General features: G+C 72.4%; 43 protein-coding genes and 1 riboswitch (2 of these 44 only partly in view). Of the genes, 24 read left to right on the top strand and 19 right to left on the bottom strand.

Annotation, left to right across the window (positions count from 1 at the left end):
- From ACZ5WG_RS03190 to ACZ5WG_RS03180, 3 genes are all read left to right on the top strand, one after another.
- Nucleotides 1-119: the end of a hypothetical protein gene (locus ACZ5WG_RS03190; RefSeq protein ID WP_468720211.1), read on the top strand. The gene continues 187 nt to the left of window position 1, outside the view; 119 of the gene's 306 nt are visible here — the last part of the coding sequence; its start codon lies off the left edge, out of view; the stop codon is at nt 117-119.
- A gap of 181 nt (nt 120-300) precedes the next feature.
- Nucleotides 301-717, top strand: a complete 417-nt coding sequence (locus ACZ5WG_RS03185) for an SsgA family sporulation/cell division regulator (protein WP_468720210.1) — start codon at nt 301-303, stop codon at nt 715-717.
- Between the two features lie 115 nt (nt 718-832).
- Entirely contained in the window at nt 833-1,333 is a 501-nt protein-coding gene (locus ACZ5WG_RS03180) for an AMIN-like domain-containing (lipo)protein (RefSeq protein ID WP_468720208.1), read from the top strand.
- A 51-nt stretch (nt 1,334-1,384) separates the two neighbouring features.
- On the opposite strand, the gene ACZ5WG_RS03175 is transcribed toward ACZ5WG_RS03180, so the two are convergent.
- Entirely contained in the window at nt 1,385-2,557 is a 1,173-nt protein-coding gene (locus ACZ5WG_RS03175) for a GDSL-type esterase/lipase family protein (protein ID WP_468720207.1), read from the bottom strand.
- Nucleotides 2,558-2,741: 184 nt separating this feature from the next.
- On the opposite strand from ACZ5WG_RS03175, the gene ACZ5WG_RS03170 reads away from it, so the two are divergent.
- The 6 genes from ACZ5WG_RS03170 (at nt 2,742) to ACZ5WG_RS03145 (ending at nt 9,296) form a co-directional block, all read left to right on the top strand.
- The gene (locus ACZ5WG_RS03170) at nt 2,742-5,693 is read left to right on the top strand and encodes an AfsR/SARP family transcriptional regulator (protein ID WP_468720205.1); all 2,952 of its coding nucleotides are present in this window, start codon (nt 2,742-2,744) and stop codon (nt 5,691-5,693) included.
- A 102-nt stretch (nt 5,694-5,795) separates the two neighbouring features.
- Nucleotides 5,796-5,990: riboswitch (cobalamin riboswitch) on the top strand.
- Between the two features lie 29 nt (nt 5,991-6,019).
- Nucleotides 6,020-6,715 carry an energy-coupling factor ABC transporter permease gene (locus tag ACZ5WG_RS03165; protein WP_468720204.1) on the top strand — a complete coding sequence of 232 codons (696 nt, stop codon included), beginning with the start codon at nt 6,020-6,022 and terminating at the stop codon, nt 6,713-6,715.
- On the top strand, nt 6,715-7,083 hold the full coding sequence (locus ACZ5WG_RS03160) for an energy-coupling factor ABC transporter substrate-binding protein (RefSeq protein ID WP_468720202.1): 369 nt from the start codon (nt 6,715-6,717) through the stop codon (nt 7,081-7,083). The genes ACZ5WG_RS03165 and ACZ5WG_RS03160 overlap by 1 nt, the downstream gene beginning before the upstream one ends.
- 3 nt (nt 7,084-7,086) lie before the next feature.
- Complete coding sequence (gene cbiQ / locus ACZ5WG_RS03155; protein WP_468720201.1) at nt 7,087-7,836, top strand: cobalt ECF transporter T component CbiQ; 750 nt, start codon at nt 7,087-7,089, stop codon at nt 7,834-7,836.
- Nucleotides 7,833-8,654 (top strand): ATP-binding cassette domain-containing protein, encoded by an 822-nt coding sequence (locus ACZ5WG_RS03150; RefSeq protein ID WP_468720199.1) that lies wholly within the window; start codon nt 7,833-7,835, stop codon nt 8,652-8,654. The genes cbiQ and ACZ5WG_RS03150 overlap by 4 nt, the downstream gene beginning before the upstream one ends.
- A gap of 81 nt (nt 8,655-8,735) precedes the next feature.
- The gene (locus ACZ5WG_RS03145) at nt 8,736-9,296 is read left to right on the top strand and encodes a PadR family transcriptional regulator (RefSeq protein WP_468720198.1); all 561 of its coding nucleotides are present in this window, start codon (nt 8,736-8,738) and stop codon (nt 9,294-9,296) included.
- 76 nt (nt 9,297-9,372) lie between these two features.
- Here the strand turns inward: ACZ5WG_RS03145 and ACZ5WG_RS03140 are convergent, their stop codons facing one another.
- The 7 genes from ACZ5WG_RS03140 to ACZ5WG_RS03110 form a co-directional block, all read right to left on the bottom strand.
- A complete protein-coding gene (locus ACZ5WG_RS03140) occupies nt 9,373-9,585 on the bottom strand; it encodes an EF-hand domain-containing protein (protein WP_468720196.1) in 213 nt (70 codons plus the stop codon).
- A 324-nt stretch (nt 9,586-9,909) separates the two neighbouring features.
- Complete coding sequence (locus ACZ5WG_RS03135) at nt 9,910-11,100, bottom strand: YncE family protein (RefSeq protein ID WP_468720195.1); 1,191 nt, start codon at nt 11,098-11,100, stop codon at nt 9,910-9,912.
- Entirely contained in the window at nt 11,097-11,888 is a 792-nt protein-coding gene (locus tag ACZ5WG_RS03130) for a polysaccharide deacetylase family protein (RefSeq protein WP_468720193.1), read from the bottom strand. The genes ACZ5WG_RS03135 and ACZ5WG_RS03130 overlap by 4 nt, the downstream gene beginning before the upstream one ends.
- Nucleotides 11,889-12,302: 414 nt before the next feature.
- Nucleotides 12,303-12,806 (bottom strand): ATP-binding protein, encoded by a 504-nt coding sequence (locus ACZ5WG_RS03125; protein ID WP_468720192.1) that lies wholly within the window; start codon nt 12,804-12,806, stop codon nt 12,303-12,305.
- Between the two features lie 228 nt (nt 12,807-13,034).
- On the bottom strand, nt 13,035-13,802 hold the full coding sequence (locus ACZ5WG_RS03120) for an enoyl-CoA hydratase/isomerase family protein (protein ID WP_468720191.1): 768 nt from the start codon (nt 13,800-13,802) through the stop codon (nt 13,035-13,037).
- Nucleotides 13,803-13,934: 132 nt separating this feature from the next.
- Nucleotides 13,935-15,179, bottom strand: coding sequence for a L,D-transpeptidase (locus ACZ5WG_RS03115; RefSeq protein ID WP_468720189.1), 1,245 nt, complete (start codon nt 15,177-15,179; stop codon nt 13,935-13,937).
- Between the two features lie 142 nt (nt 15,180-15,321).
- Nucleotides 15,322-16,518, bottom strand: coding sequence for a L,D-transpeptidase (locus tag ACZ5WG_RS03110; RefSeq protein ID WP_468720187.1), 1,197 nt, complete (start codon nt 16,516-16,518; stop codon nt 15,322-15,324).
- 207 nt (nt 16,519-16,725) lie between these two features.
- On the opposite strand from ACZ5WG_RS03110, the gene glgX reads away from it, so the two are divergent.
- On the top strand, nt 16,726-19,110 hold the full coding sequence (gene glgX / locus ACZ5WG_RS03105; protein WP_468720186.1) for a glycogen debranching protein GlgX: 2,385 nt from the start codon (nt 16,726-16,728) through the stop codon (nt 19,108-19,110).
- Nucleotides 19,111-19,222: 112 nt separating this feature from the next.
- Here glgX and ACZ5WG_RS03100 read toward each other — a convergent pair whose 3' ends face one another.
- Nucleotides 19,223-19,735 (bottom strand): MarR family winged helix-turn-helix transcriptional regulator, encoded by a 513-nt coding sequence (locus ACZ5WG_RS03100; RefSeq protein WP_468720184.1) that lies wholly within the window; start codon nt 19,733-19,735, stop codon nt 19,223-19,225.
- 73 nt (nt 19,736-19,808) lie between these two features.
- Here ACZ5WG_RS03100 and ACZ5WG_RS03095 point away from each other — a divergent pair, with 73 nt between their 5' ends.
- On the top strand, nt 19,809-21,008 hold the full coding sequence (locus tag ACZ5WG_RS03095; protein WP_468720182.1) for an MFS transporter: 1,200 nt from the start codon (nt 19,809-19,811) through the stop codon (nt 21,006-21,008).
- Nucleotides 21,009-21,070: 62 nt separating this feature from the next.
- A complete protein-coding gene (locus ACZ5WG_RS03090; protein WP_468720180.1) occupies nt 21,071-21,793 on the top strand; it encodes a CDP-alcohol phosphatidyltransferase family protein in 723 nt (240 codons plus the stop codon).
- A 33-nt stretch (nt 21,794-21,826) separates the two neighbouring features.
- Here the strand turns inward: ACZ5WG_RS03090 and ACZ5WG_RS03085 are convergent, their stop codons facing one another.
- A complete protein-coding gene (locus tag ACZ5WG_RS03085; RefSeq protein ID WP_468720179.1) occupies nt 21,827-22,297 on the bottom strand; it encodes an FAD synthase family protein in 471 nt (156 codons plus the stop codon).
- 172 nt (nt 22,298-22,469) lie between these two features.
- Here ACZ5WG_RS03085 and ACZ5WG_RS03080 point away from each other — a divergent pair, with 172 nt between their 5' ends.
- From ACZ5WG_RS03080 to ACZ5WG_RS03070, 3 genes are read left to right on the top strand one after another with little or no spacing between them, the layout of a single operon-like run.
- The gene (locus tag ACZ5WG_RS03080; protein ID WP_468720519.1) at nt 22,470-23,675 is read left to right on the top strand and encodes a glycosyltransferase family 4 protein; all 1,206 of its coding nucleotides are present in this window, start codon (nt 22,470-22,472) and stop codon (nt 23,673-23,675) included.
- A complete protein-coding gene (locus ACZ5WG_RS03075; RefSeq protein ID WP_468720178.1) occupies nt 23,672-25,447 on the top strand; it encodes a lipopolysaccharide biosynthesis protein in 1,776 nt (591 codons plus the stop codon). The genes ACZ5WG_RS03080 and ACZ5WG_RS03075 overlap by 4 nt, the downstream gene beginning before the upstream one ends.
- Nucleotides 25,444-26,664: an MATE family efflux transporter gene (locus ACZ5WG_RS03070; protein WP_468720176.1), complete on the top strand. Its 1,221-nt coding sequence runs from the start codon at nt 25,444-25,446 to the stop codon at nt 26,662-26,664. Before ACZ5WG_RS03075 ends, ACZ5WG_RS03070 begins: the two co-directional genes overlap by 4 nt.
- Before the next feature lie 69 nt (nt 26,665-26,733).
- Here the strand turns inward: ACZ5WG_RS03070 and ACZ5WG_RS03065 are convergent, their stop codons facing one another.
- Nucleotides 26,734-28,233 (bottom strand): hypothetical protein, encoded by a 1,500-nt coding sequence (locus tag ACZ5WG_RS03065; RefSeq protein ID WP_468720518.1) that lies wholly within the window; start codon nt 28,231-28,233, stop codon nt 26,734-26,736.
- 137 nt (nt 28,234-28,370) lie between these two features.
- On the opposite strand from ACZ5WG_RS03065, the gene ACZ5WG_RS03060 reads away from it, so the two are divergent.
- Complete coding sequence (locus tag ACZ5WG_RS03060; RefSeq protein ID WP_468720174.1) at nt 28,371-28,910, top strand: WcaF family extracellular polysaccharide biosynthesis acetyltransferase; 540 nt, start codon at nt 28,371-28,373, stop codon at nt 28,908-28,910.
- On the top strand, nt 28,907-30,025 hold the full coding sequence (locus tag ACZ5WG_RS03055) for a glycosyltransferase (protein ID WP_468720172.1): 1,119 nt from the start codon (nt 28,907-28,909) through the stop codon (nt 30,023-30,025). Before ACZ5WG_RS03060 ends, ACZ5WG_RS03055 begins: the two co-directional genes overlap by 4 nt.
- 161 nt (nt 30,026-30,186) lie before the next feature.
- Here the strand turns inward: ACZ5WG_RS03055 and ACZ5WG_RS03050 are convergent, their stop codons facing one another.
- From ACZ5WG_RS03050 to gmd, 3 genes are all read right to left on the bottom strand, one after another.
- Nucleotides 30,187-30,864 (bottom strand): hypothetical protein, encoded by a 678-nt coding sequence (locus tag ACZ5WG_RS03050; protein ID WP_468720170.1) that lies wholly within the window; start codon nt 30,862-30,864, stop codon nt 30,187-30,189.
- A gap of 94 nt (nt 30,865-30,958) precedes the next feature.
- A complete protein-coding gene (locus tag ACZ5WG_RS03045; RefSeq protein ID WP_468720168.1) occupies nt 30,959-33,736 on the bottom strand; it encodes a CBM96 family carbohydrate-binding protein in 2,778 nt (925 codons plus the stop codon).
- Nucleotides 33,737-33,981: 245 nt separating this feature from the next.
- Entirely contained in the window at nt 33,982-34,995 is a 1,014-nt protein-coding gene (gene gmd / locus ACZ5WG_RS03040) for a GDP-mannose 4,6-dehydratase (protein WP_468720166.1), read from the bottom strand.
- Nucleotides 34,996-35,334: 339 nt separating this feature from the next.
- Between gmd and ACZ5WG_RS03035 the strand changes: the two genes are divergently transcribed.
- On the top strand, nt 35,335-36,279 hold the full coding sequence (locus ACZ5WG_RS03035) for a GDP-L-fucose synthase family protein (protein WP_468720165.1): 945 nt from the start codon (nt 35,335-35,337) through the stop codon (nt 36,277-36,279).
- A gap of 25 nt (nt 36,280-36,304) precedes the next feature.
- Here the strand turns inward: ACZ5WG_RS03035 and ACZ5WG_RS03030 are convergent, their stop codons facing one another.
- Nucleotides 36,305-37,792, bottom strand: a complete 1,488-nt coding sequence (locus ACZ5WG_RS03030; RefSeq protein ID WP_468720163.1) for a sugar transferase — start codon at nt 37,790-37,792, stop codon at nt 36,305-36,307.
- Nucleotides 37,793-38,174: 382 nt separating this feature from the next.
- Here ACZ5WG_RS03030 and ACZ5WG_RS03025 point away from each other — a divergent pair, with 382 nt between their 5' ends.
- Nucleotides 38,175-40,445 carry a M4 family metallopeptidase gene (locus ACZ5WG_RS03025; RefSeq protein WP_468720161.1) on the top strand — a complete coding sequence of 757 codons (2,271 nt, stop codon included), beginning with the start codon at nt 38,175-38,177 and terminating at the stop codon, nt 40,443-40,445.
- Between the two features lie 150 nt (nt 40,446-40,595).
- On the opposite strand, the gene ACZ5WG_RS03020 is transcribed toward ACZ5WG_RS03025, so the two are convergent.
- Both ACZ5WG_RS03020 and ACZ5WG_RS03015 read right to left on the bottom strand, forming a co-directional pair.
- Nucleotides 40,596-41,249: a hypothetical protein gene (locus tag ACZ5WG_RS03020; RefSeq protein ID WP_468720160.1), complete on the bottom strand. Its 654-nt coding sequence runs from the start codon at nt 41,247-41,249 to the stop codon at nt 40,596-40,598.
- Between the two features lie 165 nt (nt 41,250-41,414).
- The gene (locus ACZ5WG_RS03015; protein WP_468720159.1) at nt 41,415-42,971 is read right to left on the bottom strand and encodes an MFS transporter; all 1,557 of its coding nucleotides are present in this window, start codon (nt 42,969-42,971) and stop codon (nt 41,415-41,417) included.
- 159 nt (nt 42,972-43,130) lie between these two features.
- Between ACZ5WG_RS03015 and ACZ5WG_RS03010 the strand changes: the two genes are divergently transcribed.
- Nucleotides 43,131-44,135, top strand: a complete 1,005-nt coding sequence (locus ACZ5WG_RS03010) for an Lrp/AsnC family transcriptional regulator (RefSeq protein WP_468720157.1) — start codon at nt 43,131-43,133, stop codon at nt 44,133-44,135.
- A 102-nt stretch (nt 44,136-44,237) separates the two neighbouring features.
- On the opposite strand, the gene glgP is transcribed toward ACZ5WG_RS03010, so the two are convergent.
- Nucleotides 44,238-46,892 (bottom strand): alpha-glucan family phosphorylase, encoded by a 2,655-nt coding sequence (glgP, locus tag ACZ5WG_RS03005; protein WP_468720156.1) that lies wholly within the window; start codon nt 46,890-46,892, stop codon nt 44,238-44,240.
- Between the two features lie 212 nt (nt 46,893-47,104).
- Nucleotides 47,105-49,843: a PKD domain-containing protein gene (locus ACZ5WG_RS03000; protein WP_468720154.1), complete on the bottom strand. Its 2,739-nt coding sequence runs from the start codon at nt 49,841-49,843 to the stop codon at nt 47,105-47,107.
- Between the two features lie 526 nt (nt 49,844-50,369).
- Between ACZ5WG_RS03000 and ACZ5WG_RS02995 the strand changes: the two genes are divergently transcribed.
- The 4 genes from ACZ5WG_RS02995 to glgB all read left to right on the top strand — a co-directional run.
- The gene (locus ACZ5WG_RS02995) at nt 50,370-52,364 is read left to right on the top strand and encodes an alpha-1,4-glucan--maltose-1-phosphate maltosyltransferase (protein WP_468720153.1); all 1,995 of its coding nucleotides are present in this window, start codon (nt 50,370-50,372) and stop codon (nt 52,362-52,364) included.
- Nucleotides 52,361-54,055, top strand: coding sequence for a maltose alpha-D-glucosyltransferase (treS, locus tag ACZ5WG_RS02990; RefSeq protein ID WP_468720151.1), 1,695 nt, complete (start codon nt 52,361-52,363; stop codon nt 54,053-54,055). Before ACZ5WG_RS02995 ends, treS begins: the two co-directional genes overlap by 4 nt.
- Nucleotides 54,056-54,208: 153 nt before the next feature.
- Complete coding sequence (locus tag ACZ5WG_RS02985; RefSeq protein ID WP_468720149.1) at nt 54,209-55,732, top strand: maltokinase N-terminal cap-like domain-containing protein; 1,524 nt, start codon at nt 54,209-54,211, stop codon at nt 55,730-55,732.
- Nucleotides 55,729-57,671, top strand: partial view of a 1,4-alpha-glucan branching enzyme gene (glgB, locus tag ACZ5WG_RS02980; protein ID WP_468720147.1) — the 5' portion only. Its footprint extends 409 nt past the window's final position; 1,943 of the gene's 2,352 nt are visible here — the first part of the coding sequence; it begins with the start codon at nt 55,729-55,731; its stop codon lies beyond the right edge, outside the window. The genes ACZ5WG_RS02985 and glgB overlap by 4 nt, the downstream gene beginning before the upstream one ends.

Here is a 57,671-nt window from a genome sequence, read left to right as displayed (position 1 = left end):
AGCAGGTCGCCACCGGCTCCGGGGCGTCCAACCAGAGCAACGGCGCCCAGGCCAACGGCGCCGGCTTCACCGCCATCGGGCAGTCCAACGACTCGTTCGTCTTCAACCCCGTCCCGTAACGGACCGGTGACGCGGCGGCCCGCCCTTCCCCCGGAGGGCGGGCCGCTGCGCGTTCCTGTGACAAGACGGGTCCAGCGGCCCTCCGGGTCGGGACCTTCGGCCCGCGGGGGCGGCCTGGAGGTGGGCTAGCTTGCCCGAGAGGGCGGATTCCCCCCGTGAGCCGGCAGAGAGGTGGAGCGCATGGACGGCACGGACGGTATCGAGCACCACGTCCTCCCGCTCCGGCTGGAGGCCTCGCCCGCGCCCCTGCCGCTGCTCGGGGGCTTCACGTACCGCTGCGACCGGCCCTACGAGCTGGCTCTCGACTTCCGGGGCGCAGGGCTGCACGTGGCGCGCTGGGTGTTCTCCCGGGACCTGCTGCTCGACGGGGAGACCTGCGCGACGGGCGAGGGGGACGTCCAGGTGTGGCCGCGCCGGCAGGGCAGGGAGCCGCGGGTGTTCCTCGCCTTCACCAACGGCGAGCGGAGCTGCGTGGTGTCCGCCCGGGCGAAGGACGTGCGCGCGCTGTGCCGGCGGCTGGTCCGGCTGGTGCCGCGGGGCGAGGAGCAGCGGCACTACGACCTCGACGCCGAGCTGAGCACCCTCCTGCCCCGATAGGGGAGGTCTATCCCATTTCTTTTAATTTCGGGCGCTTTGGGTGCAACCATGAGCCTGCCGGGCGTGTCCTCAGCAGTGACACCGGTCCCCGCCTCTGAAGAATCAGGGGGACGTCATGAACCACCTCCGCCGCCGGCAGCTCGTGGCCCTTGCCACAGGTGTGCTGCTCACCGCCGGGATCACCCTCGCCGCGCCGGCCTCGGCCGTCGTCCGGCCCACGCCGCTCGTCGTCAATGCCCGCTGGGGCGGGCACTGCACGTACGACCGCATCGTCATCGACCTGCGGGGACACGTCCCCGGGGTCACCGTCACCCGCGCGGCGAAGCTGGTCCAGGACGGATCCGGCAAGCCCGTCCCGCTGGCCGGGAAGTACTTCCTGCAGATCCGCCTGCATCCCGCCGCCGCGCACAACCGCGCGGGCGACAGCACGTACCACGGGCCGAAGCTCGTCAAGATCTACCTGCCCCGGCTCAAGGGCCTCGCGATGACCGGCGACTTCGAGGGGTACGTCACCTTCGGCGCCGCCTTCAACAGCAAGCCGTCCTTCACCTCCTTCACGCTGCACGGGCCCGAGCGGTTCGTGCTGGACGTCGCGCACCGCAACGTGTGCCGGTGAGGGCGAGGGGTGGGCGGGTGCCCGGGGCGCCCGCCCACCCCGTCCGTTCGGTCAGCTCACCGGCCGGATCCGCATCCGGCCCGGGTCGCCGTCGCCGAACCAGTCCTGTGTGCACGCGTACCGGCCCGGTGCCGCCGCGCCCACCAGCCCGAGGCAGGCGGCCATCGCCCGCTGCCCGTGGGCGTTCGGGTGCATGGACTCCTCCAGCGTGCCCTGGGTGTTCGCGTAGTCCAGGAAGCGGAACCACTCGTCCTGCCGTGCGTCCGGCCCGCTCCGGCCCACCTGCTCCGTGCCGAGCGAGCACACCTCGTGCCCGGCCAGCGCGTCGCGCAGGTCCAGGTAGTCGGTGCCGCGGGCGGCCGCCACCGACTTGACCATGTCGCCGATCTGCGGGACGAGCGTGTACGCCGCCCAGGTCGCGTCGCGGTCGTTGAAGGGGCAGCCGTCCTTGTACATGCGGTCCGAGTCGTTCTGCGACAGCCGGAAGGACTCCCCGCCCGGGATCGGCGAGGGGTAGGACTGCAGGACCAGCCGGTAGTCGCCGTCCGCGTACCCGGCGGCCCGCATGGTGGCCCGTATGTCGTCCACCACCGCCGTGACCTTGGCCTGCACGCCCGGCAGCTTCTGCTCGACGACCGGCGCCTGCTTCTTCCAGCACAGCCGCTTGAAGTACCAGTCGTACGCGCAGTCGCCGATGACCGCGCCGAAGCCGAGGTCGTTCCCGCCGATGGACAGGGCGATCACCCTGACCCGCCGGGCGCGGGCGAGGGCGGCGAGGCGGTCGGTCTGCGGTGCCTCGCCGTGATACGGCTGCCCGCCCGCGGCGGTACTGAGGACGTTGACGGTCTCGGCCCCGGAGCAGGCGAGGTTGATGCGCTCGTCGATGCCGGGGAGCGGGGCGGTGGCGATCTCCGAGACGTCCGAGCGGTGGCAGCCGCCGACCGCGCCGGTGCTCCCGTAGACCTTGCCCGGGTCGTACTTGGAACCGCCGGTCCAGGCCCGGTCGGTGCCGTTGCGGCTGCCGTCGTAGCGGTCGGTGTTGCCGAGCCAGCGGCCGCCCTCGCCGGAGATGAAGCTGTCGCCCATCGCGACGGCGACGGCGGGGCCTGCGGGCGGTGAGGACGTGTCGGCCTCGGCGCGGGGCGCGGTGAGACCGGCCAGGCCGAGGAACGCGACGGTCAGCAGCGCGGCGCCCCGGGAGGCGGTGCGCGTGCGGGTACGCATGGGGGATGTCCTCTCGGAGGAGTGGGATGCGGCCGAAGAAGCGGAATAGGCGCGACCCCTGCTCCGACCGGGTGGCCAGACGTTACGATCGGCGCCCACCGGCGGCCCATCCGTAGCCCATCCACGGGCCACCCGTCCGCCGGCGGCCCGCCGTCCGTCCGCCCGCAGCGCCTCGGAGTGCGTCATGGCCCTCGACTTCACGCTCCTGGGGCCGGTCCAAGCGCGGCTGGACGGGCGCCCGTTGGCGCTCGGCGGACCGCGCAGCCAGCGGGTGCTGGCGGCACTGCTGCTGGAGGCCGGCCGGGTCGTCCCGGCGGCCGGTCTGGCCGCGGCGGTGTGGGACGACCCGCCGGCCACGGCGCGGGAGCAGCTGCAGAACGTGGCGGGGGCGCTGCGGCGGCTCGGCCTGCCGGTGTCCCGCACGGACGCGGGATTCCTGCTGGAGCCGGGACAAGCACTGTTAGACGTACGGGAGTTCGCGCGGCTGCGGCGAGCGGCCGACGCGGCGGACGGGCCGGCGCGAAGGCGGGCCCTCCTGGGCCAGGCCCTGGACCTGTGGCGGGGCCCCCTTGCGCTGGGCGGGCTCCGAGGGCGCATCTTCGAGTCGGCGACGGCCCGGCTGGAGCAGACCCGGCTGGACTGCGTCGAACAGGCCCTGGCCGCCGACCTGGAACTCGGCCGGCATGCGCAGGTGTGCGCGGAGCTGGCCGCGCTCAGCGCCGAACACCCTTTGCGGGAGCGGCTGGTGGAGCTCCACATGCTGGCCCTGTACCGTGCGGGCCGGCGCGGCGAGGCGCTCGAGGCGTTCGCCCGGGCCCGCCGCCGGCTCGCCGCCGAGACGGGCCTGGACCCCCGCCCGGAACTCCGTGCCCTGCACGCGGCGGTCCTCTCCGACGCGGATGCACTGCGCCGGCCGCCCCCGCTCCCCGAGCCGGAACCGGAACCGGAACCGGAGCCGGAACCGGAGCCGGAGCCGACCGCCCCGGGCGGGCACGCGCCGCCAGACGCCCGGCCCGCCCAGTTGCCCGATGGCGGCGGCGCGTTCGTCGGGCGGGAGCGGGAGGTCGAGCTGCTGCGGCAGACGGTTCGGCGGGGGGAGGTGTGCGTGGTGGCCGGGGCGGCCGGGGTCGGGAAGACCGCGCTCGCGCTGCGGGTGGCGCACGGCGTGCGCGCGGAGTTCCCCGACGGGCAGCTGTACGTGGACCTTCGCGGCGCCGACCCGGCGGCCGCCGCCGAACCGGCCGAGGTCCTCGCGGGGTTCCTGCGCGGCCTCGGCGTCGACGGGCCTGCCGTGCCCGCCGACCCGGGCGAGCGCGGGGCCCTCTACCGGAGCCTGGTCGCCGGCCGGCGGATCCTCGTGGTCCTGGACAACGCGGCGACCGGGGCCCAGGTCCGGGCCCTGCTGCCGGGGGCCGGCGCCGGCTGCGCCGTGCTCGTCACCAGCCGCCGGCGGCTCACCGCGCCGAGGGACCGGACGACCGTCCTCGCGCTCCCGCTGCTGGACGAGGCGAGCGCCCTGGCGCTGCTCGGCCGGATCGCCGGGGCCGGGCGGGTCGCGGCCGAGGCCGGGGCGGCCCGGGAGCTGGTGCGGCTGTGCGGGCGGCTGCCGCTCGCGCTGCGGATCGTGGGCGCCGAGCTGGCCGCGCTCCCCCACCGGGAACTGGCCGGCCTCGCAGCGCGTCTGGAGGACGAGCGGGCCCGGCTCGACGTACTCGACGGGGTGCGGGCAGGGCTGCGGCTCAGCTACCGCGCGCTGCCCGGTGACGCCCGCACCCTGCTGCGCGGGCTGGCGCTGCTGGACGCCCCCGACTGCGCGGCCTGGACGGCCGCGGCCGTCCTGGACTCCCCCCTGGACACCGCCGAGCAGGCCCTCGACGCGCTCACCGCCGCGCACCTGCTGGAGGTCGCCGGACGCGACGAGGCGGGCGGGCTGCGCTACCGCATGCACGACCTCGTCCGCGCGTTCGGCCGGGAGCTCGCCGGTCCGGCCGCCCGGGCGGAGCCGGTGCTGCGCCGCGTACTGGCCTGCTGGGTGGCGCTCGTACGGGAGGGCCGCAAGGCCCACCAGGGCCTGGACTACCCCGGGCTCGGCGGGCCGACGGCCGCCCGGGTCCCCGATCCGGCGCTGCTCGCCGGGCCGCGGGCCGACCCGGTGCGGTGGCTGGGGGCCGAGCGGGACGCGCTGGTGGCGACCGTACGGCAGGCCGCGCGCGTGGATCCGCACGCCTGCCGGGAGCTCGCGGCGGCCGGGGAGTACGTGTTCGACCTGCGCAGCGACCTGGCCGGCTGGCAGGCGGTCCAGGAGGCGGGGCTCGCGGCGGCCAGGGCCGCGGGCGACCGCCCCGGCGAGGCGGTGATGCTGGTCGGTCTCGGGCGGCTGCGGGCCTGCCGGGTGGGGGTCGCCCCGCCGGAGTCAGGGGGAGGGTGGGGACCGGCCCGGGCCATGCTGGAGGCCGGCGAGGCGCTGTTCCGGGAGCTCGGGGACGCGCACGGGGCGGCGTACGCGGGCTGGGTGCTCTCGTACCTGGACCGGGTCCAGGGCCGCAACGACGAGGCGCTGCGCCGCTGCCGCCGCGGGGTGGCCGTCTTCGAGGCGGCCGGCGACCGCTACGGCCAGGCTCATTCCCTGCGCGGCATCGGCCAGGTGCTCCTCGCGCGCGGCGAGACCGGGCGCGCCCTGGAGCTGCTGCAGGAGGCCCTGGCCGTGGCGGAGCTCGGTGGCGCGGCCTGGCCCCGGATGTGCATGCTGCGCTGGGTCGCGGACGCCCAGCGGATGCTGGGCCGGCCGGCCGAGGCGGAGGCCGGTTTCCGGGAGATCCTCGCCTTCACGGTCGGCTCCGGGGACCTGGCCGGGCAGAGCGCGGCGCGGATCGGGCTGGGCCGGATCGCCCTGGAGCGCGGGGACACGGCGCAGGCGCTGCGCCAGCTGCGGGCGGCGGACGAGCTGGGCCGCCGCTCGGGGCAGAGCCTGGTGCGGGCCCTGGCGGTGCCGCCGCTGGCCCGGGCGCTGCTGGCGTCGGGGGATGCGGCGGCGGCCCGCGGCCTGCTGGAGGAGGCCCTCGCCGGCTGTCGCCGGATGAACGCCCGGCCGCTGCTGGCGCAGTTGGAGTCCGCGCTGGCCGACGTACCGGCGTAACGGACCACCGGTGCACGGCGGCGCCACCGGGCCGCAGCCGTTCGGGCCGCCCGTCCGGGCCGCGCCCCTTCGGGCCGGGTTGGTACCGGTCCGTCCGTCCGACTAGGGTCAGCGGGCCTTGGTGTACGGGAAACCGGTGGGAAACCGGTGCGGCCCTCGCCACTGTGAACGGGAAGTCCGGCTCCACTCCTTCGGGAAGCCACTGGGCGGCGCGGGAGGATCCGCATCGCCCGGGAAGGCGGAGTCAGGGCATCAGCACCCGTGAGCCAGGAGACCGGCCGGGGCGCGTTGTCCATCCACGAGGTGCTGGAGAGGTCTCCCCACTCATGCATATAGCCGAGGGGTTCCTGCCCCCTTTGCACGCGGTCGCCTGGGGCGCCGCGTCCGCTCCCTTCGTCGTCCACGGTGTCCGCGCCCTCACCCGCGAGGTGAAGGCCAACCCGGAGAGCACGCTGCTGCTCGGGGCGTCCGGAGCGTTCACTTTCGTCCTGTCCGCGCTGAAGATCCCGTCGGTGACGGGCAGTTGCTCGCACCCCACCGGTACCGGGCTCGGCGCGATCCTGTTCCGGCCGCCGATCATGGCGGTGCTCGGCACGATCACCCTGCTGTTCCAGGCGCTGCTGCTGGCGCACGGCGGACTGACCACCCTCGGCGCGAACGTCTTCTCGATGGCGATCGCCGGGCCCTGGGCGGGTTACGGGGTCTACCTGCTGCTGAAGCGCTTCGACGTCCCGCTGATGGTGACCGTCTTCTTCGGCGCCTTCTTCGCCGACCTGGTCACCTACTGCGTGACCTCCGTTCAGCTGGCGCTGGCCTTCCCGGACCCGGGCAGCGGGTTCCCTGGGGCGCTGGCGAAGTTCGGGGGCATCTTCGCGGTCACCCAGATCCCGCTCGCGGTGAGCGAGGGCCTGCTGACGGTGCTCGTGATGCGGCTGCTGATGCAGTCGAGCAAGTCGGACCTGGTCCGGCTGGGCGTCGCGAAGCTGACCGGCGGCAGCGAGCGGAAGGCGACGGCGGTCTGATGGCGATGAACCGGAACGCGAAGATCAACGGCCTGCTGCTGCTCCTGGTGGCGGCGCTGGCCGTACTGCCGCTCGCGCTGGGGCTGGGCGAGGGCAAGGAGGAGCCGTTCACGGGCGCCGATGCGCAGGCGGAGGCGGCGATCACCGAGCTGAAGCCGGACTACGAGCCGTGGTTCTCGCCGCTGTACGAACCCCCCTCCGGGGAGGTGGAGTCGGCGCTGTTCGCCCTCCAGGCGGCGCTCGGCGCGGGCGTGCTCGCGTACTACTTCGGCGTCCGCAAGGGCCGTCGGCAGGGCGCGGCCGCGGCGGCCGCCACGGCGTCGGACACCGCTGACGCCCCGTCGGACACCACCGCCACGGGGTCGTAGCCGGTGCTGCCGATCGACGTGGCCGCGCACAGCAGCCGCTGGCGCGGCCGCCATCCGCTCGAAAAGGCCCTGCTGGGGCTGGGGCTGACGGTCACCGCCGTATGCCTGCCGCCCTGGCCCGGCGGGCCGCTGGTCGCCGCGGCGACGCTGGCCGTGCTGCTCGGCCCGGCCGGTGTGGCCGGGCGCCAGCTGTGGCGGGCCTTCCGGATCCCGCTGGGCTTCTGCGTCACCGGCGCGCTGCCGCTGCTGGTCGCCGTCGGCGGGCCGGCCGGGCTCGTCTCGCTCGCGCCCGACGGACCCCGGCATGCCGCGGAGCTGCTGCTGCGGACCTCGGCGGCCTCCCTCGGGGTGCTGCTGTTCGCCTTCACGACGCCCGTCTCGGACGTCCTGCCCCGGCTGGTCCGGGCCGGGGTCCCGGCGCCGGTGGTGGACGTGGCCCTGGTCATGTACCGCATCGGCTTCCTGCTGCTGGACTCGATGGCCCAGGTCCGGCGCGCCCAGGCGGCCCGCCTGGGGCAGTCGGGCCGGGCCGCGGTGTGGCGTTCGCTGGCCGGGCTCGCCGCGACCTCGTTCGTGCGGGCCTTCGACCGCGCGGCGCGGCTCCAGGTGGGCCTGGCCGGGCGCGGCTACGACGGCGCCCTGCGGGTCCTCGTACCCGAGGCGGCCCTGTCGTGGCGCTTCCTGGCGGCGTCGGGGGCCCTCCTGGCGGCCCTGATCACCCTGACTCTCACCCTGAAGGGGACGTACCTTTGAACCCGTTGGTGGAACTGGCCGGAGCCGGCTACGCGTACGAGGACGGCCCGGCGGTCCTGTCCGACGTGGACTTCGCCATCGCGGAGGGCCGGGCGCTGGTCCTGCTGGGCCGCAACGGCAGCGGCAAGACCACGCTGATGCGGCTGCTGAGCGGGGGCCTGCGGCCCGGCTCGGGGGCGCTGCGCCTGGACGGGACGGCGGTGTCGTACGACCGGGCGGGCCTGGTCCGGCTGCGTACGTCGGTGCAGCTGGTGGTCCAGGACCCGGATGACCAGCTGTTCGCCGCGTCGGTGGAACAGGACGTGTCCTTCGGCCCGATGAACATGGGGCTGGCGGTGGACGAGGTCCGGGCCCGGGTGGAGTCCGCACTCGCCGCGCTGGACATCACGGCGCTGCGGGACCGCCCGACGCACCTGCTCTCGTACGGGCAGCGCAAGCGCGCGGCGATCGCGGGCGCGGTGGCGATGGCTCCGCGCGTACTGATCCTGGACGAGCCGACGGCCGGGCTGGACCCGGACGGACAGGAGCGGCTGCTGGACGTCCTGGCGGGCCTGCGCGCGGCCGGCACCACGGTGGTCATGGCCACGCACGACGTCGACCTGGCGGTCCGCTGGGCCGACGACGCGGCGGTGCTGACCCCGTCGGGCATCCGCGTCGGCCCGGCGCAGGCCCTCCTGTCGGACCCGGAGCTCCTGGCCTCGGCAGGCCTCCGCCAGGCCTGGTCCCCGGCGGTGACGTCCTTCCTCCGCGCCCGCAACCTCCTGCCCCCGCACACCCCGGGCCCCAAAACCCCGGAAGCCCTGGCCACTTGGGCCTAGCCCGCTCTGCGGTGGATCTCGTCTCGCGGGCGCGGCCGGGGGCGCAGTCCCCGGCCTCCCGCAAATCCCTAGGATGACCGCATGTCGCTGCCGCACGCCATCCTGACCGCCCTGCTGGAGAAGCCCTCGTCGGGGCTGGAGCTGACCCGGCGGTTCGACAGGTCGATCGGGTACTTCTGGTCCGCGACGCACCAGCAGATCTACCGCGAGCTCGGCCGGCTGGAGGAGGCCGGGCTGATCCGGGCGCTGCCCAGCGAGGTGCCCGTACGGGGGCAGAAGAAGCAGTACGAGGTACTGGCCGACGGGAGCGCGGAGCTCGCGCGGTGGGTCGGCGAGAGCCAGGACCCGAAGGCCATCCGGGATCCGCTGCTGCTGCGGATCCGGGCGGCCGCCGTGGTGGGCCCGCACGGGCTGGCCGGGGAGCTGCGGCGCCACCTCGATCTGCACCGGCGGCAGCTGGCCGTCTACGAGGCGATCGAGGAGAAGGACTTCCCGCCGGAGCGGGACTCCGACGAGGACCGGCTGCGCCGGCTGGTGCTGCACGGCGGCATCGGCCTGGAGACGTTCTGGCTGCGCTGGCTGGAGGAGGCCCTGAGCGAGGTCGAGGACATGGCCCCGCCGCCCGGCGGAGCCGTCTCCTGACCCCCCGGAAACGCGCCAGGGCAGCACAATGCCCCCGCCCGCCCGGCAGAAGGGCATGGCGGGGGCCGTGCAGGGCTTACTTGTTCAGGGAGGCCCAGAACTCGTCGAAGCTCAGCAGGCCGTCGCCGTTGCTGTCCTTGGCCGCGACCACGGCGTCCGCGACGGCGCCGGTCACGTACACGTCGCCCATCGCCTTCATGGCCGCGCTGTACTCGTCGGCCGTGACGAAGCCGTCACCGTCCGCGTCGAACTTGCCGAACGTCGCCCGCGCGCTCTCGATGTCAGCCACTGGGATCCACCCCTTCTTGGTGCTTGTTGACCGGCCCAGGGTAGCGGCAGCCGGGCACCGCCCCCTCCCGCGGGTCCCGTCCGGGCGGCGGACAGGAATTCAATTACCCGTCCGCGATATGGAGCCGGTAATCCCGGCCGAGAAATCCGGCGCGGACTTGTCACGCTGCGGGGTCGCCGCATGACGCACCGGCATTGCCGTCACGGGCACGGCGGTGTCCCGGGAGCTGTGCGAGCTCCCGGGCGCCGCCGTGTCGCCGCGCCCCGTACTCCCCGTGCTCCCGGCACTCCCCGTGCTCCCCGCGCTCCCCGTGCTCCCGGCGGCCTAGCGGAAGATGCCGGTGTGGCCGAGCGAGTAGCGTCCGGGCTGCGGGTAGACGGCCAGGCCGTGCGGGCCGCCGCCCACCGGGATCTTGGCGAGCTGCTCGCCGGTCGCCGTGTCGATCGCGTAGACCTCGGAGTTGTAGCGGCCCGACAGCCACAGCACCTTGCCGTCGGCGGAGACGCCGCCCATGTCGGGGCTGCCGCCGCCGGGGAGCTCCCACTTCTTGGTGAGCCTGTTCTGCTTGAAGTCGAAGACGGAGATGCTGCCCTCGCCGCGGTTGGAGATGTACATCTCCTTGGAGTCGCGGCTGACGTACAGGCCGTGGGTGCCCTTCCCCGTGGGCAGCAGCTTGGGGATCTCGAACTTGTCGCCGCTGAACACCCACATGCCGTGCGCCATCATGTCCGCGACGTAGAAGGTCTTTCCGTCCGGGGAGACCTTCACGTCCTGCGGCATCGCGCCCTCGAAGGGCAGCTTCTGCTGGGCGACGACCTCCATCTTCTCGGTGTCCACCTTGAGGAGCTCGCCGGAGAACTCGCAACTCACGATGAAGTAGCGGCCGTCGGCGGAGAAGTCCGCGTGATTGACGCCGAAACAGGTCACCGGGACGGTCTTCACCCGGTTCATCGTGTGCGGATCGCGGAAGACCAGCTCGCGGTCCATGGAGGCCATCACGACCGCGTACTTGCCGTTCGGCGTGAAGTACAGGTTGTACGGGTCGTGCACCTCGACGGGTTGGCCGGCCTCGCCCGTGGCCGGGTTGATCGGTGTGAGCGTGTGGCCGCGGTTGTTGTTGACCCACAGGGTCTTCATGTCCCAGGACGGGACCACGTGCTGGGGCTGCACGCCGACCGGAATGGTGTCGACGACCTTGTACGTCTTCGGGTCGATGACGGACACCGTGTTGGAGGTGGTGTTCGGTACGTAGACGCGGGACGGGAAGTCCTTGACCACCGGGGCGAGGTTGTTCGGCCGGTCGGCGGCGTACACGTCGTTCGGGTCGAGGAGCGGCGGCATCCCGGCCAGGCCCTGCGGCACGGCCGGGACGGCCTTGACGGGCTCCCGGGCCGGGGCCGCGGAGCCGAGCGCCTCGGCGGGCTCCTTGTCGGCCGATCCGCAGCCGGCCAGGGCGGCGAGGACCAGACCGGCCAGCAGCACGGTGGCCCTCCGGGGAAGGCGGGTGGTCGTCATGAGGTCAGCAGCTCCGTGGTGGTCACCGCGCGCAGGTTGCGGCGCGCGAGTTCTTCGAGGAGGGGCGGCATCGCGTCGACCGTGTCCGCGTAGCCGAAGTGCAGGCTCACCACCGATCCGCTGCGGATCGTCCCGGTGACGGTGCGGATGACGGCCGCGGCGCCGGGCGAGGTGAAGTCGAGGGAGTCCACGTCGTACGAGAGGACGTGCGGGTAGCCCGCCCGCCGGGCCAGCTTCGTGACGAGGGGGGTGGCGTACTGGGTCTGGGAGGGCCGGAACCAGGTGCCGATGGAGCCGGTGAGCCGCTTGAGCCGCTGGGCGCAGCCGGTGATCTCGGCGTAGGCCTCCGCCTCGGGCATCGCGTTGATCGCGAGGTGGCGCTGGGTGTGGTTGCCGAGCTCGTGGCCGCCGTCCAGGACCCGGCGGGCCATGTCCGGGTGGGCGTCGAGCCAGCTGCCGATCGCCAGTACGGTGACCCGCGCGCCCGCCCTTTCGGCCTCGGCCAGTACGGCACGGGCGATGGCGGGGTCCCCGTTGCCGTGGAAGGTGAGGGCGACCCGGGGGCGGTCGCGCGGACCGTGCCCGATCTCGTCGGGCTGTCCGGGGATCCGGCGCGGGGCGGGCGCGGCCGCCCGGCCGGCCCGTGCGGCCGGCCCGGTGGCCGGGGCGGCCTTGACCGGGGGCGCAGAGGGGGCCGGGCCCCCGGCGCCGCAGGCGGCGGTGAGGGCGCCGACGGCGGCCGCCGCGCCGGAGCGGAGAGCGGATCGACGGTCCGGGTAGCAGAGCACCCGCCCATTTAAGTGGTGGATGACCCCGAAGATAACGATTGACCCATTTCGGGACCTTTACCGGAGTACACCCATGCGAGGGAGTGTCCGGTGAGCGATCAACGAATCACACACGGCAGCGGATAGTTATTCATCGATTGCGAGGTGAGTGGCCGACCTCACCTAGGATTTAGCTGGAAACTCTTAGCATTTGCACACTTATGTCCAAGTTGGGACTTTTGGCGTTTGGTCGCCCGTCTGCCATAGTCGGAATCACGGCTTCCCCATTGACCCGAGCGAAGTCACCACGCCGAGGATCACACCCCCTTCGATCCTCGGCGGACCCATGAAGCCCCCACGACGCCCCACCACGGCGACCGGGGGCTTCAGGCATTCCAGGGGCCGGTGCGGTCAAGGGCCACGGGGGCGCCGGAGTCAGCGGTCGGCCACCCGCATCTCGAACCAGGTGATCTTGCCGCGCGGCAGCAGGTCGGCGCCCCAGCGGTCGGAGAGCTTGTCGACCAGGAAGAGCCCCCGGCCGGTGGTGTCCAGCTCGTGGACCGGCATCAGGCAGGGCAGCCCGCGCGAGGGGTCCCGCACCTCGACCCGGATCCAGCCCCGCCGCCGCAGCATCCGTAAGCCGAAGGAGCGGGCGCCGGTGTGGCGGACCGCGTTGCCGACGAGCTCCGAGACCAGCAGGACGGTGTGTTCGGACACCTGCGGGGAGAAGCCCCAGAAGCGGATCACCACGTACTGGGTGAGCCGGCGGGCCGTGCTCGCCGACTCGGGCATGGACGGGAGCGTCACTTCCGCCTCGGCCGGATTCCCGTACAACTCCAGCGCCTTGAGACCCTGTTCGTCCTCAAGAGCCGCCGTGAGCCGTACGGCGGAAGCGCTGCTGCGCTGCCGCGGCTGTTCCACACCCTCCAGGCCCGCCATGAACCCATCATGGACGGCCGATACGCCAGTCCGGGCCGTTCCGCGGGAAAACACCCCCCGGAACGGTCGATTCCAAGGGGGCGTCCCGTCATATGCGTTGGGCAATCGGAAGCCGGCGAAACCATCCTGATCTGCGGTGACACACCGCTCGCGGACGAGCGCCCGGAGTGGATCTCCACAGCTCCTTAAGGTTGCTTTAAGGCCTGGCTAATCCACTCCCAGGGAGGACTAGAGGAACTTCGCCTTGCCGGGGCCCTCTTCGACGAAGCTGCGCATGCCGCGCTCGCGGTCCTCGGTGGCGAACAGGCCCGCGAACCAGTTGCGTTCGATGGTCAGGCCGGTGTCGATGTCCGCCTCCAGGCCCGCGTCCACGCACTCCTTGGCGGCGCGCAGCGCGATCGCCGGGCCCTGGGCGAGCTTCGCGGCCCAGGCGTGCGCCTGCTCGTACACCTCGGCGGCGGGCACGACCCGGTCCACGAGTCCGAGCGTGAGCGCCTCGTCGGCCTTGACCATGCGGCCGGTGAAGATCAGGTCCTTGGCCTTGGACGGGCCGATCAGCCGGGACAGCCGCTGGGTGCCGCCCGCCCCGGGGATCAGGCCGAGCAGGATCTCGGGCTGGCCGAGCTTCGCGTTGTCGGCGGCGATCCGGTAGTCGGCGCACAGCGCGAGCTCGCAGCCGCCGCCCAGGGCGTAGCCGGTGACGGCGGCGACGACGGGCTTGGGGATCCGCGCCACGGCGGTGAAGGCGTCCTGGAGCGCGCGGGACCGGGCGATCATCGCCGCGTGGTCCATCGTCTGCATCTCCTTGATGTCCGCGCCGGCCGCGAACACCTTCTCGCCGCCATAGATGATCACCGCGCGGACGTCGGCCCGGTCGGTGGCCTCCACGGCGAGCTCGCGCAGCCGGTCCTGGGTGGCGATGTCCAGGGCGTTCATCGGCGGCCGGTCCAGACGGAGGGTGCCGACGCCTTCGGAGACTTCGAGAGAGAGGGTCATACGCGGCAGGTTAGCCGCAGGGGGGTCCGGGGGCTCCCCCGGACCGGCGCAGCACGCGAAGTGGCCCGGTGCCGTGGGTCACAGCACCGGGCCACTCGACTGCTCGCCCGGTCGACTACGGACGGGAGAGGACTACTTGATCCACTCCGCCCAGTCCATGTTCCAGCCGTTGAGGCCGTTGTCCGGGGCGATCTGCTTGTCCTTGGAGTTCTTCACGACGACGACGTCACCGATCAGCGACTCGTTGAAGAACCACGCGGCGGGCTGGTTGCCGTCGCCCGCGCCGCGGACGTCCTTGAGGCCCACGCAGCCGTGGCTGACGTTCTCGGAGCCGAACGTGCCGGAGGAGGCCCAGTAGTTGCCGTGGACGAAGGTGCCCGAGTTCGACAGGCGCATCGCGTGCGGGACGTCCGAGATGTCGTACTCGCCGCCGAAGCCGACGGTCGCGCCGTTCATCCGGGTCACCTTGTACTTCTCGCTGATGACCATCTGCCCGTTGTACGTGGTCGTCGACGGGGCGCCGGCGGTGATCGGGAGGTTCTTGAACACCTGGCCGTCGCGGACGACCTGCATGGTGTGCTCGCTCGCGTCGACCGTGGAGACCTGCGAGCGGCCGATGGTGAAGGTGACCGTACGGGTCTGCTTGCCGTAGACGCCGGGACGGCCCTCGACCCCGTCCAGGGCGATCTTCACGGTGACCTTGGTGCCCGCGGCCCAGTACTTCTCGGGGCGGAAGTCAAGGCGGTCGTTGCCGAACCAGTGGCCCTCGACCGGCACGGACGGCTCGGCCGTCACCGTGATGGCCTTCTCGACGGCCTCGGTGTTGGTGATGCCCCGGGTGAAGTTGAACGACACCGGCATGCCCACGCCGACGGTCTCGCCGTCCTCGGGCGTGTAGTGGCCGACGAACGTGTTGGTCGGGGTCAGGGTGGTGAACGTGGTGTCCTTGGCGGACTCCCGGCCGGCCTCGTCCTTGGCGACGGCGTGCACCTTGTACTCGGTGGCGGCGGCCAGGTTGCGGGCGGGCTCCCAGCTCGCGCCGTCCTCGGCGAGCTTGCCGTCGACGGCGTTGCCCTTGGTGTCCGCGACGGTCACGGTGGTCAGCTTGCCGCCGGTGCTGGTTATCTTCAGGATGCCGCTGGTGGCGACCTCCTTGGCGCCGTCGTCCGGCTTGACGCTGACAACGGCCTTGGACGCCTCGGTACCGGTCTTGCCGCCCCCGCCGCCCCCAGCGTTGTCGCCGCCTCCGCCGCCGGTGGTGCCGCCTCCGCTGCACGCGCTCGTGAGCAGCAGTGCCGCTCCGAGCAGGAGGGCCGGCAGGCCGGTGCGGCGGGCGCGGCCGCGTATCGGCTGCACGTTCACTCTTGTTCTCCCCATGTCCCCCGCGCGCGGACAGTCGCGCGCTTGTCGACAGGAAATCACATGGGGGGATCACGAAGAGAAACGGTCTTGTCACCGTTCCGTCCCAAGAGTGGGGAAGGACCGGCGCGTCGGGCGGAGCCGCCGGTCCTCGGGTGCGTCAGCCGAGGGCGGAGCCCGCGACCCAGTGCGCCCAGTCCATGTTCCAGCCGCCCAGCCCGTTGTTCGGCGCCACCGTCTTGTCCTGCGAATTGACGACCTCCACCACGTCCCCGACCAGGGTCCGGTCGAAGAACCAGCCGGCCGGGGTGTCCGAACCGCCGCCCCGGTCGTCGCGCAGTCCCACGCAGCCGTGGCTGGTGTTGGTCGAGCCGAAGGTGTCGGGGCTGGCCCAGTAGTTCCCGTGCAGGAAGGTCCCGGAGGTGGTGAGCCGGATGGCGTGCGGGACGTCGGGGATGTCGTACTCGCCGCCGAAGCCGACGGTCTGGCCGTTCATCCGGGTCACGTCGAACATCTCCAGCACCACCATCTTCCCGTTGTAGGTGGTGTTCTTGGGCGCTCCGGCGCTGATCGGGAGGGTGGAGACCAGCTTCCCCTCCCGGCGGACCTCCATCGTGTGCGCCTCCGCGTCCACGGTGGAGACCTGGGAGCGGCCCACGGTGAAGGTGACGGCCTTGTCCTGGATGCCGTACGAGCCGGGTGCGCCCTGCACGTCCCGCAGGTTCATCGTGACGGTGACCTCGGTCCCGGGTTTCCAGTACTGCTTGGGCCGGAAGTCGAGGCGCTCGTTGCCGAACCAGTGGCCCGCGACCTCCACCGGGGGCTTGGAGGTGACGGTGATGGCCCGCTCGACGTCGGCGCGGTTCTCGATCGACCGGTTGAAGTTGAAGGAGACGATCATGCCGGTGCCGACGGTGGAGCGGTTCTCGGGCTTGAAGTAGCCGATGAACCGCTCCTCGGGGACGTAGGTGGTGAAGGTGGTGTGCCGGGCCTGGCGGCGGTCGTGGCCGTCGAGGGCGACCGCGTCCACGGTGTACTTGGCGGCGAGCGCGAGCTTGCCGCCCGCGGGGTCGGGGCTCCAGCTGAGGCCGTCGGGGGCGATGGAGCCGGGGACGCGCTCCTCCTGGGCGTCCTCGACCTTGGTGACCACGACCCGCTCGAGGCGGCCCTCGGGCACTCTGACCGTCAGCGGGCCTTCGGCCGGGACTCCCTTGGCGTTGTCGTCGGGGGTGATCCGGATGGCCTCGTCGGGCGACCGGGGTTTGCCGGGGAGCTGGATCTCGACCGGGGAACCGCCGCTCTCGGTGCATCCGGCCAGGCTGCCCAGCAGGGCCGCCCATGCCGCCACGGCGGCCAAGCCCGCCCCTGCCCGCCTCGTCAGAAGTGTCACGGTCCATCCAACGACCGGCCCCCTCCGGGGGAAACGTGAGCGCGGGCCACGTTCCGGGCAGATCTCTCCGGGCAGAACAGTGGGAAGGACCAGACGGGGGCGGGCCCAGGCCGGGACGCCGGGGCCGCACTCTCCCCTACCCCCGCCGGTACCCAGGAGCCGTGGAGGCGGGCAGTGTCGAGCGCAGCCGAGCACGAGGCGGTGGATGCCGCCGCCATGGAGTCAGTGGAGTCAGTGGAGTCGTTGGATTCGGTGGATTCGGTGGAGGCCGTCGAGGCCGTGGATTCGGTGGAGGCCGTGGACGCGATCCGCAGCGGCGGGGCCGCGCCGCCCGTCCCGCACGTCAACGGCCGGGTGAACGGCGCGGTGGCACGGGATCCCGAGCCGGCCTTACGGGCCGTCGCCCGCCCGGGGCCACCGGTGTGGCCGGGGTCCTCGCACCCGCTCGGGGCGCGTTTTCGCACCGGCCCGGACGGGACGGCGGGCACGAACTTCGCGCTGTGGGCCCAGGGCGCGGAGGCGGTGGAGCTCTGCCTCTTCGATGCGGAGGGTGCCGAGACCCGCTGCGCCCTGACCGAGCTGACGCACGAGATCTGGCACGGCTTCCTGCCCGGTGTGCGCCCCGGGCAGCGGTACGGGTTCCGGGTGCACGGCCGCTGGGACCCGTGGACGGGGGCCCGGTTCAATCCGGCGAAGCTGCTCCTGGATCCGTACGCGCGGGCCGTCGACGGGGACTTCGTGCTGCCGCCTGAGGTGTACGGGCACGTCCGCGACTGGCCGCAGCAGTACATCGCGGACACCGTCCGCGACGACCGCGACTCGGCGCCGTACGTCCCCAAGGGGGTCGTGGTCCACGATGACGACGACTGGGCGGACGACGTCCGGCCGAAGACCCCGTGGGCCGATTCGGTGATCTACGAGCTGCACGTGCGCGGGTTCACGATGCGCCATCCGGGTGTTCCCGAGGAGCTGCGCGGCACGTACGCGGGCCTCGCCCATCCGGCGGCGGTCGAGCACCTGACCCGGCTCGGGGTGACGGCGGTCGAACTGCTGCCGGTGCACCAGTTCGCGCACGAGGACCACCTGCTGCGCCGGGGCTTGCGCAACTACTGGGGCTACAACTCGATCGGCTACTTCGCCCCGCACGCCGGCTACTCCTCCTCCGGTACGGCGGGGCAGCAGGTCGGCGAGTTCAAGCGCATGGTGAAGGCCCTGCACGCGGCCGGGATCGAGGTCATCCTCGACGTGGTCTACAACCACACGGCCGAGGCGGGCGAGCTGGGCCCGACGCTCTCGCTGCGCGGCACCGACAACCGGGGCTACTACCGGCTCCAGTCCGACCAGCGCCGGTACGCCGACTACACGGGCTGCGGGAACACCCTGCACGCCGGGCGGCCGCACGTGCTGCGCCTCATCACGGACTCCCTGCGCTACTGGGTGACGGAGATGGGGGTGGACGGCTTCCGCTTCGACCTGGCGGCGGCGCTGGCCCGCTCGATGCACGACGTGGACATGCTCTCGCCGTTCCTCGCCGTCATCGCCCAGGACCCGGTGCTGCGGCGGGTCAAGCTGATCGCCGAGCCGTGGGACGTGGGCTCGGGCGGCTACCAGGTGGGGGCGTTCCCGCCGCTGTGGACGGAGTGGAACGACCGGTACCGGGATGCCGTACGGGACTTCTGGCGGGGCGCTCTGCCCGACGTACGGGATCTCGGGTACCGGCTGTCGGGCTCCAGCGACCTGTACGCGTGGGGCGGGCGGCGGCCGTACGCCTCGGTGAACTTCGTGACGGCGCACGACGGTTTCACCCTGCGCGACCTCGTGTCGTACGAGCGCAAGCACAACGAGGCCAACGGGGAGGCGGGCCGCGACGGGACCGAGGACAACCGCTCGTGGAACTGCGGGGTGGAGGGGGAGACGGACGACGCCCGGACCGGGGTGCTGCGCCGGCGGCAGCTGCGCAACCTGCTGACCACGCTGTTGCTGTCCACCGGGGTGCCGATGCTGGTCGCCGGGGACGAGTTCGGGCGCACGCAGGGCGGCAACAACAACGCGTACTGCCAGGACAACGAGACGGGATGGGTGGACTGGTCGCTGCTGGAGGACCCGGCCTGGCGGGACCTGTGCGCGCTGGCCGCGCGGCTGGTGGCGCTGCGCCAGGAGCATCCGGTGCTGCGCCGGCGGGCGTTCTTCTCCGGGCGGCCGCAGGGCGCGGACGGGCTGCGGGACCTGGCCTGGTTCACCCCGGCGGGCGTGGAGATGACCGAGCGGGACTGGTACGCGCCGGCCGCGGCGCTCGGGATGTACCTGTCGGGGCGCGACATCCCGGGCCGCGACGAGCGGGGGCGGCAGGTGAGCGACGACAGCTTCCTGGCCCTGCTGCACGCCGGGGACCGGCCGGTGGCCTGGGTGCTGCCGGGCGCGCCGTGGGCGGCAGGGTACGAACTGGTGCTGGACACCGCGCGGGAGGACCAGGCGGCGCCTCCCGGCACCCGGTTCCGGGGCGGGGAGACGCTGACGGTGCCGGCCCGGTCGGTACTGCTGTTGCAGGTGTCGGGCTGAGGGGCGCGGGCTGAGGGGCGCGGGCCGAGCGGCGCGGGCCGAGCGGCGCGGGCCGAGCGGCGCGGGCCGAGGGGGTGGCAGAAGCGGGCCGAGGGGGCGGAGGGAACGGCCGCTACTTCTCCTGCTTCTCCTCGACGTGCCGCAGCATCCGCTTGAGGAGGGCGGAGAGCGCGGCCCGCTCCCCGTCGTCGAGGGGGTCGACCATCTCGGCCTCGGCGATGCCGCGCCAGCGCATGGCCTCGGTCCAGCGCCGGTGGCCGTCGTCGGTCAGCTCCACGTCGACCCGGCGGCGGTCCCCGGAGGCGCGCACCCGGCGGACCAGCCCGGACTTCTCCAGGGTGTCGAGGCGGCCGGTCATCCCGGCCGGGGAGAGCAGCAGTTCGGCGGCGAGTTCGGCGGAGGGGGCCCGCCAGGGCGTGCCGCGGGAGGCGAGCCGGTGCATGGTCTCGAACTCGAACTCCTGCAGTCCGGTCTCCGCCAGGGCCCGTTCCTTGCCGTACTTCACGTGCTTGGCCAGGAGCTGGATGCGCGTGATGACCGCCTCGGTGGGCACGTCGAAGGGGACCTTGCCGCTCCAGCGGGCGATGTGCCGGTCGACCGAATCCTCGGCGTGCTCCGTGTCCATGGTCGGAAGTATCGCACCCCGGACTCGATAGTTCGTTGACGAATGATTCGCTGGCGAAATATTATCTGCTGTCATGACCTCGTCGATCTGGCGGCTTCTCGCCGGGCGCACCTTCGCGGCCTTCGCCAGCGCCCTGATCCCCACCACCCTCACCCTGGCCGTCGTGCGCACCGGTTCCGCCGGCGACCTCGGCATCGTCCTCGCGAGCGAACTGCTCCCGATGCTGCTCCTGCTGCCCGTCGCGGGCGTGGCCGCCGACCGCTTCCCCGCCCGGCGGGTCGTCCTGGCCGCCGACCTGGTGCGCGCCACCGCACAGGGCGCGACCGGGGTCCTGCTGCTGACCGGTCCGGTGCGGATCCCCGAGCTCGCGGCGCTGGCGGCGGTCACCGGCGCCGGCGTCGCCTTCGGCAACCCCTCGGCCCGCACGCTCGTCGCCGCGGTCGTCCCCGCCGAGGGCCGGCTTCGGGTCAACTCCCGGCTCGGGGTGGCGACCGGGCTCGCGCAGATGGCGGGGCCCGCCGCCGCGGGCACGATGATGCTGGCCCTCGGGGCCGGCTGGTCCTCCCTGCTGACCGGCGCGCTGTTCGCCGCCTCCGCGCTCACCCTCGGCGGACTGCGGACCGCCCCGGCGCCGCTCGTGCGCACCCGCGCCGGGTTCACGGCCGAGTTGCGGGCCGGCTGGTCCGAGACCCGGCGCCACCCCTGGTTCCTGGCCAACGTGCTCGCCCACGGCGTCTGGCATCTCGCGGCCGGCCTGCTGCTCACCCTGGGGCCGCTGATCGCCGTACAGAGCCTGGGCGGAGCGGCGACCTGGGTGGTCATCGCCCAGGTGGGCACCGCCGGCATGCTCGCCGGGGTCTGGGCCGCCGGCCGGCTGCCCGTACGGCGGCCGCTGTACGGGGTGGCCGTCGGGGCCTCGGCACAGGCCCTGCCGCTCACGGCCCTCGCGCTGCGGCTGCCCGTGGCGGTGACGGCGACGGCCTTCTTCGTCTCGATGTTCGGCCTGGGCGTGCTGAGTCCCCTGTGGGAGACGGAGATGCAGCGCCGGATCCCGCTGGACACGCTGGGCCGGGTCGGCTCCTTCGACACCCTGATCTCCTTCGCCGCCCGGCCGCTGGGACTGGCGGTGGCGGCGCCGCTGGCGGGGGTCACCGGGACCGCGGCGCCGCTGCTGGTGGCTGCCGCCCTGAGCGCCGCGGCGAACCTGTCCGTACTGCTGCTCCCCGACGTCCGCAGGGAACCGGAGCGGGAACCCTCACTCGCCCTGCGATGATGTGCCCCTCGTACACACGTGCACCCGTACAGGTGTGCCGCCGCAGGAAATCAGGGGTACGCATGGCGAAGGTCGGGACCGCGCTGCGGGAGCTGCGCGGGGCGCAGAAGTCGGCGAAGGGGGTGTCGCTCTATTCGCGGTTCGTCAACCGGCCCGCGGGGCGGTATCTGGCCGCCGTGTCGTACGCGCTCGGGCTGACCCCGAACCAGGTGACGCTGGTCAGCGCCGCCTTCAGCTTCGCCGCCGTGGCCGCCGTCGCGCTCGCCGCGCCCTCGTGGGGGCTGGGCGTCGCCGTGTGGGCCGCGCTCGCCGTCGGCTTCGCGTTCGACTCCGCCGACGGGCAGCTGGCCCGGCTGCGCGGGGGCGGCAGCGCGGCGGGCGAATGGCTCGACCACGTCGTGGACTGCGCCAAGCTGACGGCCCTGCACACCTGCGTGCTGATCGCGTTCTACCGCTTCCCGGAGGCGTACGGGACGGGCGGGGAGGGCTGGCTGCTGGTGCCGCTGGGCTTCCAGTTCGCCTCGGTCGTCACCTTCTTCGGCGGGCTGCTGACCGAGAAGCTCAAGCCCAGGCCGGCGCCGGGGAGCCCCGCCGCCGCACCGTCGACCGTGCGCGCGGTGGCGCTGCTGCCCGTGGACTACGGGGTGTTCTGCCTGGTGTTCCTGGTGCTCGGGGGCGGGGGGCTGTTCCGCTGGGCGTACGCGGGGCTCGGCGCGGTCGCCGCGCTGTTCCTGCTGGCGTTCCTCGCGAAGTGGTTCCGGGAGCTCAGCGCCGTACCGCGCTGAGCGGTTCCGTACCCGATCAGGCTCCGTACCCGCTCAGCGGCGTTCGGCGCTGAGCGGTTCGGACAGCGCGTCCAGCGCCCGGCGCAGCTGGGTGCTGGAGGTGTGCACCGTGTAGGGGAAGTAGACGACGTCGACGCCGACGGCGGCGAAGTCCTTCTCCAGCTTGTCGCCCTTGGGGGTGCCCCGCCAGTCGTCGCCCTTGAAGATCACGTCGAAGCGGACCTGCTTCCAGGTCTCCACCTTGTCCGGGACCGTTTCGACGAACGCGGCGTCCACGTACTTCACGCTGCGGACGATTTCGAGGCGTTCGACGAGCGGGATCATCGGGCGCCGGCCCTTGGCCAGTTCCGCCATCTCGTCGGAGACCACCCCGGCCACCAGGTAGTCGCACTGACTCCGGGCGTGCCGAAGGATATTGAGATGTCCGATATGAAACAGATCGTAAGCACCCGGGGCATACCCGACTCGGTACGGTCTGTGCACAGGTGCGCCAAGTTCGGACATGTCGTGCCCCGTCATGAGTTACCCCCCAGCGGCCACACCCCCCGGTGTAGCGGATTAGCAGACAATAGCGTGCACGTTCCGCACCCTGCCGGTGAACGAATAGGGTGACGAGCGCATCATCCAGGGGAGAAGGGGACGTTCAGTGTCGAGATCCGGTCACCGGCGCCTACTGCTGGTTTCCACCAATTACGCTCCCGAGCACGCGGGGATTGGGCCGTACGCCACCCAGATCGCGGAGCACTGGGCGGATCTCGGCCACGACACCCACGTCCTCGCCGGCATGCCGCACTATCCGTCGTGGTCGTTGGAGCCGGAGTACAAGGGGGCGCTCCGGCGCACGGAACAGCGCGCGGGGGTCACTGTGCACCGGCGCGCACACACCGTGCCTCCCCGTCAGACCGCCGTCAAGCGGGCGCTGTTCGAAGGATCGATTCTGCTGCACGGCACCGTGGCCCCGCCCCGGATGCCGCGCCCGGACGCGGTCATGGCCCAGATGCCCAGCCTGGCCGGCGGCGTCGTCGCCGCCCGGCTCGCCGCGCGCTGGAAGGTCCCGTACATCCCCGTCGTCCAGGACCTGATGGGCGCGGCCGCCGCGCAGAGCGGGATCAGCGGCGGCGACAAGGCGGCCGCGATCGCCGGGCGCGCGGAGGCGTACGCCCTGAAGCGGGCCACCCTGGTCGGCGTCATCCACGAGACCTTCGTGGACCGGGTCGTCGGCATGGGCGTGGACCCGAAGAAGATCCGCCTCGTCCCCAACTGGTCCCACGTCCCCCAGCCCACCAGGCCGCGCGGCCAGACCCGCCGCCACCTGGGCTGGGCACCCGGCCAGCCGGTCGTCCTGCACTCCGGGAACATGGGCCTCAAGCAGGGCCTCGAGGTGCTCGTCGGCGCCGCACGCCTCGATCCGGGCGTCCGTTTCGTCCTCATGGGCGACGGCAGCCAGCGCTCGGCCCTCGCCGACCTCGCGGCCGACGTACCGAATCTGGACATCATCCCCCCTGCCGCCGACGGAGAGTTCCCGGATATCCTCGCGGCGGCGGATGTGCTCGCCGTGACGCAGCATGCGGCCGTGCTCGACATGAGCGTGCCGTCCAAACTGACCTCCTACTTCCAGGCCGGCCGGCCCGTCGTCGCCTCCGTCGCGGCGCAAGGCGGTACCGCCCAGGAAGTGGAACGCTCGGGCGCAGGGGTGCTCGTACCACCGGAGGACCCCCATGCCCTGCTGAAGGCCGTACGGGCCCTCGCCGAGGACCCCGAGGGCGCGGATGCACTGGGGGCGGCCGGGCCCCGCCACGTGGCGGCCCACCTGAGCCGTGACGCGGGCCTGGCCCGCATCGACGCACTGATAGACGAAGCACTTGGGGGTCCGCAGCCGTGATCGAGACGAATCGCCCTGCAGCGGTCCCGACGGAGGACGAACCGGATCTCCTCAGGGACCAGTTCAAGCAGCTCCTGCGCTACCGCCGCCTCCTCGGGGCGGGTGTCGGCATCGGCCTGCTGGGCGGCGTCTACCTCGGCATCTCCACGGCCGACACCTACGTCGCGACCGCGGACGTCGTGCTGCGCGCACCCACCGACGACCCGTTCAACCCGAGCCTGGCGCCCGACAAGGCGATCAACATCGGCTCGGAACGGCAGGTCGCGCTCAGCTCCTCCATAGCCAACGAGGCCGCGAAGAAGCTCGGCGTGTCCGCGAAGGACTTCGCCGGTCTGCGCAGCGGCCTCCAGGTGACCAACCCGCCGCAGACGATGGTGCTGCGCTTCACGTACACCGCGTCCTCCCCCAAGGAGGCCGCGACCCGCGCCAACGCGATGACCGAGGCCTACCTGCTCAAGCGGCAGGAGTCCCTCGACGTCACCCGCGACAAGATGGTCAAGGGCTACCAGGAGCAGCGCGATCCGGTCGCCAAGAACCTCGACGAGCTCGTCAAGCAGATCAACGCCATGCCGGCCGGTCCGGGGCGCGACGCCGCGTACTCCTCGAAGACGGACCTCCAGAGCAAGGTCAACACGCTCAACAGCAACATCGCCAAGCTCCAGGCCCTGGACATGACCCCGGGCCGGGTCACCAGCGCCGCGACCCCGCCGTCCGACACGGACGGCCCGGGCATCCCGATGTCGCTCGCGCTCGGCGCCGCCGTGGGCCTCGCGCTCGGCCTGCTCGCCGCGTGGGTCCGGCTCGTCTTCGACCCGGCGCCGCGCTCCGAGGGCGATGTCGCGCGGGCCCTGCGCGCCCCCGTGCTCGGCTACCTGCCGCGGGCCAAGACCATCGGCGGACCGCTGCTCGCGGCCGGCGAGGAGGACCCCCGGCTCGCCGAGGAGTTCCGCTCGGTGGCCTTCCGGCTCGCCTACGACTCCCGCTTCGCCGACCGGCGCCGGCTGCTCGTCGTCGCCCCGCGCGGCAGCAGCGAGACCGCCGCCGCCGCGGCCGTGAACCTGGCCGCCTCCTTCGCCGAGACCGGCAAGGACGTCCTGCTCATCGAGGCCGACCTGCGCACCCCGGTGCTGGCCAGCCAGCTGCCGACCGGCGCGGGCGGGCGGCCGCGCTGGAGCCAGACGCCCGGCGGCCCGGCCGCCGGCGGGCACGCCGCCGCGCACGGCGACTCCGACTGGCCCGACGGACGCCAGCTCGTCGTCGACGCCGGGGAGTCGGGCGCCTTCGACCTGATCCCGGGCGAGCCGGTCCGCAACGTGGCCCGTGCGCTGACCTCCCCGCGCGCCACCCGGCTGATCTCCGAGGCCGACTCCCCCAACTCCACCGTCGTCGTGCTCGCGCCGCCCGTGCTCTCGTACGCCGACGCCCTCGCGCTCGTCGACCGCGTCGACGGGGTCCTGGTCGTCTGCGACCCGCGCGCCGTCCACCGCAGCGACCTGTCCCGGATCCGCGAGCTGATCAGCGGCGCCGGCGGCACGGTGCTCGGCGCGGTGCTGCACGCCCCGCTGCCGGGCGAGAAGCGCGGCCGCGGCGGCAAGTCGAAGGCTGCGGCCGCCCCGGCCCAGGCGGACCGGCCGTCCGCGCCGCAGCCGCAGCCGCTCACGCGGCAGCCGAACCAGGCGCAGGCGAACCGGCAGGCCGAGCCGGAGCAGCACATCCCGGGCGACGGCACGGACACGGTGGCCCTGCGCACGGTGCGCATGGGCCGCAGATGAGCCGGCGCGGCCTCGCCGCCGTCTCCTCGGTCCTGGACCAGGCCGCGTCCAGCGCCACCAACATCCTGGTGCTCGTGCTGGCCGCCCGGCTGTCTTCGGCGTCCGGCTTCGCCGACTTCTCGATGGTGTACGTGACCTTCAGCGTGCTCCTCGGGCTGAACATGGCGTACGTCGGCCAGAGCGTGGTGCTGGAGAAGGCCGAGGACCGGCTGGGCGCCGTGTGCCGCTCGGGCCTCGCGTTCACCGCGGCCGCCTCGGCGGCGGTGGGCGCGGCGCTGGTCGTCGTGGGCCTCGCCCTGCCCGGGGCCGGCGGCCGGGCCTTCCTCGCACTGGGCCTCGTACTGCCGCTGGTGCTCGTCCAGGACGGGCTGCGGTACTGCTTCTCCGCGCTGCGCACCCCCGAGCGGGCGCTGGCCGCGGACGCGCTGCGGCTGGCGTGCGTGGTCGCTGCGCTGCTGCTGCAGCCCGAAGGGGCCTCGGCGGGGCGGCTGGTGCTGGTGTGGGGTGTCTCGGCGCTTCCTGCGCTGGCGCTGGGGCTCTGGCTGCTGCGTCCGTACGTCCGGGGCTCGGTGTCCGACCTGCGGCCGTACCTGCGGCGCGGGCACCTGGGGCAGCGGTTCGTGGTCGAGTTCGCGGTGGGCAACGGCTCCAGTCAGCTGGCGGTGCTCGGCCTCGGGCTGTTCGCCACCCCGCTGGCGGTGGGCGCGCTGCGCGGCGCGACCACGCTGTTCGGGCCGCTGAACGTGCTGTTCAACTCGGCGAACGCCTTCGGGCCGCCGGTGGTGGGGCGGGCTTCGGGCAAGCGGGGCGTGGTCCGGCTGACGCTGCTGATGGGCGGTGTGCTGGCAGTGCTGGGCGCGGGGTGGGGCGCCGTTCTGTACGCGCTGCCGGAGGGGGTCGGCCGACAGCTGCTGGGCGACACGTGGGGCGCGGCTTCCGGCCTGCTCCCGGCCACGGGTGCCCAGTACGCGGTGATGGGCCTGGGTACCTGCGCCCTGCTGACCCTGCGGGTGCTGAACCCGAAGGCGACGCTGTCGCTCCAGGTGGTCTTCTCCCTCCTCTCGGTGGCGCTGCTCCTGGGCGGGTACGCGGTCTGGGGCGTGGCCGGCGCCGCGTGGGGCCTGGCGGCGGGCTCGGCCCTCAAGGCCGCGGCGGCCTGGCTCCGCGTCTCCCGGGTCCCGGTCCCGGCCCCGACGCCGGTCCCCACCGCGGCCTGACCCCGGACCCCGTTCGTCTGTACCGCCGTTGCCGGGGGCCGGGCGGGGGCAGGGCGCGTTCAGCGGGGCTCAGCGGAGGGTGGTGGATCTGTCCTGGCGGTACGTCGCGACCAGCGCCAGGCAGAGGGCGGCTATCGCCACGCGGCCGGAGGCCTGCAGCAGGGGGCCGCGGAGCAGGATGAACGAGTAGCCCGCCACCAGCGGGACCACCACCGAGATCAGGCTCCCCGGCGGGGACCTGCGCGTGGCGCGCTTCGCGTACCGGCGGTCCACACGCGCGGACGCGTAGCCCATGCCCAGCAGCCCGGCGCCCATCCCCAGCGGCCCGAAGTCGAGCCACAGCTCCGCCCAGACCGGCGACGACAGGTTGGTGTTGACCGTCCCCATCCATTGGCCGACCATCACGCCCGTGTCCCGCGGCTTCCCCGGCCACACCGAGCGCGGGACCGCGAAGAAGATCGATCCCGCGAGCTGGCGCCCGTAGTAGTGCCCGGGCCCGGAGTTCGAGAAGGTGATGGTGTTCGCGAACATGCCGATCTGGTCGTAGTCCTTCAGCGCCATCGGCTCCAGGAACGACGTCGTCTCGACCGGCTTGTAGTTCTTCTCGTCGTACCGGAAGCGGTCCGCGAACGGGAACACGAGCAGGGCGATCACCACGGCCATCGACAGCGCGACCCGGTACATCGCGGCGCTCACCGGGAAGACGGTGAAGAGCAGTGCGAACATGACCGTGAGGAACCAGTACCGCGGGTTCGAGATCGGGTTGTTGACCACCAGGTTCAGCAGGGCGAGCGCCCCCCAGGTGACGATGACCGAGACCTTGCGGCGTGCGTACGTCGAGGTGATCAGCCAGCGCGTGTACAGCAGCAGGGCGAGCAGCGCCGGGACGGTGCCGAAGCCGCGCAGCAGGGCCTGGCCGGCCTGGCCGTCGCCGTTGGAGACGCCCGCCTCCTCGATGCCCGCGATGATCTCCTGGCGGCTGGAGAAGAAGACCGCCGGGCCGCCGAGCTTCATGATGAAGGCCGTGCTGCACAGGAAGGCGAGCCCGGTGAGCAGTTGGAGGCGGCGCCGGTGGGCCATGACCGGGCGCGGCTCCTTCTGGGAGCCGCCGGCCCGGCCGGCCGGCCGGTGGCGGGCGAGCAGGACGCCGACGTCGAACGCCGTGCAGCCGAGCAGGACCAGGCCGATGGCGATCGTGAGGTCGGAGCGGGGGCCGACCACGGGGGTCGGGACCCGGCCGAGGACGGCCTGCGCGAGCGGGGCGACGCCCATCGCCATGTAGACGAACAGCCAGAAGGAACCCTGGAGCAGCTTGCGGCGGCTGGTCAGGACCATCGCGGAGAGCCGGGCGCCCGCGTACATCGTGAGCAGGAGCTGGAGCCAGAAGGCCGCGTCGCGCTGGCCGTCGCCGGTCTGGACGGCGACGAAGAGCGGCAGGAAGACGGTGAAGCCGAGGATGAGCGGGACGGACAGGGCGCGCGAGAGGAGGGTGCGCGGGGTGGTGACCCGGCCCCACTTGTGCTCGTCCTCGAGCTCGGGAACCGGCGGGGTCACGGAGGGCTTGCGTATGTCCGTTGCCACTGCTGCCCCCACCCCATGTGCCTGGTCCGCGCGCAGTCTAGTCTGAGCGGGCGGCGCCCGGGGAGGCACGCCTGTGGGGGTACCCCCGGACGGAGTCCGGGGAAGAGCACGATGAGGGGCGACAGTTGCGTGATCTTCCTGCCTTCACGCTGGCGGGGTATGACAAGGGGCGGGGGCTGCTGACGCAGGCGCTCTGGTTCGCCGTGATGAACACGCTGTTCATGGCGTGGTTCTGTCCGGCCCGGCTGCGGGTCGCGCTGCTGCGTGCGTTCGGCGCGCAGATCGGCGAGGGCGTACTGATCCGGCACCGGGTGCGGGTGCTGTGGCCGTGGAAGCTCACCGTCGGGGACCACACGTGGATCGGCGAGGGCGCCTGGCTGCTGAACCTGGAGCCGGTGACCATCGGGGCGAACGTGTGCATCTCCCAGGAAGCCATGCTGTGCACCGGTTCGCACGACCACCGGGCCGCCGGCTTCCGGTACCGCAACGCCCCGATCGTGGTCGAGGACGGCGCGTGGGTGGCCGTACGGGCGACCGTGCTGGCCGGGGTCACGATGGGCCGCTGCGCGGTGGCGGGCGCCGGTTCGGTGGTCCACAGAAACCTTCCTGCACTGACCCTGCAGACGATGGACGGGCAGCGCCGCCCGGTCGAGGAGCCCAAGTGAGAGTCCTGCACGCCGTCACGCTCCACTCCCCCTCGCACGCCTTCGGCGGGCCGGTCCGGGTCGCGCTGAACCTGGCCAAGGGGCTGCGGGCGCGCGGCCACGAGGCCGGCCTGCTGGCACTCGGCGAAGGCTTCCCGGATCCGTGGCCGACCTCCGTGGAGGGCGTGCCGGCGAAGCTGTTCCCGGCCCGGCGCATCCTGCCCCTGGGCTTCAGCGGGATGACCTCGCCGGCCCTGCTGGCCGCGGCGGGCCGACTGGTCCGGGACGCGGACGTGGTCCACGTCCACCTGGCGCGGGACCTGGTGACCCTGCCGGTGGCCCTGGCGGCGCTGCGGGCCGGCAAGCCGCTGGTGCTGCAGACCCACGGGATGGTGGACCCGAGCGAGAAGCTGCTGGCCAAGGTGCTGGACGCGGTGGCGGTACGCCGGCTGCTGCGCGGTGCGGACGCGGTGCTGTACCTGACGCCGCACGAACGGGAGGGCCTCGACGCGGTGGTGGGCGCCCCGCTGCCGGGGGCGGTCCGGCTGGTGAACGGCACCCCGGCGCAGGAGGAGCGCCCGGCGCTCGCCGGTCCCCCGCGCATCCTGTACTCGGCGCGCCTGCAGGCCCGCAAGCGCCCGGTGGACTTCGTGGACGCGGCCCCGGCGATCCTGGCGGCGCACCCGGACGCGGAGTTCGTGGTGGCCGGCCCGGACGAGGGCGAACTGCCGGCGGTCCGCGCGCGCATCGCGGAGCTGGGGCTCGGGGGGCGGTTCACGGTGCCGGGGGCGCTCTCCGGCGCCGGGGTCCTGGCCGAACTGCGCCGGGCCCACGTCTACGTCCTCCCCTCGGTGGACGAGCCGTTCCCGATGTCCGTGCTCGAGGCCCTCTCGGTGGGCGTTCCCTCCGTGATCACCCACTCCAACGGCCTGGCCCGCGACATCGCGTCCGCGGGAGCTGGCCGGGCGGTCACACCGGGTCCGGCGGGTGTCGCGGAGGCCGTCCTCGCCCTCCTGGACCCAGGGTCCAACGCGGAAGCCTCCCGGTCGGCCCGCAGACTGGCCACGGGGTCCTTCTCGATGGACGCGGTCCTGGACACCCTCCTGCCGGTGTACGGAGCCGCCCTGCGCCGCTAGCGGGCGACCGACAGCAGAATCCAGCCCCGCCCGGCGCTTGAGGCGTGGGCTTCTGGGGCGGCGCCCCCGACAGCGGCGCCGCGCCGGTGTGGACGTGCGAACGCCCCCGAGGCCGGAACGGGCCGGTCTCGGGGGCGCACGCGTACAGCTGTGGAGCAGCCCTACGCCGGGATCCAGGCGTAGCAGCCCGTCGACGTGAACGTCGCCGTGCCCGACGGGATCGCGGCCGTGATCTTGTCGCCGGCCTTCGGGGCCGTCTCCGGGCCCGAGGCCAGGACGGCGCCGTCCTTGTCCTTGGCCTCCCAGGTGCACGTCGTGCTCTGCGTCAGCGCCCGGTACGTGCCCGCCGCAGGCGACTGGCGGGTGCCGTCGCCGAAGCCCTTGGACGCCGCGTCCAGGACCGGCTTCTGCTCCGGGCACAGGTACGTGATCGCGTCCTTCGCCCCCGGGATCTCCCCCGCGACGATGGACCCGATCGCCGCGTCCTTGTCGCGCTTCGCGGTGCGCTCCACCCGCTGGCAGGACTCCTGGCCGGTCTGCAGGACCGCCGCCGGGTCCATCTTCTCCGGGACCCGCCCGCTCAGGTACTGCTTCTCGTTGGACTTGAAGCTGCCCGTCTTCGGGGTGAGCTTCGCGTCCGGCAGGACCGGGCCCGTCGGCTTCGCGTCGGGCGAGGCCGGCGCGGTCGTGGCGTCCGCCGGGTCCGGGGCCGCCGACGAGGCCGGCGGCTTCGGCTTCGCAGCCGCGGCGTCGGCCTTGCCGTCGCCGCCCGAGCTGCAGGCGGTCAGGGTCAGAGCTGCGGCCAGCAGAACAGCAGCCGCGGCGGAGCGTCGGTACATCTCTAGGGCTCCTGTATTACGTGCCGGTTGATCGGGTGGGATAGGGGTGCGGGGCCCGGCTGCCTTCGCGCCGGGCCCCGCATCCGTCAGACGGTTACTTCGGGCCGAAGGTGAGGACGAGCTGCGGAGCGGCGTCCGCTGCCGTCGACTCCATGGACCAGATCCACAGCGGGTCGGTGCCCGTGCTCGTCAGGGCCAGGCTGTAGCTGCTGCCCAGCACCGAGGAGAGCGCGGCGGTGTCCAGCGGGGTGCTCTGGACCGCCGAGCCGTCCGGCACGCTCGCGAACGAGCCGAGCGGCGTGGTGCCCAGGGTCGGCTTGTTGTTGAACGTGGTGCTCGCACCGCTCCAGGTGCCGGTGACCGGAACCACGGACACCTTGTCGGCCGTACCGGCGTTCGCCTGGGTCGACGTCTTGATCTGGAGCGCGGCGGACTTCAGGACCTGCCCGGCCGGCGCGGCCGGCAGGTTGAAGCGCAGGTACGTCTCGTACGCCGAGGTGCCGCGGACGGCCAGCGAGGTGGTCGCACCGTTGGCCGCGCTCGGGGCGCCCTGGTTGATGTAGGTGTCCTCGGTCGCGGAGACCTTGGAGACCGTGTCGGAGGGTGCCTTGGCCAGGTCGTAGTGGTTCTTGGCCTGGGCCGCGGTGAGCGCCTTCGGGTAGACGGCCGTCTCGTCGATCTGGCCGGCGAAGAAGTTGCTCGTCGGCTTGGTCGGCCAGCTGCCGAGGTTGTCTCCGCCGACGTGCCAGTAGCCCTCGTACGAGATGGCGCTGGTGACGTTCAGCGTGCCCTTGCTCTGGCCGTCGACGATCAGCTCCATGCCGCCCGCACCCAGGGTTCCGACGACGTGGTGCCACTTGTTGTCGTTGTACGTGTCGAACAGACCGGTGGAGACGGTGCGCGTCGAACCGTTGTAGACGCCGAAGACCAGACGACCGGTGTTGGTCATGTAGATCTGCTTGTCGTACGTGCCGCTGTTGCGCGTGGTGTTGTTGCCGAAGCCGATCAGCTTGCCGCCGCGCGTGGTGTTCGTCTTGAACCAGGTCTCGACCGAGAAGGCGCTGCCCACGGTCTGGCGGTGGTCGCTGTACACCTGCTGGCTGGTGCCGTTGAAGCCCATCGCCGTGCTGGCGCCGCTGATCGCACCGGGCGTCTGGCGCAGGGCCGGGGCGTTGAGCTGGATACCGCTGGTGTTGCCGCTCTCGGAGGAGTCGGCGACGTACGGGCTGACGGTGTCGTCGTAGCGCCAGTACAGGTTGGCGCCGTCGGCGCGGACCTGGTTCGGGTACGACTGCACCGAGCTCGGGACCGTGACCGAGGCCGTGGCCGACAGGGCGCTGGTGTTGCCCGCCGCGTCGGTGGCCGTCACGCGGTAGGTGTACGACTGGCCGGCCTTGACCGTGGTGTCGTTCCAGGAGGCCTGGGGACGCTCCCACTCGAGGGACTCGGCGGCGACCGTGGCGATCGGGGTGGCGGAGCCGTTGCGGTAGATCCGGTACGTCAGCTTGCTGTCGTCCGCGTCGTAGCTGGTGCGCCAGCGGACCTGGACCTCGCCGGGCTTGACGCTGCCGGCGCTCGCGACCGGGGTGGTCGGGGCGCCGACGTCGCCGGTGGAGGCGAAGCGGGTGAGCGCCTGCTGGGGCTTGCCGTTGATGGCGGTGAACTCGCCGCCGACCCACATGTACTTGACGTCGCTCTTCTCGGCGATCGTCATGGCGCGCGGGCCGATGCCCTCACCGAGGCCGTCGTTGGCGGTGGGGTGCCAGCCGAGCTTGCGCGGGCTGCGCACGAAGCCGTCCACGGGCGCGGGGGAGGCGCCTTCGTAGTTGGTCAGCTGCGCGTTCAGGAAGTTCCGCTTGCCGTCGGGGAACTGCCCCTCGAGCGAGCAGTCGTGCGCGTGCGAGGAGCTGTAGAGCACACCGTCGTACGGGAGCACGGCCTGCGTCGCGCCGAGGCAGCGGTCGCGCCACTTCTCGCTGAAGTCGCTCAGCTTGAGGCCGATGCGGCCGTCGAAGACGCCGCCGCCGGAGCCCTCGTTGCCGGTGTAGAAGCCGGTCGAGTCGGTGGCGATGTCCTTGACCACGGAGTTCGACGGGATGTTGCTGTACGTCTTGGCGACCGCACCCGTGGTGGAGTTCACGACGGCCAGGGCGTGCGTGTTGGAGCCGTTGACCGAGAAGAAGTCACCGCCCAGGAGCACGTTCTTGCCGTCCGGGGTGACCTCGACCGCGCGGCCGGGCTCGTCGGCGTTGGCGACGAAGGGCTTGAGCGCACCGGAGCCGGCGTCGACCGCGGCGAACCGCTCGCGGGTCTGGCCCTCGACGGTGCCGAAGTCGCCGGCCGCGTACAGGGTGTCGTCCGTGACGGCGAGGTCGCGCACGGTGGCGGGGAAGCCCGGGTGGAAGGCGGCCTTGGGGGTGCAGCTCTCGATGTCGATCGCGGCGACGCTGGAGACCGGGGTGCCGTTGACGGCGCCGAAGTAGCCGCCCGCGTACAGGGTCTTCTTGTCCTTGGAGACGGCCAGCGCGCGCACGGTCGCGCTGCCGTCGCCGATGGTGAAGGCGAGCTTGCACGAGGTCGGCTTGCCCGTCGCGGCGTCGAGCGCCACGAAGTTCACGGCTTCCTGCTCGGCGCCGCTGGTGCCGTCGGGCGGACGGACGGCCGAGAAGGTGCCGCCGGCGAAGACGGTGCCGTTCGCCTGGGCCATCGCAAAGACGATGCCGTTGGGCTGCCAGGTGGGCAGCTCGTCGGCGGTGAATGCCACGGGAGGCGTGATGGCGGACGCCTCGGGCATCAGCACCAGACCTATGCCGGTGCCGGCGCCGGCCAGTGACAGGACGAGGGCAGCAGTCAGCCCTCTGGATCTACGCATGAGCCCCCCAGGGCAGTTGCCCGGTTTGATGGCTTGAACTATCCGAACAGCCATATGTACTGGCGCAGACTAGGGCTCCTGCGAGGACCCGGTCACCTCCCTTGACCCATTGCATACCAACTTGGAATGAACGGTTCAGGTTGGAGGGCGCACAGCGGACATACGGCAGGTTTGCCCCGGCCGCACCCACCGATACCAGTGGAGATGACCGGGACACGGCAAATCGTAGGGGAAATATAAGGCCTTCAGCGGTCGATGCGGACCGTCACGCCCGCCAGTTGGTCCTCGACCTGCCGGACGTCGGCGTCGACCATGATCCGCGCCAACTCGGCCACCAGTACCGTCGGCTTCCAGCCAAGCAGCTCATGGGCCTTGGAGGCATCGCCGATGAGGGCGTCGACCTCGCTCGGGCGCTCGTACTTGGGGTCGTAGCGCACGTGCTCGGCCCAGTCGAGGCCCGCGTGGGCGAACGAGGACTCGACGAACTCGCGGACCGTGGCGGCCACGCCCGTGGCGACGACGTAGTCGGTCGGCTCGTCCTGCTGGAGCATCCGCCACATGGCGTCCACGTACTCGGGGGCGTAGCCCCAGTCGCGGACCGCGTCGAGGTTGCCGAGGTAGAGGTGCTCCTGCAGACCGGCCTTGATGCGGGCGACCGCGCGGGTGATCTTGCGGGTCACGAAGGTCTCGCCGCGGCGCGGGGACTCGTGGTTGAAGAGGATCCCGTTGACGGCGAACATGTCGTACGCCTCGCGGTAGTTCACCGTGGTCCAGTACGCGAAGACCTTGGCGGCGCCGTACGGGCTGCGCGGGTGGAACGGGGTCTTCTCGTTCTGCGGGGGCGGGGTGGCCCCGAACATCTCCGAGGACGAGGCCTGGTAGATCCGGGTGTCCACACCGCTGGCCCGGATCGCCTCGAGCAGCCGCAGGGCGCCGAGGCCGGTCACGTCGCCGGTGTAGAGGGGAGCGTCGAAGGACACCCGCACGTGCGACTGGGCGCCGAGGTTGTAGACCTCGTCGGGCTTGATCTCGCGGAGCAGGTTCACGAGCGCCACGCCGTCGGAGAGGTCCGCGTGGTGCAGGACGAAGGACCGGTTGGCGGTCTGCGGGTCCTGGTAAATGTGGTCGATGCGCTCGGTGTTGAAGCTGGAGGACCGCCGCACGAGGCCGTGCACCGTGTAGCCCTTGGAGAGCAGCAGCTCGGAGAGGTAGGAGCCGTCCTGCCCGGTGACGCCGGTTATCAGTGCGGTCTTGCCCATGTGGGTCCCCCTGGGGGTCGTATCGGTCTGTTCTGGTGAGGCAGGGCCTCGGGGGCGGCGGTGCGGCCCGCCGGTGGGGCCGTACCTCGCGGGTGACGGGGTCCCGCCCGGCCGGCCGGGGCTGCGCCCCGGTTTTCGCGCCGGACCTGACGGCGCGCGTACGGCCGCGGGGCCCAAGGGGCTGGATGCGTACCGTACACGGCGTTCCCCCGCCCCCTTCGGGCGGATTCCGCCGTGCCGGGCCGAGCCGGCGCAGGCCCGGGCGCGCCGGGCCGGCCGCCGGCGGCGGGTCCGGACCTCGTCTGCTGCCCGGGGCAGCGGACTGGCATCATCGGCGGTATGACAAGTTCGCTGCCGCTCCTGCCCCCGAACGCCCGAGTCTTCGTCGCGGGCCACCGCGGCCTCGTGGGCTCCGCGGTCGCCCGCCGGCTCACCGCCGACGGCCACGAGGTGCTCACCCGGGGCCGCGCCGACCTCGACCTGCGCGATGCCGCCGCCACGGAGGCGTACCTGAACGACGCCCGCCCCGACGCCGTCGTGCTGGCCGCCGCCAAGGTCGGCGGGATCATGGCCAACAGCACCTACCCGGTGCAGTTCCTCGAGGACAACCTCAAGATCCAGCTCAGCGTCATCGGCGGCGCGCACGCCGCAGGAGTGGGCCGCCTGCTGTTCCTGGGCTCCTCGTGCATCTACCCGAAGCTCGCCCCGCAGCCCATCAGCGAGGACGCCCTGCTGACGGGCCCGCTCGAGCCGACCAACGAGGCGTACGCCCTGGCGAAGATCGCCGGCATCGTCCAGGTCCAGTCGTACCGCAAGCAGTACGGGGCCTCGTACATCTCGGCGATGCCCACGAACCTCTACGGGCCGGGCGACAACTTCGACCTCGAGACCTCGCACGTGCTGCCCGCCCTGATCCGGCGCTTCCACGAGGCCGCGGCCGAGGGGCGCGACGAGGTCACGCTGTGGGGCAGCGGCACCCCGCGCCGGGAGTTCCTGCACGTGGACGACCTGGCGGCCGCCTGCGCGGTGCTGTTGGGGAGCTACGACGGCGACGAGCCGGTCAACATCGGCTGCGGCGAGGACCTCACCATCAAGGCCCTCGCCGAGACCGTCGCCGAGGTGACCGGCTTCCGCGGCCGGCTCGTCTGGGACACGTCCAAGCCGGACGGCACGCCGCGCAAGCTCCTGGACGTCAGCCGCCTGACCTCGCTCGGCTGGAAGCCGGAGATCGGGCTGCGGGACGGCATCGCCGCCACCTACCGGTGGTGGCGCGAGCAGGGCTGAACGCGACGGCACGTGGTGCGGCCCCTCAGTACGCTCCGCGACCGTCGACGACGGCGCGGAGGGTACGGCCCATGACGTCGACGTCGCTGGTGAAGGACCAGTTGTCGACGTACTGCAGGTCGAGCTGGATCGTCTCGTCCCAGGACAGGTCGGACCGTCCGCTGATCTGCCACAGCCCGGTCATGCCCGGCCGCACGGTGAGCCGGCGCAGTTCGACCTCGTCGTACTGGGCCACCTCCTCCGGCAGCGGCGGGCGCGGCCCGACGAGCGACATGTGCCCGCTCAGCACGTTGAACAGCTGGGGCAGTTCGTCCATGGAGGTGCGGCGCAGCAGCCGGCCCACCCGGGTCACCCGGGGGTCGCGCCGGATCTTGAACATCAGGCCGTCGTTCTCGTTGGCCCCGGACAGCTCGTTCTTGAGCCGGTCCGCGTCCACGACCATGGTGCGGAACTTCCACATGACGAACGGGACCCCGTCGCGCCCGATGCGCCGCTGGCGGTAGAACGCCGGGCCGCGCGAGCCGAGGCGGATCGCCAGGACGATGCCGAGGAAGACCGGGGAGAGCAGCAGCAGCCCGAGCGCGGCCCCCGTGCGGTCGAGGACCGACTTGAGCAGGGTCTGGATGCCGCGGCTCACCGGCGGCGCCACCCGCAGCACCGCGAGCCCGCCCGCGGACAGGGTCTCCAGCCGCTTGACGGAGACCTCCACGAGGCCGGGGAAGACGGCGAGTTCCAGACCCGCGTCGTGCAGCGCCCACGCGACCTTGCGCAGCCGCTCCCCCGCGATCCGCGCGCCGGGGGCGACCAGCACGAGGTCGGCGTGGTGGCTGCGGACGGCGCCGAGCACGGCGGCGGAGTCCGCGTTCGGGGCCTCGGGCGCGGCCGCGTCGAGCCGGGCCGCGACGGGCACCCCGCCCTCGAGCGGGCCGGCGCCGACCGGCACCACTCCGACGACGACGTACGGGTGGTCGGTGCGTGCGGCCAGGTGCTCGATGACGGACTCGGCCGCGCCGGGTTCGCCGACCACCAGGACCCGGCTGACGGCGTGCGCCTCGCGACGGGCCGCCGAGAGGTGGCGGTAGGTCAGTTTGTGGCAGGCCACGGTGATGAGGAGGGCGGGCAGCAGAGCGCCGAGCGCGGACAGCCGGGGGGTGCTCTCACCGGTCACCACGCGGGCCACGGCCAGGACACCGATCAGAATCAGCCAGTCGTGTACGACGGGCAGCACACCGCGTGATTCTCCGAGCACGCGGACCGCGTACCGCCGGCGCACCGCCTGCACGCCGGTCCATGCCAGGGCCGCGCCGAGGGCGCAGTACAGCGGCCGGACCTGCTGCGCCGCCTGGAAGACCAGTCCTACCGGGACGGCGGCGCCGAGCAAGTCGGCCGTGAGGGCGGCGGGCAGGTACCAGCGGGCCTTGTCGCCGAGCCGCCTCGCCGGGGCGGCCGCGAGCCGCGCCGGATCGGCGCCCTCCGCGGCCAGTCTTTGCGCAGGAAAATGGACATGCCTCATGGGCCCCCCTGGCACGTGGTCTATGACAGTGGCGCGTGCCCATGGCTTCCCCTGGCGACGGACAACTGGCGCACCGGGAAACAGTACGACAAACACCCGTACGACAAATGCCGATTGCCCGAACGGGACCTCTTGTTGCGCAAGTGTTAGCAACCGGTACCAACCGTTCCAGATATCGAACCCCTCTTTCGCACGCGAAGGTGAATGGTTCGGATACCGGATACGTCTCATCGGTCAACGAACCGTTTCCAGCCAACCTTTTGACGCGGCCCTGACATTGAAGCCGACAGCTGGCACTCTTCGATCCGTTCTTCGCACCAGCCCTGCTCTGCCCGGAGGCCCACCCAGCCGTCCGGAACCCCCCTTGCAGAAGGAGTCTGCGTTGAGTCCCACCCCCCACAGGCGTGCCACCGCGGCCGGCGCGCTCGTTGCCGCTGCAGCGCTGCTCGCCGTCGGCATACAGGCCGGCACCGCAACCGCCGACGCCACCGCGTCGCAGGCCCGCAACGCCGCTCAGCCCAACCCGGGCGCGGCCGCCGTCAGTCTCAGCCCCTCCGAGCGTGCGACGCTCATCGCCGACGCCAACTCGACCACCGTCCAGGCGGCCAAGGCCCTCGGCCTCGGCGAGCAGGAGAAGCTGGTCGTCCGGGACGTCGTCAAGGACGCCGACGGCACCACGCACACCACGTACGAGCGCACCTACGGCGGACTCCCCGTACTCGGCGGCGACCTGACGGTCCACGCCAAGGCCGGCGTCACCAAGAGCATCACCAAGGCCACCAACCACGAGATCAAGGTCGCGGACACCACGGCCACGGTCACCCCGGCCGCCGCCGAGGGCCAGGCCGTCTCCGCCGCGAACTCCGAGGGCTCCAAGGACGCCAAGGCCTCCAAGACCGCCCGCAAGGTGATCTGGGCCGCCGAGGGCGCCCCCGTCCTCGCCTACGAGACCGTCGTGGGCGGCCTCCAGGACGACGGCACCCCGAGCGAGCTGCACGTGATCACCAACGCCAAGACCGGCGCGAAGATCACCCAGTGGCAGGCCATCGAGACCGGCACCGGCAACACCATGTACAGCGGCCAGGTCACGATGGGCACCTCGCAGTCGGGCAGCAACTTCACGCTGACCGACGCAGGGCGCGGCAACCACAAGACGTACGACCTCAACGGCGGCAGCTCCGGCACCGGCAGCCTCTTCACCAACACGACCGACGTGTGGGGCAACGGCGCCGCGTCCAACCGGGCCACCGCCGGCGCCGACGCGCACTACGGCGCACAGCTGACCTGGGACTACTACAAGAACGTGCACGGCCGCAACGGTCTGCGCAACGACGGCGTGGCCCCGTACAGCCGGGTCCACTACGGCAACGCGTACGTGAACGCGTTCTGGGACGACTCCTGCTTCTGCATGACGTACGGCGACGGTACGAGCAACACGCACCCGCTGACGTCCATCGACGTGGCCGCCCACGAGATGACCCACGGCCTCACCTCGGTCACCGGCAACATGACCTACAGCGGTGAGCCCGGCGGTCTGAACGAGGCGACCTCCGACATCATGGCGGCGGCCGTCGAGTTCTACGCCAACAACCCGCAGGACGTCGGCGACTACCTGGTCGGCGAGAAGATCGACATCAACGGCGACGGCACCCCGCTGCGCTACATGGACAAGCCGAGCAAGGACGGCGGCTCCAAGGACGCGTGGTACTCGGGCATCGGCGGAATCGACGTCCACTACTCCTCGGGCCCGGCCAACCACTGGTACTACCTGGCCTCCGAGGGCTCCGGTGCCAAGGTCATCAACGGCGTGAGCTACAACTCGCCGACCTCCGACGGCCTCCCGGTCACCGCGATCGGCCGCGACGCCGCCTCGAAGATCTGGTTCCGCGCGCTGACGGTGGGCTACTTCAAGTCGAACACCAACTACGCGGCCGCCCGTACCGCGACCCTGCAGGCCGCCGCCGACCTGTACGGCGCGAACTCGACCACGTACAACAACGTGGCCCACGCCTGGGCGGCCATCAACGTCGGCGCCCGGCCCCCGGCCAGCGGCGTCACGGTGACCCCGATCGCCAACCAGACCACCCAGATCAACACCGCTGTGAGCCTTCAGGTCCAGGCCACCAGCACCAACCCGGGTGCGCTGAGCTACGCGGCGACCGGCCTGCCGGCCGGCCTGTCGATCAACTCCTCGACCGGTCTGATCTCGGGTACGGCGACCACGGCGGGCACGTCCAACGTGACCGTGACGGTGACCGACTCGGCCAACGCGAAGGGCACGGCGTCCTTCACCTGGACCGTCGGCACGTCCCAGCAGAACGTGTTCGAGAACACGAACGACTACCAGATCGCGGACAACGCGACCGTCGAGTCGCCGATCGCCGTGACCCGCACGGGCAACGCCCCGAGCACCCTCAAGGTGGACGTGAACATCGTCCACACCTACGTCGGTGACCTCCGGGTCGACCTGGTCGCCCCCGACGGCACCGTCTACAACCTGCGCAACCGCACCGGCGGCAGCGCGGACAACATCGTCCAGAGCTTCACCGTGAACGCCTCGTCCGAGGTGGCCCAGGGCACCTGGAAGCTCCGCGTGGCGGACCTCGCCAGCCTGGACACCGGCTACATCAACAGCTGGAAGCTCACCTTCTGACCCCACCGGGGCAGGTGAAGCGAAGCGGCTGACCCGATGAAAACGCGGGGCCGCCCGGGAGAGACCCTCCCGGGCGGCCCTGTTCCATGCGGCGCACCAGGGCCCGGCACCCCGTGGGTGCCGGGCCCTGGTGCTCCTCGGGCCCGAAGGTCAGCGGATGCCCTTGAAGATGAAATCGAACAGGTCGTGCTTTCCGTGGTGCTTGTGGCCCCCCTCGTGCCGGCCCTGCTCCTGCCCGTGCTCCTTTCCCTCGTCCTGCCCGTGCTCCTGGCCGTGCTCCTGGCCGTGCCCGTGCTCCTGGCCCTGCCCGTGCTCCTGGCCGTGCTCCTGCTCCTGGCCGTTCTCCTGCTGCCCCTGCTCCTGCTTCTGCTCCGGCTCGTCCATCAGCGTGCGGTGCGAGCGGAAGTCGTCATCGTCGTTGCGGAAGTCGTCGCGGTCGTCACCGAAGTCGTCACGGCGGCCGTGGACCGGCACGAAAGTCGCCGAGAGGACCGAGACGTTGTGCACCGTGTCGCCCGGCTGCAGCTCCCGCTCCACCCGGCCGTTGCAGCCGTGGTTCGGGTAGAGCACGGCCCGCGAGTCGGTGTCGTTGTGCACCGCCGTCGCGGGGCGGTTGCGCGACGTGTCCGTCAGCTCGTAGCAGGTGTCGTTGTCCGACGGGCGGATCTGCCCGCGCTCGTCGTTGTCGATGATGTACTGCAGCCGGCCGAGGTCGTCGTTGCCGCCGGCCATCGACGGGCCGGCGGTGGGCAGGACGAGGGCGAGGGCGCCGAGGAGCGCTGCGGCGGTGGGACGAAGACGCATGGGGAGGCGGTCCGTTCTGTTGGCAATGAATGCCGGTCCGGTGGCATCCAGCGGGCAGCGTAGGAGCGACCCCCCATGCCGAAACGGTTCGGCATGCGCAGCGCGTTCGAAGGTTCACCCTCCCGGATCGGCGGCCTGCGCCCGTACGGTCCCGCCCCGCACCCCTTATGCGGACGCGCGTTCGGATGCCGGAGCGGCCGCACCCGCCGGCTCCGCCGGAGCCGGCGGAGCCGGTACCGGAGCAGCAGCCGGGACGGGAGCCGGAGCCTGCGCCGCCGTGCGGACCAGGACGAGCACCACCAGTGCGCCGGCCAGCCCCATCAGCCCCGAGACCAGGAACGTCCCCCGCAGCCCGCTCGCGAAGGCCTCCTCCACCCAGACCCGGGCGGCCGGCCCCGCGGCCAGCAGTTCCCCGGCCCGGCCGGAGGCCAGCGCCTCGGCCGTGCCGGGCCCTTGGCCGGAGCCGCCGAGCCCGTCCTTCAGCCCGGCCTGGAAGACCGCGCCGAGCACCGCGATGCCGAGCGCCATGCCCAGCTGCCGCGCGGTGTTGAGGGCTCCGCCCGCCATGCCCGCCCGGGCCGGGGCCACGGCCCCCATCGCGGCGGCCGCCAGCGCCGGGGTCGCCATGCCCACGCCGAGGCCGGTCACCACCAGACCCGGGACCAGGGCCGGCCAGCCGTCGCCGGCATCCGTCATCCAGCCCTGGAGCAGTGCGCCCGCCCCGATCAGGAGCAGCCCGCCGCCGATGGTCAGCCGCGCCGGGGCCCCGTGCAGCAGCCGGCCGGCCACCGCCGAGACGGCGAACGCGGCGAGGCTCAGCGGCACCAGCACCAGGCCGGCCGAGACCGGGCCCATCCCCTCGGCGGACTGCAGCCAGAGGGAGACGTACATCAGGTACGAGAACGCGGCGCCGGACAGCAGCAGCGCCCCGGCCATGACACCGACGAAGGAGCGGCTGCGGAACAGCGAGAGGTCCAGCATCGGGCGGGAGCTGCGCAGTTCGACCAGGACGAAGCCGGCGAAGGCGGCCGCGCCGAGGCCGAGCAGGCCGAGGGTGGCGGCACCGGTCCAGCCGTTCTCGCCGACCCGGATCAGGGCGTACGTGACGGCCGCCGCGCCCGTGGTGAAGGCGGCCATGCCGGGCAGGTCGAGGCCCTTGGCGCGCGGGTCCCGGGACTCGGCGACCGACCGGAGGGTCACGTACACGGCGAGGGCGCAGACCGGGAGGTTGATGAAGAAGATCCAGCGCCAGCCGAAGTGCTCCGTCAGCAGCCCGCCGATGATCGGGCCGGCCGCGGCGGCGGCGCCGTTGACCGCGCCCCAGACACCGAAGGCGATCCCGCGGTCGCGCCCCTGGTAGGCGCTGCTGAGCAGGGCCATCGTGGTGGCGAACATCGCGGCGCCGCCGATGCCCTGGACGGCGCGGAAGGCGATCAGCGCGGCCGGTCCGGTGGCCAGCCCGCAGGCGAGGGACGCGGCGGCGAAGAGCCCGAGCCCGCCGAGGTAGACGCGGCGGCGGCCGATCCGGTCGGCGAGGGAGCCGGCGCCGAGCAGCAGGGCGGCGAGGGCCAGGGCGTAGACGTCCATGACCCACTGGAGTGCGGAGAAGGAGGTGTGCATGTCGGCGGCCATGTCGGGCAGGGCGACCATCACGATCGTGACGTCGACCAGGAGCATGAACGCCCCGAGGCACACCGCGGTCAGCGGGAGCCATTTACGCATGTGAGTTCTCCTCGGGGACCCGGAGGCCCGGCAGGGGCCGGGCAGGGCCGGCAGGGGGTTGGCGGTGGCTCCAAACTCTCAGCCGCACGGCCGATCCCCCATCCACGCACCCCCTGCTGCCGGATTTCACCCATGGTGGCCCCTGTCATGATGGATTCCATGACCACACCGGTACAGCTGGACGCACTCGACCAGGGGCTGATGCAGGCCCTGATGATCGACGGACGGGCCCCCTTCAGCCGGATCGCCGAGGTGCTCGAGGTCTCCGACCAGACGGTGGTGCGCCGCTACCGCCGGCTGCGGACCTCGGGCCTGATCCGGGTGGTCGGGCTGCCGCTGGGCAGCCGCGTCGGGCTGTTCGAGTCCTGGCTGCGGGTGCAGTGCGCGCCCGACGCCGCGCTCGCGGTGGCCGAGGCCCTGGCCCGGCGGCCGGACATCTCCTGGGTGAAACTCGGCTCCGGCGGTACCGAGATCAACTGTCTGACCAAGGCCCGCACCCGGCAGGACCGCGACGGCCTGCTGCTGGACAAGCTCCCGCGCACCCGCCGGGTGACGGGCATCAGCGCCCACACCATCCTGCGGGTGTACATCGGCGGCCCGGCCGGCTGGTGCGGCCTGGACACCCTGCGGCCCGAGCAGGTCGCGGCGCTGACGCGGCCCCCCGTGGCGCCCGGGCAGGAGCGGTACACCCTGGACGAGGCGGAGCTCGCGCTGCTGGCGGTGCTCGCCCAGGACGGCCGGGCCGGCTATCCCGAGCTCGCCCGCGCCTCCGGCCTGTCGGAGTCCACCGCGCGCCGCCGGCTGGACCGGCTGCGGGAGCTGCGGGCGCTGTACTTCGACCTGGAGCTCGTCCCGTCGACCCTGGGCTTCGAGGCGGAGGCGACGCTGATGCTGACCGCGGAGCCGGCCCGGCTGGCGCAGGCGGGCGCCGCGCTCGCCGGCCACCCGGAAGTACCGTTCGCGGCCGCGGTGACCGGCACGGCCAACCTGATGGCGGCGGTCGTGTGCCGGGACACCGACGCGCTGTACACGTACATGACCGAGCGGATCGGCTCGGTGCCGGGCCTGCGGCACGTGGAGGTGATCCCGACCCTGCGCAACATCAAGCGGGCCGGGATGCTGGTGGAGGGCGGGCGGCTGGTGGACCCGCCGCCCGCCCCCTGATCAAGCGGCCTCGGGGAGGCGGGACACGCCTCCACGCCGCCCGGCACGGCACCTCGCCGCACCGGACGACGCGGGAACGCACCCCACTTCCCCCGAGACCGCTCAGCGCAGCAGTACGCCGCCGCCCGCGCCCGTGTCACCGGCCGCGTCGGCCTCCACCGGGGCCGCGACCAGCCCCAGTTCGGCCGGCGTCGCCAGCAGCGGGTGCGCGGGCAGGATGCGCACGGTGTAGCCGTAGGGCCCCGTGCGGTCGAGGGCGAGCGGGCCCTCGTACATCCAGCGCCCCTCCAGGTCGGGCCCGGCGGCCGGCTTGAGCGGGAAGGTCCGCCCGTCGCGGATCACGTCCTGCGGATCCACCCGGCCGGCGACGGCCTGTACCTCCACGTCCTCGGGGGTGAGTGCGTCGAGCGCCACCCGCACCCGCAGCGTGAGGGTGGCCCCGAGCTCGGCGGTGCCGTTCACGGGAGCCGCGGCCAGCGCCTCCACGTGCTCGACGACGACCCGTGGCCAGGCTGCCCGGACCCGGCCCTTCCACCAGGCCAGGTCCCGCGCCGCGTCCGGGTTCAGGGCCCGGTGGGCGCGCGCGGCCGGCGCGTACAGCCGCTCCACGTACTCCCGCACCATGCGCCCTGCGATCACCTTGGGACCCAGCGAGACGAGGGTGCGCCGGACCATCTCGATCCACCGCACCGGCAGTCCGCTGCGGCCCGCCCGGTCGTAGAACCGCGGCGCGACCCGGCCCTCGATCAACTCGTAGAGCGCATTGGCCTCCAGGTCGTCGCGCCGGTCCTCGTCCGTCCCGAGCCCGTCGGCCGTCGGGATGGCCCAGCCGAAGTCCGGCTCGAACCACTCGTCCCACCAGCCGTCCAGCACGGACAGGTTGAGGCAGCCGTTGAGCGCCGCCTTCATCCCGCTCGTCCCGCAGGCCTCCAGTGGCCGCAGCGGGTTGTTCAGCCAGACGTCGCAGCCCGGGTAGAGCTTCTGCGCCATGGCCATGCCGTAGTCGGGCAGGAAGACGATCCGGTGCCGCACCCGCGGGTCGTCCGCGAAGCGCACCAGCTCCTGCACGAGCCGCTTGCCCCCGTCGTCGGCCGGGTGCGCCTTGCCCGCGACGACGATCTGCACGGGCCGCTCCGGGTCGAGCAGCAGCCTGCGCAGCCGGTCGGGGTCGCGCAGCATCAGCGTGAGCCGCTTATACGAGGGCACGCGCCGGGCGAACCCGATGGTGAGCACGTCCGGGTCGAGTACGGAGTCCACCCAGCCGAGTTCGGCTTCGGCGGCCCCGCGCTGGAGCCACGAGGCCCGCAGCCGGTCGCGCACCTCCTGCACCAGCTGCTCGCGCAGCCCGCGCCGCAGGTCCCAGATGTCCTGGTCGGCGATGTCGGCGACCGCGTCCCAGCGCTGGGAGCCGCCCACCGACAGCGCGTCCTCGGTCCGCCCGGCGCCGATCTGGCGGGCTCCGAGGCGGACCACCTCGGGGGCCACCCAGGTCGGGGCGTGCACGCCGTTGGTCACGGAGGTGATGGGGACGTCGGCCGGGTCGAAGCCCGGCCACAGCCCGGCGAACATGCCCCGGCTGACCGCCCCGTGCAGGGTCGAGACCCCGTTGGCGCGCTGGGCCAGGCGCAGCCCCATCACCGCCATGTTGAACACCCCGGGGTCGCCACCGGGATAGGACTCGGCGCCCAGTTCCAGGATCCGGTCGACCGGGAGGGCGGCCAGCTCCGCGCCGGGCCCGAAGTGCCGTGCGACCAGGGCCCGCTCGAAGCGGTCGATGCCGGCGGGCACCGGCGTGTGGGTGGTGAACACGGTCCCGGCGCGCACCGCCTCGACGGCGGCGTCGAAGCCGAGCCCCTGCTCCCCTTCCAGTTCCCTTATGCGTTCGAGCCCGAGGAATCCGGCATGCCCCTCGTTCGTGTGGAACACCTCGGGGTCGGGACGCCCGGCGATCCGGCAGTACGTGCGCACCGCGCGCACGCCTCCGATGCCGAGCAGCATCTCCTGGAGCAGGCGGTGGTCGCTGCCGCCGCCGTAGAGCCGGTCGGTCACCTCCCGGGCGCCGGCGTCGTTGTCCTCGACGTCGGAGTCCAGGAGCAGCAGGGGTACCCGGCCGACGCGGGCCTGCCAGATGTGCGCGTGCAGGGCCCGGCCGCCCGGCAGGCTCAGGGACACCCGGGCCGGTGCCCCGTCGGTGTCCCGCAGCAGGGACACGGGGAGCTCGTTGGGGTCGAGGACGGGATAGTGCTCCTGCTGCCAGCCGTCACGGGAGAGGGACTGGCGGAAGTACCCGTGCCGGTACAGCAGCCCCACGCCGATCAGCGGGACGCCGAGGTCGCTGGCGGCCTTGAGGTGGTCCCCGGCGAGGATCCCGAGCCCGCCGGAGTACTGCGGCAGGGCGGCGGTGATCCCGAACTCGGGGGAGAAATAGGCGATCCCGGCGGGCAGCTCGGAGCCGTCTTCATGGCTCTGGTACCACCTCCCGCCGTGTACGTAGTCGTCGAGGTCGGCGGCGACGACGGCGAGCCGGCGCAGGAACCGCCGGTCGCCGGCCAGTTCCTCGAGCCGGGGGGCGGAGACTGCGCCGAGCAGCCGGACGGGATCGCCGCCGGCGGCCTGCCAGCCCTCGGGGTCGACGGATTGGAAGAGTTCACGGGTCTCGGCATGCCACGACCAGCGCAGATTGCGCGCGAGGTCGGCGAGCGGCAGCAATGGTTCCGGGAGAACGGGGCGCACGGTGAATCGACGGATAGCCTTCACACGTTCTACCTTCGCAGGCGATTGCGGATCGAAGCGGCCGCACCACGCTGTGCGTCCGCGCATCACCCCGGGAAGGCTAGCTTCACCGGGCCCCGCCCTGCCACGGTGCCTCGGGCGCCGAAGGCCGCCGGACGGCACCGGAACGACGCCGCCCCGGGCACCGCGTGCGCTGCACGGGTGGCCGGGGCGGCTGTGGTGGCGGGGCCGTTCGGTCAGGGCTGGGTGAAGTAGCCGAGCAGGTCGGTGATCACGTGGGTGCTGCCGCCGTAGCTGTTGGAGATGCTGACGCGGCCGTCACCCACCGGGGTGGTGACGTGGTTGGGGACGGTGTCACCGGAACGGGTGTTGAGGCTGCTGGCGCCCGGGCGGGCGGTGCCGAACCCGTACACGGTGAGGAAGCCGGGGCTGGTGGACTCGGTCGCGGTGACGTTGAGCGCGGCGCCGATGGCGCCCGCGGGCAGGCCGGTGACGGTGGTGGTGGCGCCGGGGGCGAGCTTGCCGGTGGTGCGGGTGTCGGCGAGGCGGCGCGGCACGGTCGGGGTGAACAGGGCCTTGCCGTCCTTGCCGTACCAGCCGACGGCGTCGAGGACCAGGTGGGTGGAGCCGGTGTTGGTGTAGAGGGTGATGGTGCCGTCCGGGCCGATGGGGACGATGGCCTGGTTCGACTTGTCCTTGCCGGGTTCCAGGTTGAGGTTCGAGGTCGCGGGCCGCTTCGCCGGGTCGGGGTAGGCGATGACGTGGGCGTTCTCGGTGCTCGCGGTGCCGGTCAGGTTGAGCGCGACGGCGGTGGCGTCGGCCGGGATGCCGTTCACCCCGGCGACCTTGACCGTCCGGGTCTGCCCGCCGCCGAGCGCGCCGCCGGTCGTACGGGTGTCGGCGAGGCGGGTCGGGGCGATCGGGCTGAACCGCTGCCCGATGCCGGGCTGGTAGTAGCCGACGAAGTCGACGATGAGGTCGGCGCGGCCGGAATTGATCTCGGCCTGGATCTTGCCGTCAGAGCCGACCGGGACGGTGACCGTGTTGGAGGAGGTACCGCGAGCCCGGACGTTGACGTTCGAGGTCGCCGGGTGCGGCTGCTGGGAGGGCCACACGGTCACGTGGGCGTCCTCGGTGGCGTTCGTGACGGTCACGTTGAGGACGGCCGCAGCCATACCGCCGGAGAGGTGGTGATCCGGAATCGCCGTGCCGACCGGCAGGACCACGGAGGTGCGTCCACCGCTTTGGAAGGAGAAGGGGTAGCCACGGGTGTCCAGCACGCGGAACGGCTCGGTGGGAACGTAGCCGGACGCCGTGTAGTCGACCTTCACGCTCCGGGTGGCCGTGGACCAGGCCCCCTGGGAGTCGCCGACGGTGACCGCCACCTTGTATTCGCCGGGCGCTGCGTAGGTGTGCTGGGTGTCGTACTGCTGCGAGGAGCTGCCGTCGCCGAAGTCGATGTACATGTGCTCCACGGGCCACGGCGCACTCGTGGCTCCGGCGTCGACGCGAATGGTCAGCGGGCGGATGCCGCCGAACGGTTCGTCGGTGTTCGGCAGCACCGGCTCGGTGGTGAAGGCGGCGGTCAGCGGACCGGCCGGGGTCACCTTGGTCGACTGTTCGGTGGAGACCCTCTTCCCGGCGCCGTTGATCGCCGTCACCTTGACCGTGCAGGTGCACGGCCCGGTGTAGACGTGCGTGGCGCCGGCATTGGCGGCGTTGCCCTGGCGGGTGACGACGGGGGCCGTCCCGTCGCCGAAGTCCACCTCGTACGTCATGGCGGTGGACCACTGGCTGTTCGAAACCGCCTGCACGGCCACCGGGGTGCCGGCCGGCGCGTAGGTCCGGTCGATCGTCATCCAGACCTGGCTCAGACCGTCCTGTGTCTCGTGGGCGCCGCGGTCCAGGTATCCGCCGTCCTTGCCGGTGTTGGGGACCTGCGGGTCGTCGGCGGTCGGGTCCCCGGAGAAGTCGCTCGGCAGTACGCCCGGCGCCGTCGGGTCGGCGGAGTCGACGGTGGGCGAGCCTGCCATCTCGCCGACGCCCGCACGGGACGGGGTCAGGATGTCGTGCGCTCCCTGGCCGGTGGCGGCCTGGAAGGCGGCCGGAGTCGGGTAGCCGGTGCCGGACCAGTGGTAGGGGGCCGCCAGCGCGGCATGTCCGGTGATCAGGTTGTAGTCGGCGCGGGTGCCCTCCGTCGCGCTCTGCGACACCGATATGCCCACCCGGGGCTCGGCCGACTGGCACCCGGCGGACGTCGCGTTGGTGTACAGCAGGTTGTTGTACAACCCTGAGCCGGTCGAGCCGCCGCCGACCGAGACGGTCGCCGCGCAGATGCCATCGAGCGTGTTGTTGGTGACGATCGTGCCGGGCGCGTCCACGACCGTGAGCGGCGACCGGAAGGCGTCGACGACGAGGTTCCGGCTGAGGACGGTGCCTCGGGAGCCCCCCTCGACCTTGACGGTCCCCCTCAGCCGGTTCCGGGTGACGCGCACGTCCGTGCTGCCCTCGTCGATGACGAGGGCCTCGGCCCTGCCCCGGGAGACGTCCATCCGGTCCAGCTCGACATCGGCGGAACGGCTGACCTTGACGCCGCCGGTGACCCTCAGCCCGCGTACCACCACGTGACCGGCGCCGCTGACCGTGAACGTCTTGGAAAGCTCCGGGGCGTACTGGGCGGCGGGGTCGCCGGCGAACGTGATCGGCTTGCCCGGCTCGCCGGAGCGGTCGACGGTGACCGCGTCGGCGTACACCCCGCCCTTGATGTGCACGGTCTGGCCCGGACCGACGGTCTTGGCGGCCGCCGAGACCGTGCAGAACGGGGCGGCGGGCGCTCCGGAGCCGGCGTCGGAGCAGTTGGCGTCATTTTTGTCGACGTAGAGCGAGGCCGGCGCATCGGCGGCCGCAGAGGCCGGAACACCGAGAAGAGTGACGAGGCCCGCGGTGAGCAGGACCACCGTACGAGTGGGACGCAACGAGGATGTTCCTTCGAAAAAGTTGATGTGAATTCAGGACACTTCGACGGTCGGAAGCCCACTGGGAATTCACAGAGTCGGCTCCATGATCCCTCTTCCGGAGAGCACTGTCACTACGGATATTCCGCTCTCACCACCCCAAATCCCCGGTCACGGATGGGGCCTGTGGTGGCGGTGGGGCGGGGGTGTCACGACGTACATCCGGTAGTCCTGACCGACTTGACTGAGCCTCGGCGGATGTCGGCCAGGGACTTGGTCTGGGCCGCACCACTACGTACGAGTAGTTAACCAAGCGCACTGATTGGGCGGGGTGAGAGTGGGAAGGGCTCCCCGCGTACACGCACGGCACCCCCGCCCCACCACCTCTCCCGCCACCCGAGTGAACGCGGACAGGAGCGGCCATGCCCGCAGCCCAGCCGTCTTCTGAGCGGCTAGAAACAGAGCGAACAGAGCGTGCACGACCAGCCGGTGCTCCGGCTGGGCTGTTGTCACCGAGCCCCGCGAACTGCCCCCAGGTGATCCCATCATGATCGGTCGCATTCCCGTGCTGGACGTCCGCCCCGCCGTCGACTGCGGGGCCAGACCCGCCAAGGCGGTCGTGGAAGAGGTCTTCGAGATCTCCGCCACCGTGTTCCGCGAGGGCCACGACGCCGTCGCCGCCCATGTCGTACTCCGCGATCCCAGCGGGCGGCTGCGGCCCCCCGTGCCGATGCACGAGCTGGCGCCCGGCACCGACCGGTGGGGGGCGCGGGTCTCCGCCGAGGCCGAGGGGAGGTGGACGTACACCGTCGAGGCGTGGAGCGACCCCGTCGGCACCTGGCAGGCCCACGCCGCCATCAAGATCCCCGCGGGCATCGACCCCGGGCTCACCCTGCTCGAGGGCGCCGAGCTCTACGAGCGGGCCGGCTCCAGGATCCCCAAGAAGGACGGGCGCGGGCACGTGCTGGCCGCCGCCGAAGCGATGCGCGACGAGGACCGCCCGGTGTCGCTGCGGTACTCCGCCGCCCTCGCAGCCCCGGTGCAGGCCGCGCTCGCCCGGCGCCCGTACCGGGAGCTGGTCACCGCGTCCAAGGCCCTGCCGCTGGTCGTGGAGCGCAAGCGGGCCCTCTTCGGCTCCTGGTACGAGATGTTCCCGCGCTCCGAGGGAGCCGTCGTCGAGCCCGGCGAGCAGCCCGTGAGCGGAACGCTGCGCACCGCCGCCGAACGGCTGCCGGCCATCGCCGCGATGGGCTTCGACGTGGTGTACCTGCCACCGATCCACCCCATTGGGAGTACGTACCGCAAGGGCCCGAACAACACTCTTTCGGCTGGAAGTTGGGACCCCGGGGTGCCGTGGGCCATCGGCTCCACCGAGGGCGGCCACGACGCGGTCCACCCCGACCTCGGCACGATCGAGGACTTCGACGCCTTCGTCGCCCGTGCCCGCGAGCTGCGCATGGAGATCGCGCTCGACTTCGCACTCCAGTGCTCCCCGGACCACCCCTGGGTGGAGAAGCACCCCGAGTGGTTCCGCCACCGGGCCGACGGGACGATCGCGTACGCCGAGAACCCGCCGAAGAAGTACCAGGACATCTACCCGATCCACTTCGACACCGACATGGCCGGGCTCGTCGAGGAGACGGTCCGGATCCTGCGGTACTGGATGGACCACGGCGTCCGCATCTTCCGGGTGGACAATCCGCACACGAAGCCGGTCGTCTTCTGGCAGAAGGTGATCGCGGACATCAACAAGTCCGACCCCGACGTGATCTTCCTGGCGGAGGCCTTCACCCGGCCCGCCATGATGCGCACGCTCGCCGCGATCGGCTTCCAGCAGTCGTACACGTACTTCACCTGGCGCAACACCAAGGCCGAGCTGACCGAGTACCTGACCGAGCTGGCGGACACCCGCTCCGCCGCCGTCATGCGGCCGAATTTCTTCGTCAACACGCCCGACATCCTCCACGAGTACCTCCAGCAGGGCGGCCGTCCGGCCTTCGAGGTGCGCGCCGTCCTGGCCGCCACCCTCTCCCCCACCTGGGGCGTCTACGCCGGCTACGAGCTGTGCGAGAACGCTCCGGTCCGGGAGGGCAGCGAGGAGTACCTGAACTCCGAGAAGTACGAGTTCCGGCCGCGCGACTGGGCGGCAGCGGACCGCGAGCGCCGCACCATCGCCCCGCTGATCACCGCCCTGAACCGGATGCGCCGCCGCAACCCGGCGCTGCAGCAACTGCGCGACATCCATTTCCACACGACCGACAACGACCAGGTGATCGCCTATTCGAAGCATGCGGGCGCCAATTCCGTACTGGTGGTCGTCAACCTCGATCCGCACCACACCCAGGAGGCGACGGTCTCGTTGGACATGCCGGTACTCGGCCTCGACTGGCACGGGTCCCTCGCGGTGCGCGACGAGCTCACCGGCGAGACCTACCACTGGGGCAGGGCCAACTACGTGCGCCTGGAACCGGGCCGCACGCCCGCGCACGTACTGGCGGCCCTGCGACCGTCCCCGCCCACCGGAGGGTCACCCACCACATGATGATCAACGATCCCGTCCACGACACGTTCGAGGACACCCCCGCGAAGGACCGCGACCCCGACTGGTTCAAGCGGGCGGTCTTCTACGAGGTGCTCGTACGGTCCTTCCACGACAGCAACGGAGACGGCGTAGGGGACCTGAAGGGACTCACCGCCAAGCTCGACTACCTCCAGTGGCTGGGCGTCGACTGCCTCTGGCTGCCGCCGTTCTTCGCCTCGCCGCTCCGCGACGGGGGCTACGACGTGGCCGACTACACCTCGGTGCTCCCGGAGTTCGGCGACCTCGCCGACTTCGTGGAGTTCGTGGACGCCGCGCACCAGCGCGGCATGCGGGTGATCATCGACTTCGTCATGAACCACACGAGCGACCAGCACGAGTGGTTCCAGCAGTCCCGCAAGGACCCGGACGGACCGTACGGCGACTACTACATGTGGGCCGACAACGACAAGCAGTACCAGGACGCACGCATCATCTTCATCGACACCGAGACCTCGAACTGGACGTACGACCCGGTCCGCAAGCAGTACTACTGGCACCGGTTCTTCTCGCACCAGCCCGACCTCAACTACGAGAACCCGGCCGTGGTGGAGGAGATCGTCTCCGCCCTCCGGTTCTGGCTGGACCTCGGGATCGACGGGTTCAGACTCGACGCGGTGCCCTACCTGTACGCGGAGGAGGGCACCAACTGCGAGAACCTGCCGCGCACCCACCAGCTCCTCAAGCGGGTCCGCGCCGAGATCGACGCGCACTACCCCGACACCGTGCTGCTGGCCGAGGCCAACCAGTGGCCCGAGGACGTCGTCGACTACTTCGGCGACTTCGCAAAGGGCGGGGACGAGTGCCACATGGCCTTCCACTTCCCCGTCATGCCGCGCATCTTCATGGCCGTACGAAGAGAGTCGCGCTACCCGGTCTCCGAAATCCTGGCCAAGACCCCGGCGATCCCGGACCGCTGCCAGTGGGGCATCTTCCTGCGCAACCACGACGAGCTCACCCTCGAGATGGTCACGGACGAAGAGCGCGACTACATGTACGCCGAGTACGCGAAGGACCCGCGGATGCGGGCCAACATCGGCATCCGGCGCCGGCTCGCCCCGCTCCTCGACAACGACCGCAACCAGATGGAGCTGTTCACCGCCCTGCTGCTGTCGCTGCCCGGTTCGCCGGTGCTCTACTACGGCGACGAGATCGGCATGGGCGACAACATCTGGCTCGGCGACCGCGACGGCGTCCGCACGCCGATGCAGTGGACCCCGGACCGCAACGCCGGTTTCTCCTCCTGCGATCCGGGCAGGCTGAACCTGCCGGTCATCATGGACCCGGTCCACGGGTACCAGGTCACCAATGTCGAGGCCGCGATGGCATCGCCCTCCTCACTGCTGCACTGGACCCGCAGGCTGATCGAGGTCCGCAAGGCGAACCCTGCCTTCGGCCTCGGCTCGTACACCGAACTGCCCTCGTCCAACCCGGCGGTGCTCGCCTTCCTGCGCGAGTACGGGGACGACCTGGTGCTGTGCGTGCACAACTTCTCCCGCTTCGCGCAGCCCACCGAGCTGGATCTGCGGTCGTTCAACGGGCGGGTCCCGGTGGAGCTCACGGGTGACGTGCGCTTCCCGCCGATCGGCGAGTGGCCGTACCTGCTCACGCTCGCGGGGCACGGCTTCTACTGGTTCCGCCTGCGCAACGAGTAGCCGCCGAGTACGGGGTGGGCGGCGCGAATGGGTCAATCGCCCGCCCCTGTACGGATCATCCTGACCCGACACTCGTACACCACCGGAGAAGCACTGACGCGATCCGGGACACTCTCCGCATTCTGTGACGGCCCGGGGAAAGGACGCGACGCCATGTCGGAGGCTGCATCCGCCGGGACGACGAGCACGACCGGACTCAGTCCGCTGGAGCCGATGCTGCGGGACTGGCTGCCGGTCCAGCGCTGGTTCGCCGGCAAGGGCCGGCGCATCGGCCGGCTCCGGATGATCTCGGCGGCAGATCTGCTGCCGCCGGGGTCCTCCCCCAGGCTGGTCCACCTGCTCCTCGACGTCGACGGCGACTGCTACCAACTGCTGCTCGGCGTCCGCGCCGCGCTGCCGCCGGCCCTGGCGCCCGCCCTGATCGGGCGCGCCGAGCAGGGCCCGTACGCCGGCCAGTACGTGTACGAGGGGCTGGGCGACCCGCGGCTGGCAGCCCTGCTGCTGGAACGATTGCGCGCGCCCGGCACCCTCGGCCCGCTGCGGTTCGACCGCGACCCGATGGCGCTGATCCCGGCGGCGCTCACCCCCCGGCCGCTGTCCGGGGAACAGACCAACTCCTCGTTGATCTACGGGGATTCACACATCCTGAAGGTGTTCCGCCGGGTCGGCCCCGGGGTCAATCCGGACCTGGAGCTGCCCAGGGCGCTGGCCGCCGCCGGATGCGCCCGCGTCCCCGCGCCGGTCGCCTGGTACGAGGCCGAGCTGCCCGGCGCGGAGCCGCTGACGCTGGGCGTGCTCCAGCCCTATCTGCGGGGCTCCGACGACGGCTGGCAGCTCGCGCTGCGCCGGCTCGGCGCCGGGGCCGACTTCACCGCCGAGGCGCATGCGCTGGGCCGGGCCACCGCCGAGGTGCACAGTGCGCTCGCCGCCGCGCTTCCCACGGTCGCGCTGGGCCCGGAGCAGACCGCCCGGCTCGCCTCCGGGATGACGGCCCGGCTGGCGGCCACCGCCCGCGAGGTGCCCGCGCTGCGGCCCTACGAGCCGGGGCTGCGCGGGGCGTTCGACGCGCTGGCCGCCTCCCGCGGGGCCGGGGTCCCCGCACAGCGGATCCACGGGGACCTGCACCTGGGCCAGACACTGCGGACCGCCGACGGCAGCTGGGCGCTGATCGACTTCGAGGGCGAGCCGGCCCGGCCGCTGGCCGACCGCCGCCGCCCCGAACCCGCCGTCCGCGACATCGCCGGGATACTGCGCTCGTTCGACTACGCGGCCCGCTCCCACCGCCCGTTCGCCCCCGCCTGGGCGGACGCCTGCCGGGCCGCCTTCTGCGAGGGCTACGCCCGCACCACCGGCCGCGATCCGCGCGAGGATCCCGTACTGCTGCGCGCGTACGAGACCGACAAGGCGGTGTACGAGGCGCGTTACGAGTCCCGGCACCGCCCCGACTGGCTGCACGTCCCCATGGCGGCCATCCGGCGGCTCGCCTCCGGCGCGGACCGCGGGTTCGGCCGGGCACTGCCGGGCCCCGGGTCCGCAGCCCGCCCCGGGCAGTCCCACCGGCCCGGCCCCGGCGCCGCCGCGGGACCCGGCCCGGGCTCCGGGCCCGGCACCGGCGAAGGCTTCTCCTCCCTCTCCCCCCACCCCCGCCCGCAGCCGCCTAGGAGGCCGCACACGTGAGCCCCGCCCGTCAGTCACCGTCCACCGCCCAGCCGTCCGCGGCCCCGGCCACGGCCCCGGCTCCGGCCACGGCCCCGGCCACGGCTCCGGCCGCCGCTCCGGGCCGCGGAGCTCCGGCCGCGGCGGCGCCCCGCAGAGCCCAGGCACCGCGCGCCCGGCGGGCGCCCGCTCACGGGGTACGGCCTGCGCCCGCGCTCGGGGCCGAGGAACGGGCCCGGCTGCTGGAGGGCCGCCACCACGACCCCCACGGGGTGCTGGGCGCCCGGACCCGGCGGGACGGGGTGGTCTTCCGCGTGCTGCGCCCGTACGCCAAGGCGGTCACGGTCGTCGCCAAGGGGCTGCGGGCCGAACTCCTCGACGACGGCGACGGGCTGTTCTCGGGGCTGCTGCCGCTGACCGGCGTACCGGACTACCGGCTGCTGGTCACGTACGACGGCGACGAGCTCGAGGCGCACGACCCGTACCGGTTCCTGCCCGCGCTCGGCGAGCTGGACCTGCACCTGATCGGCGAGGGCCGCCACGAGGAGCTGTGGACGGCGCTCGGGGCCCGCCCGATGGAGCACCAGGGCGTGGCCGGCACCCGGTTCACGGTGTGGGCTCCGAACGCCCAGGGGGTGCGGGTCACCGGGGACTTCTCGTACTGGGACTCGGTCGCGTACCCGATGCGCTCGCTGGGCGCCTCCGGGGTGTGGGAGCTGTTCCTGCCGGGGGTGGGCGAGGGCACGCTCTACAAGTACGACATCACCCGCCCGGACGGCAGCCACACCCTGCGCGCCGACCCGATGGCCCGGCACACGGAGGTCCCGCCGGCCACCGCCTCGGTGGTCACCGCCTCGCGGTACGAGTGGCAGGACGCGGAGTGGATGGCGCAGCGCGGGGCCGTCCCGGCGCACCGGGCCCCCTTCTCGGTGTACGAGCTGCACCTGGCCTCGTGGCGGCCGGGGCTCTCGTACCGGCAGCTGGCCGAACAGCTCCCGCCGTACGTCAAGGAGCTGGGCTTCACGCACGTGGAGCTGATGCCGGTCGCCGAGCACCCCTTCGGCGGCTCGTGGGGCTACCAGGTCACCGGGTACTACGCGCCGACCTCGCGGATGGGCAGTCCGGACGAGTTCCGGATGCTGGTGGACGCGCTGCACCGGGCCGGGATCGGGGTGATCGTCGACTGGGTGCCCGCGCACTTCCCGCGCGACGAGTGGGCGCTCGCTGAGTTCGACGGGCGGCCGCTGTACGAGCACCACGACCCGCGGCGGGCCGCCCACCCGGACTGGGGGACGCTGGAGTTCGACTACGGCCGCAAGGAGGTCCGCAACTTCCTCGTCGCCAACGCCGTGTACTGGTGCCAGGAGTTCCACGTGGACGGGCTGCGGGTGGACGCGGTGGCCTCGATGCTCTACCTGGACTACTCGCGCGGCGAGGGCCAGTGGGCGCCGAACGAGCACGGCGGGCGGGAGAACTGGGACGCGGTGGCGCTGCTCCAGGAGATGAACGCGACGGTGTACCGCCGCTGTCCGGGCGTGGTGACGATCGCGGAGGAGTCCACGGCCTGGGAGGGCGTGACCCGGCCGACGGACGGGGGCGGGCTCGGCTTCGGGCTGAAGTGGAACATGGGCTGGATGCACGACACCCTGAGGTACGCGTCGAAGGATCCGGTGCACCGCAAGTACCACCACCACGACATGACGTTCGGGATGATCTACGCGTACAGCGAGAACTACGTGCTGCCGATCTCGCACGACGAAGTGGTGCACGGCAAGGGCTCACTGGTGTCGAAGATGCCCGGGGACTGGTGGCAGCAGCGGGCCATACACCGCGCGTACCTGGGCTTCATGTGGGCCCACCCGGGCAAGCAACTGCTGTTCATGGGGCAGGAGTTCGCCCAGGGCTCGGAGTGGTCGGAGCGGCACGGGCCGGACTGGTGGCTGCTGGACTCCTCGTACGC

The organism is Streptomyces sp. NPDC032745, assembly GCF_055579465.1.
Note: the sequence above shows the minus strand (reverse complement) of the source record. Positions and strands in the feature narration are given on the sequence as shown.

Coding starts and splice junctions, on each gene's coding strand:
- ACZ5WG_RS03145 (WP_468720198.1), top strand. CDS start 8,736: ATGTCGCTGCCGCACGCCATCCTGACCGCCCTGCTGGAGAAGCCCTCG.
- treS (WP_468720151.1), top strand. CDS start 52,361: ATGATGATCAACGATCCCGTCCACGACACGTTCGAGGACACCCCCGCG.
- ACZ5WG_RS03095 (WP_468720182.1), top strand. CDS start 19,809: ATGACCTCGTCGATCTGGCGGCTTCTCGCCGGGCGCACCTTCGCGGCC.
- ACZ5WG_RS03090 (WP_468720180.1), top strand. CDS start 21,071: ATGGCGAAGGTCGGGACCGCGCTGCGGGAGCTGCGCGGGGCGCAGAAG.
- ACZ5WG_RS03015 (WP_468720159.1), bottom strand. CDS start 42,971: ATGCGTAAATGGCTCCCGCTGACCGCGGTGTGCCTCGGGGCGTTCATG.
- ACZ5WG_RS03035 (WP_468720165.1), top strand. CDS start 35,335: ATGACAAGTTCGCTGCCGCTCCTGCCCCCGAACGCCCGAGTCTTCGTC.
- ACZ5WG_RS03120 (WP_468720191.1), bottom strand. CDS start 13,802: ATGACCCTCTCTCTCGAAGTCTCCGAAGGCGTCGGCACCCTCCGTCTG.
- ACZ5WG_RS03010 (WP_468720157.1), top strand. CDS start 43,131: ATGACCACACCGGTACAGCTGGACGCACTCGACCAGGGGCTGATGCAG.
- ACZ5WG_RS03125 (WP_468720192.1), bottom strand. CDS start 12,806: ATGGCGGGCCTGGAGGGTGTGGAACAGCCGCGGCAGCGCAGCAGCGCT.
- ACZ5WG_RS02985 (WP_468720149.1), top strand. CDS start 54,209: ATGTCGGAGGCTGCATCCGCCGGGACGACGAGCACGACCGGACTCAGT.
- ACZ5WG_RS03045 (WP_468720168.1), bottom strand. CDS start 33,736: ATGCGTAGATCCAGAGGGCTGACTGCTGCCCTCGTCCTGTCACTGGCC.
- ACZ5WG_RS03180 (WP_468720208.1), top strand. CDS start 833: ATGAACCACCTCCGCCGCCGGCAGCTCGTGGCCCTTGCCACAGGTGTG.
- ACZ5WG_RS03170 (WP_468720205.1), top strand. CDS start 2,742: ATGGCCCTCGACTTCACGCTCCTGGGGCCGGTCCAAGCGCGGCTGGAC.
- ACZ5WG_RS03050 (WP_468720170.1), bottom strand. CDS start 30,864: ATGTACCGACGCTCCGCCGCGGCTGCTGTTCTGCTGGCCGCAGCTCTG.
- ACZ5WG_RS03070 (WP_468720176.1), top strand. CDS start 25,444: ATGAGCCGGCGCGGCCTCGCCGCCGTCTCCTCGGTCCTGGACCAGGCC.
- ACZ5WG_RS03030 (WP_468720163.1), bottom strand. CDS start 37,792: ATGAGGCATGTCCATTTTCCTGCGCAAAGACTGGCCGCGGAGGGCGCC.
- ACZ5WG_RS03165 (WP_468720204.1), top strand. CDS start 6,020: ATGCATATAGCCGAGGGGTTCCTGCCCCCTTTGCACGCGGTCGCCTGG.
- ACZ5WG_RS03185 (WP_468720210.1), top strand. CDS start 301: ATGGACGGCACGGACGGTATCGAGCACCACGTCCTCCCGCTCCGGCTG.
- ACZ5WG_RS03115 (WP_468720189.1), bottom strand. CDS start 15,179: ATGGGGAGAACAAGAGTGAACGTGCAGCCGATACGCGGCCGCGCCCGC.
- gmd (WP_468720166.1), bottom strand. CDS start 34,995: ATGGGCAAGACCGCACTGATAACCGGCGTCACCGGGCAGGACGGCTCC.
- ACZ5WG_RS03020 (WP_468720160.1), bottom strand. CDS start 41,249: ATGCGTCTTCGTCCCACCGCCGCAGCGCTCCTCGGCGCCCTCGCCCTC.
- ACZ5WG_RS02995 (WP_468720153.1), top strand. CDS start 50,370: ATGATCGGTCGCATTCCCGTGCTGGACGTCCGCCCCGCCGTCGACTGC.
- ACZ5WG_RS03085 (WP_468720179.1), bottom strand. CDS start 22,297: ATGTCCGAACTTGGCGCACCTGTGCACAGACCGTACCGAGTCGGGTAT.
- ACZ5WG_RS03100 (WP_468720184.1), bottom strand. CDS start 19,735: ATGGACACGGAGCACGCCGAGGATTCGGTCGACCGGCACATCGCCCGC.
- ACZ5WG_RS03160 (WP_468720202.1), top strand. CDS start 6,715: ATGGCGATGAACCGGAACGCGAAGATCAACGGCCTGCTGCTGCTCCTG.
- ACZ5WG_RS03135 (WP_468720195.1), bottom strand. CDS start 11,100: ATGACGACCACCCGCCTTCCCCGGAGGGCCACCGTGCTGCTGGCCGGT.
- ACZ5WG_RS03175 (WP_468720207.1), bottom strand. CDS start 2,557: ATGCGTACCCGCACGCGCACCGCCTCCCGGGGCGCCGCGCTGCTGACC.